The organism is Pantoea sp. JK, from assembly GCF_026130245.1.
Classification (GTDB): domain Bacteria; phylum Pseudomonadota; class Gammaproteobacteria; order Enterobacterales; family Enterobacteriaceae; genus Pantoea; species Pantoea trifolii.
Genome location: NZ_JAINFN010000005.1, coordinates 115343 through 172785, shown reverse-complemented (window position 1 = coordinate 172785; position 57443 = coordinate 115343). Strand labels below are relative to the sequence as shown.

Sequence of the window (57443 nt, the reverse complement as noted above, 5' to 3'; positions counted from 1 at the left end):
CCGCCTTTATCCAGGAGAAGTCATAACATGTTCTGTCCGGTTATTGAGCTGGCTCAGCAGCTTATCCGTCGCCCGTCTCTCAGCCCGGATGATGCCGGTTGTCAGGCGCTGCTGATTGCGCGTCTGGAAGCCATCGGCTTCAGCGTTGAGCCGATGCACATTGGCGATACGCTGAACTTTTGGGCGACGCGCGGCCAGGGCGAAACGCTGGCGTTTGCCGGTCATACCGATGTGGTCCCGCCGGGTGACGCCAACCGCTGGATCAGCCCGCCGTTTGAACCGAGCATCCGCGATGGCATGCTGTTTGGTCGTGGCGCGGCAGATATGAAAGGCTCGCTGGCAGCGATGGTGGTGGCAGCGGAACGCTTTGTTGCCACTAATCCGCAGCATAAAGGTCGTCTGGCGTTTCTGATTACCTCCGATGAAGAAGCCAGCGCGGTTAACGGTACGGTGAAAGTGGTTGAACGCCTGATGGCGCGCAACGAACGCATGGATTATTGCCTGGTCGGCGAACCGTCGAGCACCGAAATCGTGGGTGATGTGGTGAAGAATGGCCGTCGCGGCTCGATGACCGCGAATCTCACCATTCACGGCGTGCAGGGCCACGTGGCCTATCCGCATCTGGCGGATAATCCGGTGCATCGCGCCATGCCGGCGCTGAATGAGCTGGTGGAAACCGTGTGGGATGAAGGCAATGAATTCTTCCCGCCGACCAGCATGCAGATCGCTAATGTGCAGGCCGGCACCGGCAGCAACAACGTGATTCCTGGCGAATTCTTTGTGCAGTTCAACTTCCGTTTCAGTACGCAATTGACCGATCAGATGATCAAAGATCGCGTGGCGGAACTGCTCAATCGCCATCAGCTGCGCTACACGCTAGAGTGGAATGTTTCCGGTCAGCCGTTCCTGACCTCACGCGGTAAGCTGGTGGATGCCGTGGTAAACGCTGTGACGCACTATAATGAGATTAAGCCGCAGTTACTGACGACCGGCGGTACCTCCGATGGGCGCTTTATCGCGCGCATGGGTGCGCAGGTGGTGGAACTGGGCCCGGTGAACGCCACCATTCATAAGATCAATGAGTGCGTGAAAGCGTCAGATTTGCAGATGCTGAGCCGTATGTATCAGCGCATCATGGAACAGCTGATCGCCTAAGCGCGCAGAAGGAGAAAGGGGATGGAATTCTTTAAAGAGTACTGGTGGATCCTGGTGATCCTGCTGATGGTTGGTATTCTGATGAACGTTTACAAAGACCTAAAACGTATCGATCATAAAAAATTCATGGATAACAAACCGACGTTACCGCCGCATCGTGATTTCAACGATAAATGGGATGACGAAGACGACTGGCCGAAAAAGAAATAACCTCCATATTGCTAACGGCGCGAAAATCGCGCCGTTACGCTTTCTGCTACATCATCATCACCACATCATCATCGCCCGGCCTGGCACCGCTTAGCGCCTCATCGAAGTAACGACGCGGTACGGTATAACGCAAATGATTTAGCGCCAGCTCCATGCTGCGATCGTTAATCGCGTGCGGTAAATCTTCCACAACATCCAGCGTGACATCGCCGCCCAAGGACATCAGACGTTGCTTCGCCTCTTCGGCCCGTTGCAGCGGGACCTGTTCGTCGTAATCACCGTGAATCAGATGAATGGTGTTGCGCGTGCTGGCCCGCAGCGGCAGCGTGGCATAGCGACCGCTGAAGACAATCGCGCGTCCGGCTAAATCCGGCTGCGCTTTTATGCCTTCCAGCACCATGATGCCGCCCTGTGAAAAACCCACCAGCGCCGTTGCTTCGGCACGCACGCCGCTCTCCTGCTGCCAGTGACGCACCGATCCCACGAATTCAGGCATGATCGCATCCACGCCCTGCTGTTCCGAACGATCGTGTGGCGGAATATCGGCAAACCACTGACGTCCTTGCGGCATGCTGCCCGCGTAAGGTGCGCCGACCGACACCACCAGCGCCTGCGGGAACGCCTTCGCGAACCAGCTGCCAATCTGCGCCATTGAATCCGGGTTGTCGTTGATGCCGTGATACAGCAGGAACAGCTGTGCTGCACTGCTGGGTTGCTGAACAATTACATATCGTAGTGCCATAAGATCCTCCTCACATCACTATACGCCGCTACACGCGCAGAGATATCGGGAAAATTTGAACGAGATAATGGATTTATTGCAATGAACGCAGCCGCTGCGTGGCATCGGGATTGAGGTGAATCAGTGCTGCGGCAGCTTCCGATCGCAGCTGGTTAATCAAGGCTTTACGCCCGCTGAGACCGGCATATTGCGCGGCTTGGGTTAGCGTCTGTTTTTGCAGCAGGATGGCATTCAACAGCGGTGAAGGAGACTGGCGCACCAGTCGCTGTAGCGCCGCGTAACTGGCTTCGAACGGACGCTGCGCCCAGGCAAAACCGGCCAGCAACGTGCAGTCATCGTCGTTGAGCTGCTGGCTGGCATCGCTTGCCAGCGTTAGAGGCAGTTCGATGATATCTCGCAGCCACGGCCAATCCCGCGCCAGGCGCTGCGCTGCCTGCTGTTGTAGAACTTCACCTGCCGCAGATGTTGCCAGCATCGCCATCGCGGCATAGCAGCCGCTGCTGGCTTCGCGCTGCGAGCCAATACGCACCAGCGTAAAACCGCAGGCGCGCCAGAAGTGCCACAAGGATTCGGTGTAGCCGAAACTCACGGAGAGATAATCACAGCCCTGCGCCTGCTGACGTGCGGTGGCCACCAATGCTTTGCCAATCCCACGCTGACGTTGTGACGCCTGCACCGCGATTCGGCTAATGCGCTGTGAGTGCAGCGTCGCCGCCTGCGCGAAACCGGCATGGGCCGCCAGCGATTGCGCCACCAGATTGCCGCGCGGCCGGCGATAACCAGCCCACACCGCATCGGCCAATGGCTGATCTAATCCGCCCTCTTCCACCAGCCACAGCGCGCCAGTTACCTGATCGGCTTCACCTGCCAACCATAAGCGCATGCCGGGCGCATCCAGCATGCGCCGCAAATCCAGTGGCGAAGTGCGATAGTGCGCGCTGGCAAGCAGGCGATATCCCGCCTCAAGCGCCTGGAGATTGTGTTCTGGTGTGGCGGGATAAATCGCGATCTCACCGCTTACATTGCTCTCCTGCGCATCTTCAAACAGCAATGCCTGGCTGAGCCACTGTTCCAGCGGATCGTTTGGCGACCAGCGCAACGGCTCGTCGAGCTGGAAGAGGCGCACATCCGGCAAGGTGGCGCAGAAGCGCAGCATAAAGCCGCGTCCGGTGCCTTCGTAACCTTGCACAGTGGTAATAAGCAGCACGCGCGGGAAACGTTGCACCAGTTGCTGCAGGATCGGCGCGGGAATGGCGGCAGCTTCGTCGACAATCAGCCACTGCGCCTGAGGCGGATTTTCCTGCGCGAGGATGGCATCAGGCGCCATGAAACTGAAATACTCACCGGCAAACTCTGCCAGCACCGCCGTGGAGACTTTGGCTGGCGCCGTGACTAAACAGTGTTGATTGCGCTGCGCCAGCATGCCGGCCAACGCGGATTTTCCTCGACCGCGCGCGGCGGTGATCACCGCAACGCCATGCGGCATCGCTTCAAGCTGTTCGAGGATTTGCGCCTGCTGCTGCGGCGCCCGGCAGCGCCAGTCGGGCAAATGCGTTTCCACGGGATAACGCACCGCTTGATGCTGACGTTGCAACATCACCTGCGCATCTTGCAGCATCAGAGATTGCAGATGATGGATAAAGTGCGGCGTGGCGATCGGCTCGGCGACATCCCCCCAGCGCAGGCTGTCGGCATCGGTTTGATTGGACCAGCTTTCCCAGGCAGGTGTTAACAGCAGTAACCAGCTGCCCGCGCGTAAGGTTCCGGCCAACGCGGCAAAAGCTTCGGCGTGAAAACCGCTGCGCGCGTCGAATATTGCGTGCTGGAATTCACGGCCCAGTAAGGTACGTAAAGCTCCGGGCGCGACGGCCTGCGGGAAATCAGCGCTGTCGCTCACCGTCAGCCAGTCGCCGGACAACGCGGCGCGCCGATTAATGGCTTGCTGCTGCGCCCACTCCGCATCACCCGCTATAACGCAAAGGCGGCGAATGCCCGCACGCTGCATCGCCGCCGTTTGTTCAATCAAGGGGATCACTTGCTAGCAAAGGTGTTGCACTGGCCAGGATCGCCGCTATCGAAACCGCGTTTCAGCCAGGTGTAACGCTGCTGAGAGGTGCCGTGCGTGAAGCTGTCCGGTACCACGCGGCCCTGACCTTTCTGCTGCAGACGATCGTCACCAATCGCTTCAGCGGCATTAAGCGCTTCCTGCAGATCGCCCACTTCCAGAATGTTTTGCTGCTGCATGTAATGGCCCCAAACGCCGGCAAAGCAGTCCGCCTGCAGCTCCATTTTCACCGACAGTTGGTTCGCCTGCGCCTGGCTCGCGCCCTGCTGCATCTGACGCACTTTAGGCTCAATGCCCAGCAGCTTTTGTACGTGATGGCCGACTTCATGCGCAATCACATAGCCTTGCGCAAAGTCGCCACCGGCACCGAGTTTGTTTTTCATATCATCGTAGAATGACAAATCGATATAAACAGTTTGGTCGGCAGGACAATAAAACGGCCCCATCGCCGATTGGCCGGTACCGCAGTTGGTGCGCGTCGCCCCGCGATACATCACCAGCTTCGGCGGCACGTACTGTTTGTTCATCTGCTGGAACAGCTTGCTCCAGGTATCTTCGGTGGTGGCCAGAATTACCGAGGTGAATTTTGCATCTTCGTTGCTCTGCGCGCTATTCACCTGTCGCTGCTGCGACGTGGGCGCGACGCTGCCGCCGCCTTCCAGCAGCGCGGTGAGGTCGTAGCCGTAATAGCCGGCAACGGCGACCACCACCAGCAAGATAAGGCCGCCTTTGCCGCGTGGAATGCGAATTTGTCGTCCACCGCCGCCGCCAAGGCCAGGTGAATCATTGCGTCGATCTTCTACGTTGTCGCTCTCACGACGCCCTTGCCAGCGCATGGTCTAACTCCTTTAAACATGTTTGGCATGATTTTAGTTGGCGGCAGCAGGAAGCACCAGTGTTGTCGTTGCAGAACACCGTAGGGTCGGCATTCATGCCGACCTGAACACGCTATATTGCGGGCATAAAAAAAGGTCGTCATAAATGACGACCTTACGGGAGAGGTGGACGAACTTAGTCCAGCTTGACACCTAAACGGTGTGCAACTTCTTCGTACGCTTCGACAAGGCCGCCGAGGCTCTGACGGAAACGGTCTTTGTCCATTTTGTCCATGGTGTTTTTGTCCCACAGACGTGCGCCATCTGGCGAGAACTCATCGCCCAGCACCACTTCGCCGTTGAACAAACCAAACTCCAGCTTGAAGTCGACCAGGATCAAACCTGCGTCATCAAACAGTTTGCTCAGCACTTCGTTAGCTTTGAAGGTCAGCTCTTGCATGCGTGCCAGATTCGCTTTGCTCACCCAGCCGAAGGTTTCGCAGTAGGATTCGTTGACCATCGGGTCGTGTTTGGCGTCATCTTTCAGGAAGAGATCAAACAGCGGTGGATTGAGCACAATGCCCTCTTCCACGCCCAGACGTTTTACCAGCGATCCTGCCGCACGGTTGCGTACCACGCACTCTACCGGCACCATCTCCAGCTTTTTCACCAGCGCTTCGTTATCCGACAGCAGCGCTTCCATCTGGGTCGGAATGCCCGCTTCCTGCAATTTGGTCATGATGAAATGGTTAAACTTATTGTTTACCATGCCTTTGCGATCAAACTGCTCGATTCGTGCACCGTCTCCTGCTGACGTATCGTTGCGGAATTCAAGTACCAGCAGATCCGGATTATCGGTGCTGTATACGGTTTTCGCTTTACCGCGATACAACTCAGCTCGCTTTTGCATCTTGTTAACTCCAAACATGAAAGAACCCGTGTTCAGCGGTGTTTCACCGCGCGCCGATTGCGTGACGCAATCGTTTACTTCGCCGGGCGCTATTATGCCAAATCCAAAACAAAAAGGCCGGAGAATCTCCGGCCCTTTGGCAATTTATTTCAGCGCGCCTTGAATCACCTGCACCAGCGCGTCGTTCTGAGCCTGGGTTAGCACGTGACCTTTCGGATCGATGAACTGCAGACTGCTGCGGTTATCCAGATCGCCAACCTGCAATTTGTAATCGCCGTTGGGTAGCTCTGGATCTTTGGCGCCAATCTGATCCCACACGCCGCTGCCCGGCTGTTTGTAGGTCACTTTCAGGCTGCCCTGCGAACGGTTGTCATCAGTGATTTCCATGCCCACGCGTTTCAGCGCCGCTGGCAAACGCTGCCAGGTGACGTTAAACGGTGCGCGCAGAATCAACAGCGGTAAACCGGTATCATCCGCGCCGCTCTGCACATCAATCTGTCCGGTCGCACGATTTGCCGCCGCATCCTGGCTGGCAGAATCCACTTTATCCAGACCGGTGCTGATGTCGTTCAACATCTGGCCGGTATAGCGTTGAATCTGTGCCGGAGACGTCACCGCCTGACCAGACTGCTGCAGTTCCAGCAGACGAACGGTCAGCACTTGCTGATAGCTCTGATTCTGTACGCTGATCTGATAGCGACCGCGATACTGGTTATCTTCATCAGCACGGTTCCACTGCACCCAATCGGTAGTCAGCTGTTGGCCAGCATCATCACGTTGCGCGATCGGGAACTTGTACGACTGAACCACACCAACCACTTGCGACCAGATCGAACCACGGCTGCTTTCAACTGCCAGCACGCCGGTATTACCGGTGAACTGTGCACGTGTGCCGTTCAACAGCGCCAGCGGCTGAGCGGGCGGACGAATATCCAGCTCTTTGCCAACCGCGCCTTTCGCCACGCTGTGCGGAACATCGTAATCACCATTCTGCAACGGCAGAATCATGCCCGCGGGGGCTTTTAAATCGTGCAGCTCAGGCGCCTGCAGGTAAGATTCATCACCGCTGACCTGGCGCTTATAACGCTGATCGTTGGAACACGCTGTTAGCAGCATCAGGGTGGAAAGGCCCACTACCGTTGCCAGCGTCGAGCGCTTAACTGAATAACTCATTGATTCTCCCTAAATTATCGCAGACCCGCTTTAATCAGCGCTTGCGCCGTTTTCGCCTGACCGGCTTCGGTCAGTGGCGTCATTGGCAAACGCAGCGTGTCATCCGCGATTAATCCTAGCTGTTTTGCTGCCCATTTCACCGGGATTGGATTGGGTTCACAGAAAAGCGTCTGGTGCAGATGCATCAGACGCTGATTCAGGCGACGCGCTTCGGCAAATTTGCCCTGTTGCGCCAAGGCACAGAGTTCAACCATTTCACGCGCTGCAATGTTAGCCGTGACCGAAATTACGCCTTTGCCGCCCAGTTGCATGGAGTCCAGCGCCGTCGCGTCATCGCCGCTGACGATGATGAACTCATCATTAACCAGCTCTTGGATCTGTGAGATACGCGATAAGTTCCCGGTGGCTTCTTTGATTCCGATAATATTTTTAATTTCGGCTAAGCGCGCAACGGTTTCCGGCAGCATGTCGCAACCGGTACGCGAAGGAACGTTATACAGCATCTGCGGCAGATCGGTACTTTCCGCAATGGCTTTAAAGTGCTGGAACAGGCCTTCCTGCGTCGGACGGTTGTAATAAGGCGTGACCGTCAAACAGCCCACGACACCGCTGCCGGTAAAGCGTTTGGTCAGAGAGATGCCTTCAGCAGTGGCATTTGCGCCGGTGCCAGCGATAACCGGAATACGGCCATCCGCCAGTTCCAGCGTTTGCATAACCACATCACCGTGCTCGTCATGGCTGAGCGTGGCAGATTCGCCGGTGGTGCCAACAGAAACAATCGCCGCGGTGCCGCTGGCAACATGATAATCAATCAGTTTTTTCAAACTTTCGCGGCAGACATTACCTTTTTCATTCATTGGCGTAATGAGCGCAACAATACTTCCGGTGAACATGGGCTATCCCCTCGACAAACAAGTGCCTCATGTTACGTTTTACATTGAAAGAAAAGCAAGCGAGCCACGCCATTCCCGCGCTTGTCAGCAGTTTTTTTTATGTTTACCTTATAGTTATTAGCGAACGTACAGGAAATGCCATTTTGTCGCAGTCACAGCCTCACCATCTGGTGATCACCGCACTGGGCGTTGATCGTCCGGGTATCGTCAATACCATCACCCGCCACGTCAGCAGCTGCGGCTGTAATATCGAAGACAGCCGTTTGGCGATGCTGGGCGATGAGTTCACCTTTATCATGCTGCTCTCCGGTAGCTGGAATGCGATTACCCTGATTGAGTCGACGCTGCCGATGAAAGGGGCCGAGCTGGAACTGCTGATTGTGATGAAGCGCACCAATGCACGCGTCACGCCTCCGATGCCCGCCACCGTATGGGTGCAAGTTGAAGTGCCGGATTCACCGCACATCATTGAACGCTTTACTGATTTGTTCGATAAACATCAAATGAACATCGCCGAACTGGTCTCGCGGATTCAACCCGCTCAGGACGACGTTGCGCCCACGCTCTATATTCAAATGACGGCACACAGCCCGGCCAATCAGTTCAGTGCGCCCATTGAGCAGGCTTTCAATCAGCTGTGCGAAGAACTGCATGCACAAGGCTCAATTCGTCTTTATAGTGTCACCGACGATGCTGACAGCACCGTTTAATCAGGCTCCGGGTTATTTCGCCACACACTCTGCCGCTGCGGCAAACCGTGTTGTGAAATAACCCTGACGGTAAACACCACCTGGCACTTTTGCTCTTGATGGTGTATTACCCACAGCATGTAGAAAAAATGGAGAGTTGTGATGAATCCACTGAAAGCCGGTGATACTGCACCGAAATTTAGCTTGCCCGATCAGGACGGCGAACAAGTAAATTTGGCCGACTTCCAGGGACAGCGCGTTCTGGTCTATTTCTATCCAAAAGCCATGACGCCGGGTTGCACCGTGCAGGCTTGCGGACTGCGCGACAACATGGATGAGTTGAAAAAGATTAGCGTTGAGATTTTGGGTATCAGCACCGATAAGCCCGAGAAACTGTCGCGCTTTGCCGATAAAGAGCTGCTGAACTTCACGCTGTTATCGGATGAAGATCATCAGGTATGCGAGCAGTTTGGCGTTTGGGGTGAAAAAACCTTTATGGGCAAAACCTATGACGGCATTCACCGCATCAGCTTCCTGATTGATGCCAACGGCAAAGTTGAGAAAGTGTTCGACGATTTCAAAACCTCCAACCATCACGACATTGTGCTGGATTATCTGAAATCAGCCTGATGTAAACGGGTGCGCAGGTCGCACCCGTTTTCTTTTATTCGGTGCGCGGCTCCTCGAGCGCCGGGGTTTCTGGCCACGCACGCACCACCGCTTTCACCAGCGTCGCCAGCGGAATTGCAAAGAACACGCCCCAGAATCCCCACATCCCGCCGAAAATAACCACCGACAGAATGATCACCAACGGATGCAGATTGACCGCTTCCGAGAACAGAATCGGTACCAGCACGTTACCATCTAGCGCCTGAATCACCAGATAAATGGCGATCATGGTCCAGAAATCGCTGCCCAATCCCCACTGGAACAGACCAACGCCAATCACCGGAATGGTCACCACCATTGCGCCGATATAAGGAATTAGCACCGAAATACCCACCAACACCGCCAGCAGCAACGAATAGTTGAGGCCCAGCAGCAGGAACGCCAGCCAGGTGACAAAGCCCACCGCCACCATCTCCAGCACTTTGCCGCGAATGTAATTGGTGATCTGCTGATTCATCTCTTGCCACACCACGCCCGCCAAACCGCGATTGCGCGGCAGCACGCGACGTACCGCATTCAGCATCTGCTCTTTATCTTTCAGCAGGAAGAACACCATCAGCGGCACCAGCACCAGATAGATCATCAACGTCATCAAACCCACCAGCGATGCCAGCGAATACTTCACCAGCGATTCGCCGAGTCCGGTGAGACGGCTGCGCAGGTTCTCAACGATGATATCGATGATGCCGGCATCGACCAGCGCCGGATAACGCTTCGGCAGCCCAGCAGCAAACACATAGAGCTTATTCAGCATGTTGGGCAGGTCGCGCGTCAGGTTGATGCCCTGTTGCCACGCCACCGGCGCGACAATCAGCACCATCACCAGCAAGATACCGGCAAACACCACCAGCACCGCGCTGGTCGCCCAGGTTCGGCTGCAGCCGACGCGCTGCAAGCGCACCGTTGGCCACTCCAGCAGATAAGCCAGCACTAACGCTACTAACAGTGGAGCCAGCAAACCGCTGAGGAAGAACAGAATGCAAAACGCCGCCAGCAGAATCACCAGCAGCCCGATAGCCTGCGGATCGCTGAAGCGGCGTTTGTACCATTGATAAAGCAGAACGAGCATTTTTACTTCCAGTTGAACGTAGGGTCGCCATTCATGGCGACCGATTGATAATTTGATTGAGGGGATTAATGCGTAATGCTACTGACCAACGCATCCTGGCCGGAGATCATCACGCAGTTGCGTCCGGCATTTTTCGCCTGATAGAGCGCGGCATCGGCCTGCTTTAGACTCTGCTCCTGCGAACCACTTTCCGGCTGCCAGTCGGCAATGCCCACCGACAGCGTGACATTGCCGACCTGATCGATCCAGTTTTCCGCAATGCTGATGCGCACACGCTCGGCCAGAATACGCGCATCTTCGACCGAGGTCGCAGGCAGCAGCATCAGGAACTCTTCCCCGCCGCTACGGCACACCACATCGGTTTGACGTGCGCTGCCGCGTAAGGTTCGCGCCACATGTTTAATGACGTCATCACCCACGTCATGACCAAAGGTATCGTTGACCCGTTTGAAGTGATCGATATCCAGCGCCAGCACCGAGAATGGTTGGCGCATAGTGGCGAAGTAGTCCAGCACCGCGCTCAGGCCACGGCGGTTAAGCAGATTGGTCATGGGATCGCTCTGCACTTCCGATTTAAGACGACCAATTTTGTCCTGCACTAAACCAATGCCGGTAAGCAGCGCGCGTTTGACCTGCGCCGCTTCGAAATACCAGGCGCGAATGCCGCCAATCTCGCTCGACACACCTTGTGAATCCATCTGGCTGGCTTTACGCGCCAGCTGCCACAGCGGCAGCGCAATCAGTCGCGCCAGAATCACCGCCACAAGCAAGGTCAGCAGCGCAAACGGCACCGAGTTTTTCAACACTTTCAGCAGTAAGCCGGTGAGCGGCGCCAGTGTGACATCAGTCGGTTTTAACGCCACCACCATCCAGCCGGTGGTGGGCACGATGGCGTAACCGGCCAGCTTAGGTACGTTCTCTTCTGTCAGTTGCACTTCACCGTTGGTTTTCTCTTCGCGCTGGCGATCGCTGACGATGCCCGGCACGCTTTTGCCAATGAGCTGGCTGTTCTGGTGATAGAGCACCTGATTATTGCGATCCAGCACGTAAACATGCGTGCCATCGCGATAGAACTGCTCGCCGAGCAGAGCGTTGAGGATGCTTTTCTTCTTCAGGTAGATGGTGCCGCCGACGTAGCCAAGGTAGCGTCCGTCTTTGCTCCAGATCGGCCAGGAGACAAACACAATCAGGTTATTGGCGGCGGAAATACTGGGTCTGCTGACCATCGGCTGACGCTGCGCCAGTGCTTCACGCGAAGCCTGGCTGGTCAGCTGCATGCCTTTTAGCATCAGCGATTCGGGTGAAATGGCTTTCACGATGCCGTTGCTGTCCACAACGGCCACCGAGTTAAAGCTGTTGGTTTGCTCACGCAGGCGATTCACCTCCTGCTGCGACAGATCGGCATTATCAAAATCATTACCCAACTGTGTCGCGCTGTAGTGCAGCTGCGACTGAGCCAGCTGAAAGAAGACCTCGGTGGTCGCCGCCAGTTTGGTGGCGTAGGCGCGATTGGCTTCGAGGGTACTTTCGATCAGGACCATACGTTGCACGCGCCAGGTGGCGTACAGGGTGTTGGCGAGCGTGATGACGATGCTGGTGATCGCCAATAGCGCGATCAGCGTTCGCAGGTCAGTTTTTGGCCGCAGGCGCATTAGCATGGCGCGCCGGCCTTAGTGGATAGATTCATCAATATGTGTGCCTGACAGTCTTGTTATTGTTGGATGCACTTGCCCTGGTGAGCTAACGGGCGATTGTACACCCACAACACAAATTGAGCACGAAGCATCCTGTCAGCCACACAGATTTCTTTCTCTGCGCTGGCGCTAATCGATCAAACCATTGGCATCGTAAAACGGCCACGGACCGGGATAATCGCCGATGGCACACAAATGGGTGCTCATGCCCTGCTGCGCATGCCAGCGATGTAGCAAGAAACCTGGCGGCTCCAGCACAAAATTGGCTGGGCCATTTTCCGCGAGGTCAAACGCCACCTGATGCGATACGCCCGGGGCAACACAAGCCAGCGTACCGGCAAAACGCGCCTGCACCGAGCGATGCAGATGGCCGCTGAGCACGCGTTCCACCTGCGGATGACGCTGGATAATCGCCGCCAGCGCCGCCGGATTGCGCAGCGGTTGGTTATCCATGTGTTCTATGCCGCAGAGAAACGGTGGATGATGCAGCATCACCAGCGTCGGCAACTGCGGCTGGCGCTGCAACTGCTCATCAAGCCAGTGCAACTGCGCTTCATCCACATAGCCCCACGGCTGCTGCGGCACGCTGGAATCGAGCGCCAGCAACTGCACGCCTTTTACCTGCATCTGCCAGTTCAGGGTTTCACCGCGCTGCAGATAGTGATGATCTGGAAACGCCGCACGCAGCGCCTGGCGATCGTCGTGATTGCCTGGCATCAGCAGAAACGGCAGTTGCAGCTGGCGCAGCGCCTGCTTCAACGTTTGATACTCTTCTGCCGTGCCGAAATCGACCAGATCGCCAGTAATTACCACCCTGTCGGGGCGCGGCGAAAGGCGGTTTAGCGTCTCGATAACCCGCAGCAGCGCGGCTTGGGTGTCGACTTTTTTGTAGGACAAACGGCCGTTGGCCTTGATGTGTAAATCGCTGATTTGTGCGATTAGCGTCATTGCTTCAGACACGAATTTTTTCCTTTGGATATTCAATGCTAGTCGGTCGCCATTAATGGCGACCCTACGACGGTACATAGATTTATGGCGACCGGACCGATTATGAAAACTGCAGCGCAGCGTCCTGCGCCAGCGTCCAGCTCACCGCTTGTCCGGCATGCCAGGCTTCACGCGCGTGGCGATCCACCTGAATCGGTGTGGCCAGCCCGATATCGATCATCAGCCGCTGCGACGCGCCCAAAAAGGTGCTGGCGACAATAAAGCCCTGGCGCTGATAGCGATCATCGCTGGCCAGCAGCACATCTTCCGGACGGCAGAAACGCTGCGGATTGCCGCGTGTATCGACATCCACGCAGTTAATCGCGCCAACAAAATCGGCGACAAATTTTGATGCCGGATGCTGATAGATGTTCTGCGGCGTATCGATTTGCACCAAACGTCCCTGCTCCATCACCGCAATACGGTCGCCGAGCGCCATCGCTTCCTGTTGATCGTGCGTCACGTAGACTGCGGTGATCGCCAGCTTCTTCAGCAGCGCGCCGATCTCCAGACGCAGACGATCGCGCAGGCGCGCATCCAATGCCGCCAGCGGCTCATCAAACAGCAGCACTTTAGGCCGCGCAGCTAATGCGCGCGCCAGCGCCACGCGCTGCTTCTGCCCGCCGGAGAGTTTGTCGATGCTGCGCTGTGCCAGCGCGGTGAGATCCACCAGCGCCAGCATCTCCTGCACGCGCGCTTCGCGTTCGGCACGCGCCACGCCCTGCACTTTCAGACCGTACGCTACGTTCTCGGCCACATTGAGATTCGGGAACAGCGCGTAGTTCTGGAACACCATGCCGACGTTGCGTTTTTCAATCGGCAACGCGGTAACGTTGCGATCGTCAAACCACACTTCGCCGCCGACGTCGCAGCTCTCCAGCCCACTGATAATGCGCAGCGTGGTGGTTTTGCCACAGCCAGACGGCCCCAGCAGCACCAGCGTTTCGCCGGCATGAACGGTGAGATCGAGCGGTTGCAGCGCCTGATGATGATTAAAGTGACGTGCGCAGCCGCGCAGCGTCACGGTAACGGCCGCAGGATTCATGCTGCCTCCTTGTGTTGGCGCGAGACCGCGCGGTTAAGCCAGTGATTCACGGCATTGAGCATCAGCAGCAGCGGCAGAATCATCAGAATGAAAATCAGCGTGTAGGCGGAACCCACTTCCAGCCGCATTGAGGCGTAGCTGTCGGCAAGGCCAACCGGCAAGGTTTTAGTCAGCGGCGTGTGCAGCATCCAGGTGATGTTGAATTCCCCCACCGACAGCGTGATCACCATAAAAGCGCCGGCGAGAATGCCGTTACGGCAGTTCGGCACCACCACGGTAAAGAAGCGCTGCCACAAGCTAGCACCAAGGCTGGCCGAGGCCTCTTCGAGGCGCGGCATATCCACCGCCTGCATCACCGCCAGCACCGGCCGCATCATAAACGGCAGGGTAAACAGCACGTGACCAATCAGGATAAACAGCCAGCTATCGCGCAGGCCGGAAAACTGGCCGTAGAGCAGAATGATACCGAGCGCGGTCGCCAGACCGGGCAGCGCCACCGGCAGCATCAAGCACTCTTCAATACGCGCTGCCCAGCGGCCCGGCGCTTTTAGCAATCCCCACGCGGCAGGCACGCCAATCAACAAAGTGACTAAAAGGCAGAACAGCGCGATCAGCAGCGACAGCCAGAAGGTATCGGCGTACATCTGCCACACTTGCTCCACCCACTTCAACGTGAAGCCGCTGCGCAGGCCGATAAAATAGTTATTGGTGACGCCCGCCAGCATCGACAGCACCACCGGCACGATCATAAACAGCGCGGTGATGGCGGTGATCAACAGTTGCAGGCTAAACAGTCCACGACGCTTCATGATTGCGCCTCCCTAGCCTGCGCCAGACGGCGCGCCAGCATCAGCGCCAGCCAGGCGAATCCGCCCATCAACACCGACAGCGCAGCGGCGGTGGCAAAGTTGGCGTAATTGGTGAACTCGCCGTAAATGGTGAGCGGCAGCACCGCTAAATCGGTGCCGAGCGTAAAGGCGGTGCCAAAAGCGCCCATGCTGGTGGCGAAACAGAGCGCACCGGTAGAGAGCAGCGCCGGTTGCAGGCCGGGCACAATCACATCCCAGGTGATGCGCCACTGGCTGGCGCCAAGCGAACGCGCCGCTTCTTCCAGCGAGCGATCGAGTTTTTCACTCGCCGCCACCAGCGTGACGATGGCGCGCGGCAGCGAGAAATAGAGGTAACCAATAAACAGCCCCGCCAGCGAATAGGCCAGCGTCCAGCGCTCATGCACCAGGCTCATGCTGATTTGCGCCAGCAATCCCTGACGCCCGGCCAGCATCACCACCAGAAAACCCACCACCACACCGGGAAACGCTAGCGGAAAGGTCAGCAGCGCCAGCAAGGTGCCGCGCCCGGTAAAGCGCTGACGCGCCAGAAAACAGCCGACGATAGCGGCAATCAGCAAGGTCACCAGCGTCACCGCCAGCGACAGTAGCACGGTGTTCAGCAGGCTCAGCAGATAGTGCGGCTGGGTGATCACCGTCCAGTAACCGCTGTGCTGGGTGCTGCGATCGTCCTGCATGCCGATTTGCAACAGGCGGGCAAACGGCAGCAGCCAGAAAGCGCAGAAGAACAGCAGCGCGGGCAGCGTCAGCCACAGCCAGCGGCTGCCCGGTTGTGTAGGTATCTGGCGGCGCGAGGCCGCCAGGGTGTCAGCCATCGACATTAACGGATCTCGCTCAGGTATTTCGCCGAGAAGGCTTTCTGCGCATCGGCCATCTGCTGATAGTTCACGGTTTGCGCGCGCGCATAATCGCTGTCTGGCAGGAAGAATTTCTTCGCCTCTGCGGACATTGCCGAGGTACGTACCGGACGCAGGAAGGCATTGGCCCAAATCGACTGCCCTTTATCCGACAACACGTAGTCGATCACTTTTCTGCCGTTGTCTGCGTGCGGCGCGTTCTTCACCAGGCTGATGACGTACGGCACCGTGACCGTGCCCTCTTTCGGAATCACAAAGGCGACATTGGCGTGATCTTTATATTTGGCGCGATAGGCGTTGAAGTCGTAGTCGAGCAGGATGGGAATCTCACCGGAGATCAGGCGCGCGTAGGCGGTTTGCTTCGGTACGATCGGCTGATTTGCCTGTAATTTTTTGAACCACGTCAGTGCAGGCGTGAAGTCATTCATATTGCCGCCCTTCGCCTGGTTGACCGCCACGGCCGCCACGTAACCGACAAACGCACTGGCCGGATCGAGGTAGCCGATCATGCCTTTGTATTCTGGCTTCAGCAGATCGTCCCAGGATTGCGGCACCGGCGCGCCGCCCAGCGCATCGACGTTAACCATAAAGCCCATAGTGCCGGAGTGCAGCGCCACCCATTTACCGTCGGGATCTTTCATTCCAGCTGGGATTTCGTCCCAATGCGCGGGCTTATAGCTACTGATGACACCGGCGCTGTCCGCCTGGATACCAAAACTGACGCCGTAATAAACCACATCTGCCACCGGATTACCCTTCTCCGCCACCAACTGCGCCAGCGCCTGGCCGGAGTTTTTGTTGTCCTGCGGCACCTGAATCCCGGTGTCTTTGGCAATGGCGTTAAGCTGGGTTCCCCAATCTGCCCACTCGGGAGGACAGTTGTAGCAAATTGCCGTCTCAGCGGCCTGGGTGAAACTACTGAACAGCGAACCGGCGGTCAGTGCGAGCGCCCCGGCAATGATGGTGACTTTTTTCATAATGGTTCCCTGATGTTGGCAATAGAAGAAAAAGCGGTTGCGGGTGCAGCGATGCTTTCGCCGCTGCGCAACCGATGCGCCAGTACGCGAGTACCGTGGCTGGCTTGTTGTAACAGCATTTCGATCGCCCCGGCGCCGAGCATGTCGGCGGGTTGCGTCACGCTCGCCAGCGACGGCGCGATTTGCTCGCCGATATCGATGCCATCAAATCCCATTACCGACAGCTGCTGCGGAATGCGCACGCCGGCGCGCGCGGCGTCACCAATCAGGCTGATAGCGAGCAGATCGTTAGTGCAAATCACCGCGCTCAGCGGCGTGTCGCCACTCAGCTGCGGCTGCAGCAGTGCGAAATCAGATTGGGTATGGCTGGGCATTTCGATCACCGGCAGCGCGTCGAGTCCGGCTTGTTGCATCGCATCGCAATAGCCCTGATAGCGCAGACGTGCGCGATCGGATTGCAGCATCGGCCCGGCCACCATGCCGATGTGGCGATGGCCGAGCTGCAGCAGATGTTCAGTGGCTTCTTGCATCGCCTGGCGGTTATCGACGCAAATGGCGGGCCATTGGGTTTCCTGCGGCACGTTGTGCGTCAGGACAAACGGCATGCTGGCTTGATGCAGCGTATGCAGGATGGCGCTGTTATCGGCGTCGGCAACGGTAAGAACCAAACCGGCCACGCGCTGATTCAGCATGTGCTCGACAATCGCCACTTCGCGCTCTGGCTGATAATCACTGGTTGCCACTAGCAGACCGTAACCGGCGGCACGCGCCTGCCGCTCCATCGCTTGCAACTGGCGGGCGAAGATTGGATTGAGCAGCGACGGCAGCAGCACGCCGAAGGTAGTTGAACTCTGGGTACGCAGTTGGCGGGCAATGTGATTCGGGCGAAAGCCGAGCTGCTCGGATGCGCTCAACACTTTTTCCAGCGTGTCAGCACGTAGCAGATGCGGATCAGAGAAAGCGCGTGCAGCGGTGGCGCGAGAAACGCCAGCCAGTTTGGCCACGCTGATTAAATCGGACATGTTCGCCTCGTAAAGTGCCAATGAGATCGATCTCATTGGCGCTTAAACTAACGGCGAACTGTGACAGCAACATCGCGGAGAAATGACAGCGAGATGACAGCAGCGCGAACTGCTGTCAGGCAGAAATTACAACATCAGGAAGGCGTAACCTTCGTTTTGCAGCGACGCCACGGTGGTGCCGCTCGACAGCGTGTGGGTGACGCGCGTATCAATCCAGTCACGTTCCAGCTGATGGAAAGCCACCGACTGATCGCAAATAGTCACCTTCACGCCGGCTTTTCTCAGCTCATCAATCAGCTTGAGATTCGGGTTATCGGTGCCGTACGCTTTGCGGAACTGATCGTTGTTCAGTGCAGCTGGAACCGCATCGCTGTTGATCGACACCACAAACTTCAGCTGATCGAGCGGTACGCCCGCCGCGTAATAAAGGTTGGTGACGCGCGCCACGCGCTCCAGCCCGAGGTTGGCCTGATGAATATCCCCTTCATTACGGTTGATCTGGAAGACGATTTTATTGCTCAATCCCGGCGTGGTGGCCGGATTGTAGTCCGGCACATTCACATAATGGATTTTGCCGTAGCCGTCGATCGCCGGCGTGCTCCAGAAGTCAGCCGGTTCGGTTTTCTTGTCGGCAAATTTATCGCTGACCTTGTCGACCAAATCGGGCAGTTGTAATACATTGCCGCCGACAAAACCTGCCAGGGCCGCAATAACGATATAGGATGCTGGACGCATTTCACTTCTCCTGTGCCTGAGATTTACATCTGTAAGAGTGCATAACCTTGATTTTCCAGCGTCGACACGGTGGTCGGGCTGGAGAGTGCATGAATCACCGATGGGTCAATCCACTCTTTCGGGAAGTGATGGAACGCCACCGACTGATCGCATACGGAAACCTTCACGCCCAACTTATTCAGCGCGCCAATCAGCGCCAGATTAGGGTTGTCCGCTTTGTAGAACTGCTGGAAATGCGCGTTATCCAGCATCGCAGGCGTGGCATCACCCGTAACCGACACCACAAAGTGCAGGTCGTCGGCCGGTACGCCCGAAGCGATATAGAGATTGACCACGCGCGCGACACGTTCAAGACCAAGATTTGGCCGCGTCATCTCTCCTTCACTTTTGGTGATTTGAAACACCACTTTGTTGCTTAAACCCACCACCGGTTTAAAGGCGGCATCCGGCTCATAATGGATTTTGCCGTAGCCGTCGACGGCCGGCGTGCTCCAGAAGCCGTCGGGATCGGTAGGTTCGGCAGAAAAATGGCTGACAACACGCTGATATAAGTCATCACCTTTGCTCACGGTGGCGCCAACAAAGCCACCGACAATCGCGATAAGGGCGTATGAGACTACAGAACGCATAAAAACTCTCCGGCATGCACTGCGCGTCAATTCACAGTCCGTTTGAATAAAGTGCTTTATCTATACCACAGCGTGAGCAGGGCAAAAGTCCTGTAGTGACGGGCTGTCCGTCTGAATGATTGCGTGCAAAATAATTAGCAGGGTTAATTGAACAAGGCATTCGATTGACGCTTTGGCAGGCGTTAAGAAAAGAGTGGCCGTGAAATTGTGACCATAATTCAGAAGGGATACGTTTACGTGCGTTTAAAATCTGTCCGATGATTACTGTGCAAATTGCCTTTCACACCACAATCACGATTAAAATCACTGATGGATAAAACGGGCCAACCGCGCTGATATGCCGCTTCTTTTCAGAGTAAACCTGGAAAAGTTCATGCCAGGCTCAATAATTTTGAGCAACTTTACGTAACTTTAACTTTTGCGGATGAAGAAGCCGGTTTTAATCGCGGCGTGCTGTTCAATTTTTTGCTGCAACTTCGTCATGCTGTAACCCTTTTTTCATTTAAAGCTTATGAATCTTCATCGTTTGCTTGTCGCCGCAGTCTGGTTAAGATAGAGCGCGTTCAGTGAATGGGAAAATAGTGCAGAACATCTGAACCACTTACCGGTCTAATTTTGGATGACTTTTACAGGATCAAGGCATGTTTAACCGGTTGAAAAAATCAATGCTGGCGGCCCTTATTCCTACGCTGCTGCTGACGCCTGCGCTGAGTGCGCGCGCTGACGTCAGTGATACGCTGCCCGACATGGGCACCACAGCAGGTTCGACGCTCTCGATTAATCAGGAACTGCAGATGGGCGACTTCTACGTGCGCCAGCTGCGCGCCAGTGCGCCTCTGATTAACGATCCGCTGTTGAATCAATACATTAATGAGCTCGGTCAGCGTCTGGTGGCGCATGCCAACTCGGTACGCACGCCGTTCCACTTCTTTTTGATTCAGAACGATGAACTCAACGCCTTTGCCTTCTTTGGCGGCAACGTGGTGCTGCATTCGTCGCTGTTCCGTTACACCGATAACGAAAGCCAGCTGGCATCGGTGATGGCGCATGAAATCTCGCACGTCACCCAGCGCCATCTGGCGCGCGCTATGGAAGAGCAGCGACGCAATGCGCCGCTGACTTGGGTCGGCGCATTGGGGTCGATTCTGCTGGCGATGGCCAGTCCGCAAGCGGGCATGGCGGCGCTGACCGGTACACTGGCGGGCGCGCAGCAAGGCATTATCAGCTTTACTCAGGGCAACGAACAGGAAGCTGACCGCATCGGTATTCAGGTGCTGCAACGTGCCGGTTTCGATCCGCAAGCGATGCCGACTTTCCTGCAGAAGCTGGCGGATCAGAGCCGCTTCTCCTCCAAACCGCCGGAAATTTTGCTGACGCACCCGTTACCCGACAGTCGACTGGCCGATGCGCGTAACCGCGCCAACCAGATGCGTCCGGTGGTGGTGCAGTCGTCGCAGGATTTCTACATGGCGAAAGTGCGTTCGCTCGGCATGTACGCCACGGGCCGCAATCAGCTTACCGATGATTTGCTGAACGAATACGCCAAAGGCAACGTGCGCGAGCAGCAGGCGGCGCAGTACGGCAAAGCGGTGCAGTTCCTGCAGGCCAAAAGCTTTGATAGCGCCAAACGGGTGATTGCGCCGCTGCTGGCGAAACAGCCGGATAACGTCTGGTTCCTCGATATCATGACCGACATCGATATCGGCCTGAATCAGCCGCAGCAGGCGATCGCCATGCTGAGCAGCGCCAAAGGCAGTAGCACCAATCCGGTGCTGCAACTGAACCTGGCTAACGCCTATGTCGAAGCGAAACAGCCAGCCAACGCCAGCCGTATTCTCAATCGCTACACCTTTGCCCATCCAGACGACGTTAACGCCTTTGATCTGTTGGCGCAGGCTTCGGCGGCGCAGGGTTTACGCGATGAAGAACTTTCAGCGCGCGCTGAAGGGTTGGCGCTCAACGGCCAGCTTGATCAGGCGATCTCCACCTTAAGCAGCGCCAGCGCGCAGGTGCCGCTCGGCAGCCTTAAACAGGCGCGCTATGACGCACGTATCGATCAGTTCCGTGAACTGCAGAAGCGTTTTAAGGTTTACCAAAAAGGATAAGAAGATGGTCAGCATTTATCACAACCCGCGATGCAGCAAAAGCCGCGAGACGCTGGCGCTGTTGCAGGAAAAAGGTATCGAGCCTGAAGTGGTGCTCTATCTTGAGACGCCGCCCGATGTGCCAACGCTACAGCGCCTGCTGCAACAGCTCGGCATGCACAGCGCACGCGAACTGATGCGCCGCAAAGAGGATTTGTATAAAGAGTTGGCTTTAGCGAATAGCGCGTTAAGCGAGGATCAGCTGCTGCAGGCGATGGTAGAACATCCGAAACTGATCGAACGCCCAATCGTGATCAATGGCGAACAGGCGCGTATTGGCCGTCCGCCTGAAGCGGTGCTGGAGATTCTCTAAAGTTCCAGCGCTTCTTTAACAAAGGGAATGGTGAGTTTGCGCTGAGCACTGATGGAGGCGCGATCGAGACGATCCAGCGTATCAAACAGCGTGCGCATCTCACGGTCGAGGCGTTTCAGCAGGAAGCGTCCGACATCTTCCGGCAACTCAAAACCCCGCAATCCAGCACGCAGCTGCATCGCCTGTAATTTGTCGTCATCCGAGAGCGGCTGCAAACGGTAAATCTGCCCCCAATCGAGGCGTGACGCCAGATCCGGTAAGCCGAGATTCAGCTGGCGCGGCGGTCGATCGCCGGTAATCAGCAAACGCGTTTTACCGATTTCCAGAATGCGGTTGTAGAGATCAAAGATCGCCATTTCCCACTCCGGATCGCCTGCAATGCACTCGATATTATCGATGCACACCAGCGCCAGATTCTCCATCCCTTCCAGTACTTCCGGCACAAACCAGGTGCGCTTATCCAGCGGCACATAGCCCACCGCTTCGCCGCGCGCCGAGAGTTCCGCACAGGCTGCGTGCAGCAGATGACTGCGGCCACCGCCTTCGCGCGACCAGAAATAGAGATAGCTACCGTGTTGCTGAGAAAGTGCGCCTTGCAGCGCCGCCAGCAGAGACGTGTTTTCCCCCGGCCAGAAACTGGCGAAGGTTTCATCATCGGGTAAATAGAGTGGCAATGAGAGCTGTGCCGGCGTGTTCAGAAGTACCTCAACGGATGAGCGGGCAGAAAACCGCGCAAGTTTATCACGATCTTTGCCGGAGATGAACCGGGCTTCCCTGCCCGGCTTGCAGCCTTAACTTTCGCGCTTCTCTTCAGCGTCCAGCACCACTTCTTCCGGGCGTAATACGCTGATTAAACGGAAGATCAAAGCCAGGCCAACGCCAACGATGGTTGCCAGCGCCATGCCTTTCAGCTCGGCCGCGCCGATATGCACTTTGGCACCGCTCACGCCGATGATCAGGATCACCGAGGTCAGGATCAGGTTCTGCGCTTTGTTGTAATCCACTTTAGATTCGATTAGCACACGAATACCGGATGCGCCGATCACGCCGTACAACAGCAGCGATACGCCGCCCATCACCGGCACGGGAACCGCCTGAATCGCCGCCGCCAGTTTGCCGACGCAGGAGAGCAGAATGGCAAAGATCGCCGCGCCGCCAATTACCCAGGTGCTGTAAACGCGGGTAATCGCCATTACGCCGATGTTCTCGCCGTAAGTGGTGTTCGGCGTGGAGCCGAAGAAACCGGAGATCATGGTGGATAATCCGTTGGCGAACATCGAGCGGTGCAGGCCCGGATCGCGGATCAGATCTTTCTTCACGATGTTGGCGGTAACCACTAAGTGACCTACGTGCTCGGCAATCACCACCAGCGCGGCTGGCAGAATGGTCAGCATCGCCACCCACTCAAAACGCGGCGTGTAGAAGGTTGGCAGCGCAAACCACGGCGCATTTTCCACTGCGGTCCAGTCCACAATCCCCATCATGTAAGAGAGCGCATAGCCGACCAACACGCCGACTAAAATCGGGATGATGGCGAGGAAACCACGGAACAGCACCGAACCAAACACGGTAACCGCCAGCGTGACCATTGAGATGATCACGGTTTTGCTGTCTGGTGATGTGCCGTCAGCGGGCAGCAAACCGGCCATATTCGCCGCCACGCCCGCCAGTTCCAGACCGATAACCGCGACAATCGCGCCCATCGCCGCCGGTGGGAACATCACATCAAGCCAGCCGGTACCGGCTTTCTTGACGATCAGCGCCACAAGGCAGAACAGCAAACCGCAGAGAATAAAACCGCCCAGCGCCACTTCGTAACCCAGCGGCAACAGCAGCAGCACCGGCGAAATAAAGGCAAAACTCGAACCGAGATAAGCCGGGATTTTGCCCTTACAGATAAACAGATAGAGCAGTGTTCCAACGCCGTTAAACAGCAACACCGTGGCCGGGTTGATGTGGAACAGAATCGGCACCAGCACAGTTGCGCCAAACATGGCGAACAGATGCTGCAAGCTGAGTGGAATGGTTTGTAAAAGCGGTGGGCGTTCATTAACGCCGATTGCACGACGGGTCATATTTTTCGCTATCCCCATTGAATATTTTTAGACAAAAAAAAGCCGACTCTCTGGCCGGCTGGTTTCTTTTATTTGGTTCCGAAAATCTTGTCCCCGGCATCGCCGAGTCCAGGAATGATGTAACCCTTCTCGTTCAGTCCCTGATCGATTGATGCGGTGTAAAGCTCCACATCCGGATGCGCTTTCTCCAGCGCGGCAATACCTTCAGGTGCGGCCACCAGCACCAGCACTTTAATGCTGGTACAACCGGCTTTCTTCAGCAGATCGATAGTAGCGATCATTGAACCACCGGTTGCCAGCATCGGGTCGACCACCAGCGCCAGGCGCTCTTCAATGTTCGACACCAGCTTCTGGAAATACGGTACCGGCTCCAGCGTCTCTTCATCACGATACACGCCAACCACGCTGATGCGCGCGCTTGGCACGTGCTCGAGCACGCCTTCCATCATGCCGAGGCCAGCACGCAGAATCGGCACTACAGTGATTTTTTTACCTTTGATCTGATCGATTTCAACCGGACCATTCCAGCCTTCGATGGTGACGCGCTCGGTTTCCAGATCGGCGGTGGCTTCATAGGTCAGCAAGCTGCCCACTTCCGAGGCCAGCTCGCGGAAACGCTTGGTGCTGATATCATGCTCACGCATCAGGCCCAGTTTATGTTTGACCAGCGGGTGTTTGACTTCCACGATCTTCATGATTGTTCTCCCGGAATTGAGTTGAGCTAAAAAAAATCGCCGGATTATACCGCCTTTTCGCCGCTGCGCCATATGTCATCGGTCAATAGCCTGCGTCATCTAAGGATTGGCGAAAATCTGAGGCGATGCAAAGGCAGCATGAGATGGGACTCGCAAACGTTTGCCTGCGCTGTTAGAATTGCCGCGCTTAATTTTTGCCACCAACCGCAACTCGCGTGGGGATTCCGCAGTGACCGACAAAACCTCTCTCAGCTACAAAGACGCCGGTGTTGATATCGATGCTGGTAACGATCTGGTTGACCGTATTAAAGGCGTAGTGAAAAAAACCCGCCGCCCGGAAGTCATGGGTGGATTGGGCGGCTTCGGCGCGCTCTGTGCGCTGCCGCAGAAGTACCGCGAGCCTGTGCTGGTCTCCGGAACCGATGGCGTCGGCACCAAGCTGCGTCTGGCGATGGATCTCAAACGCCATGACAGCATCGGCATCGATCTGGTCGCGATGTGTGTTAACGACCTGATTGTTCAGGGTGCTGAGCCGCTGTTCTTCCTCGATTATTACGCGACCGGCAAGCTGGATGTGGATACCGCTTCATCGGTCATCACCGGCATCGCCGAAGGTTGCTTGCAGTCGGGTTGTGCGCTGGTCGGCGGTGAAACCGCTGAAATGCCAGGCATGTACCACGGCGAAGATTACGACGTGGCGGGTTTCTGCGTCGGCGTGGTGGAAAAATCAGAAATCATTGACGGTTCGAAAGTGCAGGACGGCGACGTGCTGATCGCGCTGGGTTCCAGCGGCCCGCACTCGAACGGTTATTCTCTGGTGCGCAAGATTCTTGAAGTCAGCCAGACCGATCCGGCCACTAAACAGCTGGATGGCAAGTCACTGGCCGATCACCTGCTGGCGCCAACCCGTATCTATGTGAAAAACATCCTTCGCCTGATCGAACAGGTTGATGTGCATGCGATTTCGCATCTGACCGGCGGCGGCTTCTGGGAAAACATCCCGCGCGTGCTACCAGACAACACCCAGGCGGTGCTGGAAGAGAGCAGCTGGCAGTGGCCAGCCGTGTTCAGCTGGTTGCAGCAGGCAGGCAACGTCAGCCGTCACGAAATGTACCGCACCTTTAACTGCGGCGTGGGCATGGTGATTGCGCTGAGCCCGGCAGAAGCCGATAAAGCGGTACAGCTGATGACCGACGCGGGCGAAAAAGCGTGGAAAATCGGTGTGATTAAAGCGTCTGATTCTGCAGAGCGTGTGGTTATCAATCCATGAAGAAACTGGTTGTACTGATCTCCGGCAACGGAAGCAATCTTCAGTCCATCCTCGACGCCTGCGCAAGCGGGCGTATCAACGGCAGCGTCGCTGCCGTTTTCAGTAATAAAGCCAGCGCCTATGGCTTAACGCGCGCGCAGGAAGCCAATGTCCCGCCGCATGCGTTAGCTGCCCGTGATTTTGCCGACCGCGAAGCCTTTGATCGCCAACTGATGCAGGAGATTGATGCTTACGCGCCGGATCTGGTGGTGCTGGCCGGTTATATGCGCATCCTCAGCAGCGCTTTTGTCGCGCACTATCACGATCGTCTGGTGAATATTCATCCGTCGTTATTGCCGAAATATCCGGGCTTGCACACGCATCGTCAGGCGCTGGAAAACGGCGACGAAGAGCATGGCACTTCAGTGCACTTTGTCACTGACGAGCTGGATGGCGGACCGGTTATTTTGCAGGCGCGCGTGCCGGTGTTTGCTGGCGACAGCGAAGACGAGATCAGCGCGCGCGTGCAGCATCAGGAACACGCGATCTATCCGCTGGTGATCAGCTGGTTTGTTGATGGGCGTTTGCAGATGCGTGAAGGTAAAGCGTGGCTGGATGATAAACCATTGCCGCCACAGGGATATGCACACGACTAACGTAGGGTCGCCATTCATGGCGACCTTCATCACGTCCGCACCATCACCCAAACCGTCCCGTAATGTAATCTTCGGTACGCCGCGCTTTTGGCGACGTGAAGATGCGATCTGTTTCGTCAAACTCCACTAATTGTCCGTTATGCATAAACGCGGTGTAATCCGACACGCGTGCCGCCTGCTGCATATTGTGCGTCACTAACACCAGCGTGAAATGCTGCTTCAACGTGGTCATCAGCTCCTCGATCACCAGCGTTGAGATCGGATCAAGTGCCGAGGTGGGCTCATCCAGCAGCAACACTTCCGGCTCAATGGCGATGGCGCGCGCAATCACCAGGCGCTGCTGCTGGCCGTTAGAGAGCGTTAAGGCGTTCTGCCCCAGCTGATCTTTCACTTCGCCCCACAATGCCGCTGCACGCAGCGCACGTTCACAGGCTTCATTCAACACGCGACGATCGCGTACGCCCTGCAAGCGCAGGCCGTAAACCACGTTTTCGTAGATCGATTTAGGAAACGGATTCGGCCGCTGGAATACCATGCCAATGCGGCGACGCAGTGCGGGAAGATCCTGATTCGCCTGCATCACCGCGTAATCATCCAGCAGAATCTCGCCTTCGATGCGGCAGCGATCGATCACATCATTCATGCGATTAAAGCAGCGCAGCAGCGTCGATTTGCCGCAGCCGGAAGGACCAATCAACGCCGTGATGCGGTTTTTCGGGATCTGCAGATCAATGTTATTCAGCGCCTGGCGTTCGCCATACCACAGCGACAGCTGATTAACGCGAAGGGCAATGTCGTAGTCGGGCGTCATCAGAAACCTTTTTAGTGCGTCATAAGCCGGTAACGCTCACGCAGCCGATGGCGCAGCGCCATCGCCAGCAGATTGAGCGACAGGATGATCACCACCAGCAGCAAAGCGGTGGCGTAAACCAGCGGTCGATCAGCATCGATATTGGGGCTCTGGAACGCCAAATCGTAGATCTGAAAACCGAGGTGCATGAATTTACGATCGAGGTGCAAATAAGGGAATACCGCATCAACCGGCAGCTCTGGCACCATCTTCACCACGCCCACCAGCATCAGCGGCGCGGTTTCTCCAGCCGCACGCGCCACCGCCAGAATCAGGCCGGTGAGCATGGCGGGTACCGCCAACGGCAGCACCACGCGCCACAACGTTTCCGCCTGCGTTGCGCCCAGCGCCAGCGATCCCTGACGCAGATTATCCGGAATGCGCGACAATCCCTCTTCGGTGGCAACGATCACTACCGGCAGCGTCAGCAGCGCCAGCGTCAGCGCGGCCCACAGCAAGCCCGGCGTACCAAAAGTGGGATTGGGTAAGGCGCTGGAGAAGAACAGCTGGTCGATGGTGCCGCCAATCAGCCAGACAAAGAAGCCGAGGCCAAACACGCCGTAGACAATCGATGGCACGCCGGCGAGATTCACCACCGCGATGCGCACCAGCCGCGTCAGCGCATTGCGTCCAGCGTATTCGTGCAACCAAACCGCAGCGATGACGCCAAGCGGCATGACGATGATCGACATCAACAGCACCATCAGCACGGTACCAAAAATTGCCGGAAACGCCCCGCTTTCGCCGCCACCGGAAGTCGGTGAATCGCTGACGAATTGCCAAATCTGGCTGAAGAAGTGCAGCGTTTTGTTGGTCAACGTCATGGCATTCGGATACCACGCATCCACCACCTGCGCCAGCGGGATGGTGTGATCCACGCCGTTCACATCGCGCAGCACCAGCGTATCGCGCTGACTTTCATGCTGCAGATGGGTTAACTGCTGCGCCAGCGCGTTGAAGCGGCGTTGTAACGCCGTGCGGTTGGCATCAAACTCGGACTGCACTTCCAGGCTGAAGCTGCCGTTACGCTGCTGCTCATCGGCCTGCTGCTGCAGGCTTTCCAGCTGTGCATTCAGGCGCGCCATCTCAATGCGGCGGATGTTACTCGCCTGGCGCAGCTGCTCATGTACCTGCTGCAAACGCTGATGCAGCAAGGCATCGCGGCTTTGCGCGGTCATCACTTCATTATCCTGGCGCAGCTCCACCAGCCAGCCATACGCATTGCCGCCGTTGCGGCGCTGCAGCACCAACACCTCGACAGGACGACGGGTTTTCGCCTCGCCCTGGCTGTAAAGCACGCGGAAATCCGGCGCGGCAAAGTCACGGTTGCCAGTTTTCACCACATAGCGCCACTGTTCGCCCTGCTGCTGCTTTTGCAAGGTTTCGCCCAGCACCATCACCGCGCTGCCTTCCGGTGGCTGGAACTGATATTGATCGACCGGCTGCGGCCAGAAAGCGCGCACGCCTTGCCAGCCGAGCAAACCAATCAACAAGGTAAACGCCAGCAGGCAAACCGCGACAGCCCCGGCGGTGAGCCAGCGCCAGCGATCGTTCTGTTTCATCGCCGTCATCCGTGGCCCTCATGCTGGCTGTAGCGTTGACGCAGACGCTGACGAATCAACTCGGCGATGGTGTTGATCACCAACGTGAAGATCAACAATATCAACGCGCTGAGGAACAGAATGCGGTAATGCGCGCTGCCCGCTGCGGCTTCGGGCATCTCAATGGCAATGTTGGCGGAGAGCGCACGCAGACCAGCAAATAAGCCGCCTTCGCTGACCGGCGTATTGCCAGTGGCCATCAGCACAATCATCGTCTCGCCGACGGCGCGGCCAAAGCCAATCATTAATGTAGCGAAGATGCCCGCCGAGGCGCCCGGCAGCACCACACGCGTCAGGGTTTGCCACGGCGTGGCACCCAGCGCCAGCGAGCCCTGCCCGAGCGCGCCCGGCACGCTGAACAGCGCATCTTCCGATAAGGTGAAAATCAGCGGTACCAGTGCAAAACCCATCGCCAGCGCAGCGACTAAGAGGTTGCGCTGTTCGTAATGCGCTAAACGCTCGCCAATGTCCGGCCAGAACAGCGTTGGCAGCCACAGCGTTAACAGCGTAACCACAAGCAACACCGGCAGCAGCAAAATCACTTCAAAGCCGGGACGTCGCCAGCTGGCAGGCAACCGCGGACTGAGCACACCGCACAACAGTAAGGTGGCCGCCAGCACCAGCGGCAGCAGCAACACGCCGACCAGCGCGGTACTGATGTGCGGCGCCAGCCACACGCCAGCGATCAAACCAATCACCACGCTTGGCAGCGCGCCCATCATTTCGATCGCCGGTTTCACCCAGCGACGCAAACCCGGCGACATAAACCACGCGGTATACATCGCGGCAGCCAGCGCCAGCGGCGTGGCGAACAACAGCGCCAGACTGGCAGCTTTTAGCGTGCCCAGCACCAGCGGCATCAGGCTGAACTTGGCTTGATAGCTGTCGCCCGCCGCGGTGGATTGCCATATCCAATCGGCCTGCGGATAGTTTTCGTACCAGATTTTCTGCCACAGGTTGCGCCAGGTGAAATCCGGCCACGGATTATCTAAAGCAAACTGCTGCCATTCCCCGGCGCGTTCGATGATCAAGGCATCACCGCGCGGCGCGAAGGCCAGCGCCTGAATGCCCGGTGCCAACTGGCGGATTAAGATCGCGCCCTGCTGCTTGCTGGCGAACAGCTGAACCTTGCCCTGCGCATCGTAAGTGGCAAACACGCGGCGCTGCGGTTCAGGCGTGATGCCGCGCGCCTGCTGGCTGCCGTTGTAGGTATGAATCTGTTGCAGACGCGGCCCTTTATCACTGGCGATAGCGAACCATTGCTGCACGCCTTGCGCATCCTGAATCAGCAAGGTGCGTCCACCGGCCAGCATATGCAGACTTTGCGGTGGCAGATTGAGAGTTTGGGTTTCGCGTAGCTGCGCGCCATCCGGCGTGATTTGCCACACGCGCAGTAAGCGCCCGCTGCTGGCGTAGAGTAAGGTGCCGTCCGGCGACAGCAGCAGATGATCGGCCTGCTGCTGCGGCAACAGGATCTGATTCACCTTTTGCGTATTTTCCAGCGTGAGCAGGCTGATGCCGGCTGCGGTTTGCGCGGCAATCAACCATTGATGATCGTTGAGCGACGTCAGCGCCATATTACTGACCGGGCCTTGCGGTAAGCGCAGCGGACGGTCGCCGAGCGGGAAACCCCATTCGCCGCTGCCGTTGCGGATAACCGGTTGCATTAACAGCAGTTCGCCCTGCATATTGAGCAGCACGCTGCGGTTATCTGGGCTTGCGATCGCCGCATCAGGCTTGCCATTCAGCGCCAGTGCAGGTGCCGCAGGTTGACCATCGAGCGGGATAAAGCGCGCTTCGTTGCGGCTGATGCGCCAGCCCAAATGCCCGTCGCTGCCCATCGCCAGCATTGGGGCTTTGTCCCACAGCTGAATATTGGTGGTGGCATGCATTCCGGGCGCGCTAAACAGCGGCAGCACCACCCAGATCAGCCAGAAGAACAGCAGTAACATCAGCAGCAAAATTCCCACGCCGCAAGCTGTGACAACGCGGCGCACTACATTATCATTGGCGCGTCGACGACGGTCGCTAAAGTGGACGGGAATACGATTTATGCTCATGCAGGCCAGGTTACCGGTGGAAACAAGTCGCTATGTTGCCCGTAGCTGATTGATAAGACAACCTTTGACGTTGGACAAGCCTGCCATACTCTCGCCATAATGGTGACGGACACTGAGCGGTAACGCATTTTTGTGCATTTTCCGCCGGACATTCCGTCCAGCATCAGCATCTCGGAGTCAGAATGGGTCAGGATAAGCTGTATATAGAAAAAGAATTAAGCTGGTTAAGCTTCAATGAACGTGTGTTACAGGAAGCCTCGGATAAAAGTAATCCGCTGATTGAGCGCATGCGCTTTCTGGGAATTTATTCCAATAACCTCGAAGAGTTCTATAAAGTCCGCTTTGCCGATCTCAAGCGGCGGATTCTGATCAGCGAAGAGCAAGGCAAACCAACCTCTTTGCGACATCTGTTAAAGAAAATTCAGCTACGGGTACAGAAGTCGGATCAAGAGTTTGATGCGCTGTATAACGATCTGCTGCTGGAAATGGCGCGTAATCAGATCTTCCTGATTAACGAACGCCAGCTGTCACCGAATCAGCAAGAGTGGCTGCGCTACTACTTCAAACATCAATTACGCCAGCACGTCACGCCGATTCTGATTAACCATGACACCGATCTGATCGAATTCCTGAAAGACGATTACACCTATCTGGCGGTGGAGATCATTCGCGGCGACGATATTCGTTATGCGCTGCTGGAGATTCCGTCGGATAAAGTGCCGCGCTTTATTAACCTGCCGGCTGAGTCACCACGTCGCCGCAAACCGATGATTCTGCTGGATAACATCCTGCGCTACTGCCTTGATGAAATTTTCAAAGGCTTCTTCGATTACGATACGCTGAATGCCTATTCGATGAAGATGACGCGCGATGCCGAGTACGATCTGGTAACGGAGATGGAATCGAGCCTGCTGGAGCTGATGTCGTCGAGTCTGAAGCAGCGTCTCAATGCCGAGCCGGTACGCTTCGTTTATCAGCGCGATATGCCGGATGCGATGGTGGAAATGCTGCGCCATAAGCTGTCGATTTCGAACTACGATTCGATTGTGCCCGGCGGCCGCTATCATAACTTCAAAGATTTCATCGGCTTCCCGAACGTCGGCAAAAGCAATCTGGAAAACCGTCCGCTGCCGCAGATTCGTCACATCGGCTTCGACGGCTTCCGCAACGGTTTCGACGCCATCCGCAATCGCGATGTGCTGCTCTACTATCCGTATCACACCTTTGAGCATGTGCTGGAGCTGCTGCGTCAGGCCTCGTTCGACCCGAACGTGCTGGCGATTAAGATCAACATTTACCGCGTAGCGAAAAACTCGCGCATCATGGATGCGATGATTCACGCCGCCTATAACGGTAAGAAAGTCACGGTGGTGGTGGAACTGCAGGCGCGCTTTGATGAAGAGGCCAACATCCGCTGGGCGAAACGCCTGACCGAAGCGGGCGTGCATGTGATCTTCTCCGCGCCGGGTCTGAAAATTCACGCCAAGCTGTTCCTGATTTCGCGCCGTGAAGGTGAGGAAATAGTGCGTTATGCGCATATCGGTACCGGGAACTTCAACGAAAAAACCGCGCGCATTTATACTGACTATTCTTTGCTGACCGCCGATGCGCGTATCACCAATGAAGTGCGCCGCGTGTTCAACTTTATTGAGAATCCGTATCGCCCGGTCACCTTCGAGCATCTGCTGGTGTCGCCGCAGAACTCACGCGACATGCTGTATAAGTTCATTGATGCCGAGATTGCCAACGCGCAGCAAGGCAATCCTGCCGGCATTACATTGAAGATCAACAACCTGGTGGATAATGGTTTAGTTGATCGGCTGTATGCCGCCTCGTCGGCAGGCGTGAAAGTGAATCTGCTGGTACGCGGCATGTGTTCGCTGATCCCCGATTTACCAGGCATCAGCGAAAATATTCGCATTACCAGCATCGTTGACCGCTATCTCGAGCACGACCGCGTCTATATTTTTGAGAACGGCGGCGAGAAAAAGGTGTTCCTCTCTTCCGCGGACTGGATGACGCGTAACATTGATCACCGCATTGAAGTTGCCGTGGCGATTCTTGATCCACGCGTGAAGCAACGCATTCTGGACATTATCACCATTCTGTTTAGTGATACGGTGAAAGCCCGCATCGTCGATAAAGAGCTGAGTAATCGTTATGTGCCGCGCGGCAACCGTAAAAAGGTGCGTTCGCAGCTGGCCATTTACGACTACATCAAGAAACTGGAACAACCCGAATAACGCCTATGCCAATCTCACATAAAAGTACGCCGAAACCTCAAGAATTCGCGGCAATCGACCTCGGCTCGAACAGCTTCCATATGGTCATTGCCCGCGTGGTGGATGGCGCTTTGCAAGTGCTGGGACGCCTGAAACAGCGCGTGCATCTGGCCGATGGGCTGGATGCGCACAATCGCCTGAGCGAAGAAGCGATTGAGCGCGGGCTGAGCTGTCTGGCGTTGTTCGCCGAACGTTTGCAGGGCTTTAGTGCCGCCAACGTGACGATCGTCGGTACGCATACGCTGCGTATCGCCAGCAACGCCGAAGAGTTCTTGCAGCGCGCGGCTGAAGTGATTCCCTATCCAATCGAAGTGATTTCCGGCAACGAAGAGGCGCGTTTGATCTTCATGGGCGTGGAACACACGCAGCCGGAAAAAGGCCGCAAGCTGGTAATTGATATCGGCGGCGGCTCAACTGAACTGGTGATTGGTGAAGACTTTGAGCCACAGCTGGTAGAAAGCCGCCGCATGGGCTGCGTCAGCTTCGCCAATCTGTTCTTCCCGAAAGGAGAAATCACGCCCGAAAACTTCCGCCGTGCGCGCCTCTCCGCTGCGCAAAAGCTGGAAACCATGGCGTGGCAATATCGTCTGCACGGCTGGCAATATGCGCTGGGCGCTTCGGGCTCCATCAAAGCCGCCTGCGAAGTGCTGCTGGCGATGGGCGAAAAAGAGAAACTGATTACGCCCGAAACGCTGGAGTTGCTGACCACCGAAGTGCTGAAGCATAAGTCGTTCAACGCGCTGAGCCTGCCGGGCTTGTCGGAAGAGCGTAAAGCGGTGTTTGTGCCGGGCTTAGCGATTTTGTGTGGCGTGTTTGATGCGTTAGCGATTCGCGAACTGCGTCTTTCTGACGGCGCTCTGCGGGAAGGCGTGTTGTATGAGATGGAAGGCCGTTTCCGCCATCAGGATATTCGCAGCCGCACCGCGCAAAGTCTGGCCAATCACTACGCGATTGATAGCGATCAGGCGCGCCGCGTGCTGGAAACCACCGAAAAGCTCTATTTGCAGTGGCAGGAGCAGAATCCAAAGCAAGCCAATCCACAACTGTCGGCGCTGCTAAAGTGGGCCGCGCTGCTGCATGAAGTGGGATTGACCATCAATCACAGCGGCATGCAGCGCCATTCGGCCTACATCCTGCAAAACTCCAACATGCCGGGCTTTAATCAGGATCAACAGATGCTGTTGGCGACGCTGGTACGTTATCACCGCAAAGCGGTGAAGCAGGATGAGATGCCACGTTTCACCTTGTTTAAAAAGAAACAGTTTCTGCCGATGGTTTTCCTGCTGCGTCTTGGCACGCTGCTGAATAATCAGCGCCAGGCGACCACTAAACCAGATTCGCTCAAGCTCAGCACCGACGACGGCCACTGGACGCTGACCTTCCCTGCCGGCTTCCTGAGCCAGAATACGCTGGTGCAGCTGGATCTGGAGCGCGAGCAAGCTTACTGGAATGATGTCACCGGCTGGAAACTGATGCTGGAAGAAGAGGAGTAAAGCGGGCAGTTGGCCCGCAATCTGGTTATGACTACACGCCCCGATAACTATTACGCTGAAAAATACGGTCTCACGCCGACCCATTCTGAAGTGCTGGCGGCCCTGCCTCATCTTGAGGTGGGGAAAGCGCTGGATTTGGGCTGCGGCCAGGGCCGCAATAGCCTGTTTCTCAATCAGCATGGCTTTGAGGTGACGGCCTGGGACAGCAATCCCGCCAGTCTGGAACGCCTGAACAGCATCATCGCGGAAGAGAATCTGCAGAACATTCACACCGAGCTGTGCGATCTCAATAGCGTGCGGTTCAACGGCGCCTATCAGTTTGTGTTGTCGACCGTGGTGATGATGTTCCTGCAGCCGGCAACCATTCCGCAGTTGATTGCCGATATGCAGGCCAGCACGCGTAAATATGGCTACAACCTGATTGTGGCGGCGATGGATACCGATGATTATCCCAATACGCAAAACTTCCCGTTTGCGTTTAAATCCGGTGAGCTCAGCCACTATTACCGCAACTGGCACATCGTGAAGTACAACGAAGATGTCGGTGAACTGCATCGTCGTGATGAAAACGGTAACCGTATTAAATGCCGTTTCGCCACGCTGCTGGCGCAGAAAGCCAGCTACTGAGATAACGGCCGCCTTGTGCGGCCGTTACTTTGTCTGATGTTGATCAATGTGCTGAACCTTTTTTGCTCATTTTTCACACAGCGATTGCTTTAGCGATCTAAGTGTGACTAAATATTGCCTCCGCCCAACCGGGCAATTACAGGAACCACCCCGCGTGAACAGCGCTATCTCTGCACGAAGACGTCCCAAAACCGGTACCATGACCCGCGTGGTATTACTGGTCAGCTTCTTAATTTTGTTTGGCCGCCTGATTTTCATCATTCCCGGTGCCATCGAGCATCATCAGCAAAAGAAAGCCATCCCTGAACCGGTCACGCTGAGCACCAGTGATTCGCGCTAAAAAATTGCGGGTCGCCTGTCGCTGCTAAACATTGTCCTTTGAGACAATACTGCTTTTTACGTCCTGTTACCCGCAACGCGCTACACTGTGAGCTGACTTTACAGACACAAGGAACGCGTTATGTCTGCTTCGCATTCACAAAAATTAGCTGAAACCCGCCATCACATCCTCAACCTACTGCTCAACGAGCATGATCTGGTTGATGTTCTGCTGGATAAATCCGTCGATCTTAATGCCGCCGAACTGCGTGACATCACCGACTGGCGTCATGGATTAGAGCGTGAGCTACAACAATTACACGCCGCGGATTTAGCCGACATCCTCGAAGCCTTGCCGGAAGAAGAGCGTCAGGCGCTGTGGCGTTTAGTGCCAACGGCGCAGCGCGGTCACGTGCTGGTTGAGGCTTCAGAAACCGTTTGGGCCAGCCTGACGGAAGAAATGTCTGATCGCGATATTCTGCATGCCATCGAGCCGCTGGATATCGACGATCAGGTATATCTGGCGCGCTACTTGCCGCGTGATTTAACCGGACGTCTGCTCACCACTCTTGAGCCAAGCCTGCGCGCACGGTTGATGAGTGTGATCGAACTGGATCGCGACCGCGTCGGGCAGATCATGGATTTCAACATCCTGACGGTACGCTCTGACGTAACCTTAGCCACGGTGCAGCGCTATCTGCGTAAAGGCAAAAAAATGCCTGACGGCACCGATAAGATCTTTATCACCGATGAACAGAACCAACTGCAGGGCGAACTCACGCTCACGGATATTCTGCTCAACAAACCGAAGATGCTGGTCGCCGAAGTGATGAATCCGCATCCCACTACGTTTCAACTCAACGACAAAGCGGAAGACGCCGCCAGTGCGTTCGAACGTTATAACCTGATCTCCGCTGCGGTAACCGATGCACAAGGTAAGCTGATTGGCCGTATCACCATTGAAGACGTGGTCGATTTGGTGAACGAAGAGAATGAAAGCAACATCCGTAAAATGGGTGGTATCAGCCAGGGCGAAGACGTGTTTGCGCCGGTGCGTAAAGCGGTGGGCAAACGCTGGGCCTGGCTGGCGGTTAACCTGTGTACCGCGTTTGTCGCTTCGCGCGTGATTGGCCTGTTTGAAGCCACCATATCGCAACTGGTTGCGCTGGCGGCGCTAATGCCTATCGTTGCGGGCATCGGTGGCAATACCGGCAATCAAACCATCACCATGATTGTGCGCGCATTGGCGCTGCATCAGGTTGAACCAGGTAACTTCTCGTTCCTGATCATGCGTGAACTCGGCGTGGCATTAATAAACGGCCTGTTCTGGGGCGGTATTATGGGCGGCGTCACCTGGCTGATGTACGACAATCTGCAACTCGGCGGCGTAATGATGCTGGCGATGGTGCTGAACCTGCTACTGGCCGCGCTGATGGGCGTGCTGATTCCGTTAATCATGACTAAGATGAAACGCGATCCTGCCGTTGGCTCCAGCGTGCTGATCACCGCCATCACCGATACCGGCGGATTCTTTATCTTCCTCGGGCTGGCGACGATCTTTTTGCTGCATCATTAAGGCTTTAAACAGTGTGCGTAACGTTGCAGCATCTGCTGTAAATTGAGTTGCAACGTTGCGCGCGCCAGTTCACTCAATGCTGGATTGACCCGCGTTGAACCACGCTGATTTAACCATTCCAGCACATCAATTAAATGCCATAACGCTGTTTTTCCATCATGAATTGGGCGTGGAAACTGCGGGCTGTGGCTCAGCATTAGCTTACGCATGTTCTGCCGCGAAACACCTATCAACTCTGCAATATCGGTCAGCCCGACTAAATCCGGCGCGGCCTCGATCAGTTCAGCATCTGGCAATGCCTGAAAAACATCATCTAACGCGCTGCGCACCGCATCCTGTGCAGTGCTGGCTTCCCGGCTGAACGTCATGCTTAATTTTCCCGCCACACCCGCGCCAATTAACGCATCATCGCAACCTTGCGAGCCGAGACGCTCAAGCGCTTCATCAGTGTCGATTTCATCGTTAAGCTGAAAACGCAGCGTAAACTCAAATTCCATGTTTCACTCCTCGTCACTTAATCCGCTTAGGAATTTCACTGCAGTTATCCACCACCCGCCGTAACAGTTTGGCATGCGTTTCAGGATTTTTTGGCGTGCTCCAGATGCAGGTAATACAGTAATCCCCACATCGACACTCTGCCGAGTTATCTGGGCAGTACATCTTGCCCCACGCATGGTGGCCGCCGATTGCAATTTTCCAACCTCTCGCTTCCGCATACCGCAACGCTTCTTCTACCGCTTTATGCGGATGCCGCTTCCTGTCTGACATCGCTGGTTACCTTATGCTCACCGCACCAAGTTGTCAACTGACAACAATAGAATAATTCGATACTATTTCAGCGGTGAATGCTGCGGTAAATAACCAGAACGGTCTCAACGAGCTGTGCTTGTGTTTTGTGCTGGAAGACAGCGCACAAAATCAAGCGCACAGCCCATGAAGTGCATATAGACTCTGTTGTTAACACTGACCTGATGGAGAAGAAGCATGTTTAACGTGGATGATTTTGTGCAGTCTAAGACCGGTGGCCCAAAGATGCAGGTGCTGCGCGTGGAAGGCGATATGCTGTGGTGCGCTCGTGTTGACGATCACATCAAGCGCGAAATTGAAGTCAGAGCCGATACCGTAAATCCGTATCACGAAGACGGCGATTTTGGCGTCTGCTAAAAAAACGGCCCCAAATCGGGGCCATTTTTAGGGATTGTCGCGCTGTACATTGTCCTGCCCGATGCCGCCAATAAACGGCAGACGCAGCCTGAACGGTGTGAAATCCAGGCCCATGTTTAATCCCAGTAAGTTCACTTCCAGCCCCTCTTCCGCGCCAACTGTCACACCCAACACACCCAGTAGCGAAAGCTGCACGCCGCGACCTGACGGCGGTAAACCCACCGGATTAAGCAGCGAGCGATAATCTTTGCCGAGCGCGTTAGCCGGTAGATCCAGCTTCAACGCCGGTACCTCGCGGCCAATATGCGCCATAAAAGTATTGCTGTTGGGTCCAGGCCAGGCGTGATAGGTCGTCGGCCACGGATAGGATTTTATCGCCGCTTCGATCTGCGGAATCATCGCTTCTGCACTACTGCCGCGATGATCAACCAGCAGACGCGGCTTCGCGCCGTACCAGTAGCCATCCGGGAGATTACTGTTGCGCCGCACCTTATCGCCGCTGCCCCAGCTAATCACTTCATAGCGGTTGTAGCGGGTTTCACCGGCGCGTTTGAAGATAATCCACGGATGCACCGCCACGGCGCCCTTCCAGCCATAGGTCGGTGCCGCATAAACCTGCACGATAGCTTCTGCCGCATAACGCTGAGGATCCGGTGCGATGCCGGCAGAATCACGCCTTGCGGACGCCCAGCCACCGCGTTCAGAGGTGAGCTCACCGCTTCGCGTTGCCTGCGCCAGACTCGCGCCTAATGAAAGCAAGATGATGCAAAGAAAAGAGATCATTACGGCTTTGAAAGGCAACATCGACGGCATCCTGATGAATAAAAATCACTCGCTATCTTGCATCGAAACGAGTGAGTTTGTATTCACTAACTATGCGATTCATTTAGCCGTTTCATTTGCCACCAGAACGTTTGAAATAAAAAGCCCGCAATTAAGCGGGCTTCGTTTTTACGCAGTAATCAAAGCAGACTTTATTCCCACTCGATCGTCGCAGGTGGTTTACCTGAAATATCATAAACCACACGTGAGATGCCGTTCACTTCGTTGATGATGCGGTTAGAGACGCGGCCGAGGAAATCGTACGGCAGGTGCGCCCAGTGCGCGGTCATGAAGTCGATGGTTTCCACCGCACGCAGTGAAACTACCCAATCGTATTTACGCCCATCGCCCATTACGCCAACAGAACGCACTGGCAGGAACACGGTGAACGCCTGGCTGACTTTGTTGTACAGGTCAGCTTTATGCAGCTCTTCAATGAAGATGGCGTCTGCACGACGCAGCAGGTCGCAGTACTCTTTCTTCACTTCGCCCAGCACGCGCACGCCCAAACCTGGACCTGGGAACGGGTGACGATACAGCATGTCGTACGGCAAGCCGAGTTCCAGACCGATTTTACGCACTTCGTCTTTGAACAGCTCTTTCAGCGGCTCAACCAGGCCCATCTTCATCTCTTTTGGCAAACCGCCCACGTTGTGGTGCGATTTGATTACGTGCGCTTTACCGGTGGCAGAAGCCGCCGATTCGATCACGTCAGGATAGATGGTGCCCTGCGCCAGCCACTTCACATCTTCCAGACGCAGTGCCTGCTCATCGAACACTTCAACGAATACGCGGCCAATGATTTTACGTTTGGCTTCTGGATCGTTCTCGCCCGCCAGCGCATCAAGGAAGCGCGCTTCAGCCGCCACGTGCACGATGTTCAGGCCGAAGTGGTCGCCAAACATATCCATTACTTGCTCAGCTTCATTCAGACGCAGCAAACCGTTGTCGACGAACACACAGGTTAGACGCTCGCCGATGGCGCGGTGCAGCAGCATCGCGGTCACAGAAGAGTCCACGCCGCCTGACAGGCCGAGGATCACTTTGTCTTCGCCAACCTGCTGACGAATGCGCTCAACCGCATCTTCGATGATTTTGGCTGGCGTCCACAGCGCTTCGCAGCCGCAGATGTCACGAATGAAACGCTCGAGCATGCGCAGGCCCTGACGCGTGTGCGTCACTTCCGGGTGGAACTGCACGCCGTAGAATTTCTTCTCTTCATTCGCCATGATGGCGAACGGACAGGTTTCGGTGCTGGCAACGGTTTCGAAACCGGCTGGGATGGCGGTGACTTTGTCGCCGTGGCTCATCCACACGTCCAGCAGCGGTTTACCTGCTGCGCTAATCGCATCTTCGATGTCACGCACCAGCGCACTCTGGGTCAGCACTTCAACCTGCGCATAACCAAATTCGCGCTCGTTAGAGCCTTCGACCTTACCGCCCAGCTGCATCGCCATGGTCTGCATGCCGTAGCAGACACCCAACACGGGCACGCCGGCGTTAAACACGTATTCCGGGGCTCGTGGGCTGTTGAGCTCGGTGGTACTTTCCGGGCCGCCTGAAAGAATGATGCCGTTCGGGTTGAACTGGCGAATTTGCTCTTCGGTGACATCCCACGCCCAGAGCTCGCAGTAAACACCCAGTTCGCGCACGCGGCGCGCAACCAGCTGCGTATACTGAGAACCAAAATCGAGGATCAAAATACGATGTTTATGAATATTTTCAGTCGTCATTGAGGCGTTTCCATTGGGATGGACTTAATAATAAAAGCGCCCGGCAAGTGCCGGGCGCTAAATTTTACGGGATTATGAACCCATGCGGTAGTTTGGCGACTCTTTGGTGATGGTCACGTCATGCACGTGGCTTTCGTTGATGCCCGCGCCGCTGATGCGCACGAACTCCGCTTTGGTACGCAGATCGTCGATGGTTGGGCAACCGGTCAGGCCCATGCAAGAGCGCAGGCCGCCCATTTGCTGGTGCACGATCTCTTTCAGGCGGCCTTTATAGGCAACGCGACCTTCGATACCTTCCGGTACCAGTTTGTCAGCGGCGTTATCGCTCTGGAAGTAACGGTCTGAAGAGCCTTTAGACATCGCGCCCAATGAACCCATACCGCGATAAGACTTGAACGAACGGCCCTGATACAGCTCGATTTCGCCCGGAGACTCTTCGGTACCGGCCAGCATCGAGCCAACCATCACGGCCGCTGCGCCTGCTGCAATCGCTTTTGCGATGTCGCCAGAGAAGCGGATACCGCCATCAGCGATAACCGGAATGCCGGTGCCTTCCAGCGCGGCAACTGCATCAGAAACGGCGGTGATCTGTGGAACGCCAACGCCGGTAACGATACGCGTGGTGCAAATTGAGCCAGGGCCGATACCCACTTTCACCGCGCTCACGCCAGCCTGCGCCAGCGCCAGTGCGCCTGCGCCGGTAGCGACGTTGCCGCCAATGATTTCCAGGTTCGGGTATTTTGCACGGGTTTCACGAATGCGCTGCAGCACGCCTTCAGAATGACCGTGTGACGAGTCAATCAGCAGCACGTCAACGCCAGCAGCCACCAGCGCATCGACACGCTCTTCGTTGCCTGCACCAGCACCTACCGCCGCGCCTACGCGCAGGCGGCCTTCCGCATCTTTACAGGCGTTAGGTTTACGTTCGGCTTTCTGGAAATCTTTAACGGTGATCATGCCCAGCAGGTGGAAGCTGTCATCAACAACCAGCGCTTTCTCAACACGCTTCTCGTGCATTTTGTGCAGCACAACTTCGCGGGCTTCACCCTCTTTCACCGTGACCAGACGCTCCTTCGGGGTCATCACCGCAGAAACCGGCAACGTCAGGTCGGTAACAAAACGCACGTCACGGCCAGTGATGATGCCCACCAACTCGTTCTCGGTGTTCACTACCGGATAACCGGCGAAACCGTTACGTTCGGTCAGCTCTTTCACCGCCGCCAGCGCGGTGGTTGGCAGCACGGTTTGCGGATCGGTAACTACGCCGCTTTCGTGTTTTTTCACCTTACGAACTTCGTCTGCCTGGCGCTCAATTGACATGTTTTTGTGAATAAAGCCCAACCCCCCTTCCTGCGCCAGTGCAATGGCCAGACCGGCTTCGGTCACGGTGTCCATGGCAGCAGAGAGCATTGGGATGTTAAGACGGATGTTTTTCGTCAGTTGAGTGCTGAGATCAGCGGTGTTTGGTAAAACAGTGGAGTGAGCGGGAACGAGCAGAACGTCGTCAAATGTGAGGGCTTCTTTAGCGATTCTTAACATTGCAATATCTCCACCTGGGGGCGATTAAAACAGATAAAATATTGCCGCGGCATTATACAGGCCGAAACCGATTGCCTCCAGTGTTTTTTCAGAAAAAGTCTTGATCCTCAGGGCAAGCAATGTAGTATCAGTTGATTAACCCTCTGATTTAAAATTTGATCTACATCACATGTCGCTACCGCCAACCGCCAATATTTTTACCGTCAGCCGCCTGAACACCACGGTGCGCCAACTGCTGGAAAATGAGATGGGCCTGGTGTGGCTCAGCGCTGAAATTTCAAATTTCACTCAGCCCTCTTCCGGTCATTGGTACTTCACGTTGAAGGATGATGGCGCACAAGTGCGCTGCGCAATGTTCCGCAACAGCAATCGTCGCGTCACCTTCCGTCCTCAACATGGCCAGCAAGTGTTAGTGCGCGCCAGCATCACGCTGTATGAGCCGCGCGGCGATTATCAGCTGATTATCGAAAGCATGCATCCGGCCGGTGAAGGCTTGCTGCAGCAGCAATTTGAACAGCTGAAAGCGCGTTTAGCCGCGGAAGGCTTATTCGATCAACAGTTTAAACAGCCGCTGCCGGATCCGGCGCGTCAGGTGGGCGTGATTACCTCCGCCACCGGCGCGGCGCTGCACGACGTGCTGCGCGTGCTGCATCGACGCGATCCTTCACTGCCGGTGATTATCTATCCCACCGCGGTGCAAGGCGTGGATGCGCCGGCTGGTATTGTGCGTGCCATTGAGCTGGCTAACCAGCGCGATGAGTGTGACGTGCTGATTGTCGGTCGTGGCGGCGGTTCACTGGAAGATTTGTGGAGCTTCAATGACGAGCGTGTGGCGCGGGCGATTTTTGCCAGCCGCCTGCCGATTGTCAGCGCCGTTGGGCATGAAACCGATGTCACTATCGCTGACTTCGTAGCGGATTTACGTGCGCCGACGCCGTCTGCTGCGGCAGAATTGGTGAGCCGTAATCAGCTTGAACTGTTGCGCCGTTTGCAGTCGCAGCAGCAGCGCATTGAGATGGCGATGGATTTCTATCTGGCTCAGCAGCAGCGTCGTTTCACGCGCATTCAGCACCGCTTGCAGCAGCAGCATCCACAGCTGCGTCTGGCACGCCAGCAAACCGCGCTCTTCCAGCTGCAGCGCCGTCTCGGTGAAGCAATGGACCAGCGCATGCGGGTGGCCAACCGTCAGCAGGATCGCCTGCTGCAACGCCTTAACGCCCAGCAGCCGCAGGGACGTATTCTGCGCGCTCAGCAGCAGCTCCAGCAATGGCACTATCGCTTACAGCAGGGCATGGAGAAGCAGCTCAATCACAATCGTCAGCGCTTTGGCACGCTGGCGGCACAGCTGGAAGGCGTGAGCCCGCTGGCGACGCTGGCGCGTGGCTTCAGCGTAACCACCGACACCCAAGGTCAGGTGGTGAAGAAAACCCAACAGCTGAGCAAAGGCGACTTGCTGCGCACCCGGCTGGACGATGGCTGGGTGGAAAGCCAGGTTACCGCACTCGAACCGCAGAAATCCCGGAGCCGCAAAGCGCGTTCATAGCGGGAAAACTATACTTCTGGCATGTACCTCAATGGCCAGGAGTTTTTTATGTCTTACAGCGTTATTCCTCCCTACATTCTGCGCAATATCATTGATAACTGCTCCGGCGCGCAACAAGACTACGCGCGCCGCACCCTCACCCACGTCCAGCACTTGATGGGCGAACATAACGCTAAACCAGCAAGCACCGCCACCGCTCAGCCAGGCACGGTGCTGCGTGCTATCTATGACGCCGAAGGAACGCAAAATCTGCCCGGCACGTTGGTGCGCGAAGAAGGCCAGCCGGGAAATGGTGATGTTGCAGCCGAAGAAGCCTGGAACTATCTCGGCATTACCCACGATTTCTTCTGGCAAATCTACCAACGCAACTCGCTGGACAATAAAGGCCTCAAGCTCGATGGCACCGTGCATTACGGCAAGGAGTATCAGAACGCCTTCTGGAACGGGCAGCAGATGGTGTTTGGTGACGGTGACGGCGAGATTTTCAATCGCTTCACTATCGCGCTGGATGTGGTGGCGCACGAGCTGACGCACGGCGTGACAGAAACCGAAGCGGGATTGATCTATTTCCAGCAGGCAGGCGCGCTGAATGAATCGATGTCTGACGTGTTTGGTTCGCTGGTGAAGCAATTTCACCTCAAGCAGAGCGCCGATCAGGCCGACTGGATTATCGGCGAAGGGTTACTGGCGCAGGGCATCAACGGGCGCGGATTGCGCTCAATGTCGTCACCGGGAACGGCCTACGATGATCCTGTGCTGGGTAAAGATCCGCAACCGGCCGATATGGCGCACTATATCGAAACGCGTGACGACAACGGCGGCGTGCACCTCAATTCCGGCATTCCCAATCGCGCTTTTTACCTCGCCGCTAAAGCGCTGGGCGGCTTTGCGTGGGAACAGGCCGGTCAAGCCTGGTACGACACGCTGTGCGACGAAACGCTGCCACAGGATGCCGATTTCAGCACCTTTGCGCGCTTTACCGTGCAGCACGCCAATCAACGATTCAACAGCTCAGTGGCGGAAAAGATCCAATCCGCCTGGCAGCAGGTAGGCGTAACATGGACATCCAACTGACCGATGACGCAATCATCGAGCTGGCGCGGGAAGGCGGAATCGCTTTTATCCCTAAACTGCGCGGCGAACGGCGCTTTGCGCTGGCGGAACTGCCGGAACCGCAAAAGCAGCGCGTCTGCGAAGTACTGGAACAAGCAATGCCCTTGGGGGAAACGGAAGATCAGGCGGCAAATGTCGGTCGTGGCGATCAGCGCTACTACCGCATTCAAATCACCTATGCTACCCATCGCGAAGCGGGAAGTTTCGTGATTTTAATTCCCGAACAACTGGCGCCCCCCGAGCTGCAATCGCTGTGGCGAGACGGTGAATAGGTTATCGGAGATCTCTCAAGGCAGAGCGTAACTGATTGACTATACTCATTATGTGGCTAGCTAGTCCACGTCGAAGAAAACACCCTTAGATGAGGTCTCTGCTATGACACAAAAAAAGCAACGAGGTGGTGCCGGGAACTTTGCAGAGGACCCGGAGCGCGCCAGGGAAGCCGGTAGCGCTGGCGGCAAAGTCAGTGGGGGTAATTTCAGAAACGATCCTGAAAGAGCCAGGGAAGCTGGAAGAAAAGGAGGTCAAAAAAGCCGTCGCCCTTCTAAGCAGCAGTAATTAAGGTGCCTTAAAGGAAGAGATGTGCCACGGAGGGTGATAAAAAAAAGGCCGACATCATGATGTCGGCCTTTCTCCTTTTTTAACTTACTTGCTGTCTGGCAGCGCGTAAGCAATCACGTAATCACCACGGTCTGGCGACTGACGTGCACCGCCTGCGGAGATCAGGATGTACTGTTTGCCGGTTTTCGGCGAAACATAGCTGATTGGACCGCCCTGGCTGCCGACTGGCAGACGTGCTTTCCACACTTCTTTACCGGTTGAGCTATCGAAAGCGCGCAGATAGTAATCCTGCGTACCCGCGATGAACACCAGGCCACCCTGCGTTGCCAGCGTGCCGCCTAAGGTCGGCATACCAATTGGCATTTTCGCGCGCATTTTGATACCAAACGGACCGGTATCTTCTACCGTACCCACTGGCACCTGCCACACGATCTGACGGGTTTTCATGTCAATCGCTGACAGCGTACCGAACGGCGGAGCCTGGCACGGAATGCCCAGCGGCGACATGAAGCGGTTTTTGTTCACCGCGTACGGTGTGCCTTTCAGCGGAACCGCACCCATACCGGTGTTGATAGCTTCACCACCGTTGCTGGCCGCCGTTTTGCTGGTGTCTTGTGGAATCATCTGTACCCACAGACCCAGACGCATATCGTTAACGAACATGTACTGGTTGTTCGGGTCAAACGAGATACCGCCCCAGTTCATACCGCCCAGTGAACCTGGGAAGCTGAGGGATTTATCGGTATCCGGCACGGTGAACAGACCATCGTAACGCATGCCTTTAAAGGCAATACGGCACGCCAGCTGATCAAACGGTGTTGCACCCCACATATCCGACTCCGTCATTTTCTGGTTGCCGATATTTGGCATTTCCACAGAGTGCGGCTGAGTTTTGGTGTACTGCTCGTTCGGGATGTGACCCTGCGGCATCGGCAGCTCTTCAACTTTGGTCAAAGGCTTGCCGGTCAGGCGATCCAGCACCCAGATCATGCCGGTTTTCGCGCCGATAACGACGGCTGGCTTGTTGGTGCCATCCTTCATCGGGAAGTCGACCAGGCTCGGCTGCATTGGCAGGTCGAAGTCCCACAGATCGTTATGCACGGTCTGATAAACCCACTTCTGCTTACCGGTGGTGGCATCCAACGCCAGAATTGATGCGCCGTAAGTGTGATCCAGTTTGGTACGGTTCGCACCCCACAGATCCACTGACGAGCTACCCATCGGCAGGAACACGGTGTTCATTGCCGGATCGTAAGACATTGGCGCCCACGAGTTTGGCGTACTGCGGGTGTAATTTTTACCCGGCATCAGCACCGCATTTGGGTCGTCGTTGCCTGGGTCAAACGCCCAGCGCATCTGACCGGTGATGACGTCAAAACCACGCAGCACGCCGCCAGGCATGTCGGTCTGTACGTTATCGGCGACACGACCACCCACAACAACAGTGGTACCGGCCATCGCTGGCGGTGACGTCAGCTGATATTGCGGATCTGGCGCACTGCCCAGACCGGTTTTCAGGTCAACCACACCGTGCGTACCGAAGGTGTCGCACAGCTCACCGTTGTCGGCGTTGATAGCAATCAGACGCGCATCAATGGTGTTCATCAGAATACGACGCTGACAGGTATCGCCAGCAGGCAGCACAGCGGCAGTAACCGGCGTTGAACCCGGCTCGGTTGGCTGCTGCAGCGGTTTAGTCGCATCGAAATAGGCTAAGCCACGGCAGCGGTTCCACACTTCTGCCTGCGCGTTGATTTCGCGTTTCCAGATTTCCTTACCGCTGTCTGCGGCAACCGCAATCACATTGTTATGCGGGGTGCACAGGAACAGCGTGTTGCCCACCTGTAATGGGGTTTGCTGATCTTCCGCACCGTTACCGGTTGGGCTGATTGGCGTATCGCCAGTGTGGAAAGTCCAGGCAACCTGCAAATCTTTAACGTTGTCACGCGTGATCTGATCGATGGCAGCGAAGCGGTCGCCACCCGGCGTACGGCCGTAGCTGCTCCAGTCTTGCTGAGGTTTTGCTTTATCGACCGGAATTAACGGCAGCTGTTTACCGTCAAACGCCACGGTAGGATGCGGCTGGAACATCTGCACGAAGGTCGCCACCATGCCCACCGCGATCACCGCAGAGAGCACATAAGAGGCTTTCGCCAGAGAGCTTTTGCCTTCGCTTTTACGCAGGGCTGGCCAGGTGAGGAATGCAAACAGCATCAAACCGGCCGGCACCATCAAACGTGATACCAGCGGCCAGAAATGCAAGCCTGCATCAAACAGTGACCAAATCAACGTGCCAGCGAACACCAGAATAAACAGGGTGACGGCGGATGATTTGCGACGGAAGAACTGAATGGCCGACAGCAGCATGACGATACCGGCGATGAGGAAGTACCAGCTACCGCCGAGCGCAACCAGCTTGCCGCCGCCGATAGCGAAGAACAAACCGATAGCCAGCAGGACCAGGCCAAACAGTACGGACCAGATGCTCAGCCCTTTGCCGGGACGAGCGGAATTTTCTGCCATAACAAAAACTCTCCTGAAAAAATAAAGCGCTGGCGCCAGTAAATCTGTGGCAGCCGATAACAAGGCTCCAGCCGCAGCGGGAGACAGGAATAATTCCGTTACGCTTTATTTTATATCTATTGGTACGGGTGCAATGCCCGTGATTCGGCGCTTGTGAGCGAGGACACAACGCAGGTGAGAGTGATTCTCGCTACAAGGCGGCAGGATTGTACCACCTGGTACAATAAAAAGTGAATATCCATAACGCGGCAGTCACTGGTTAATAGCATTTTTGCTACAAATCCAGCCGTAAGCTATTCATAAATATGACGGCTTATCGTGACTTTTATTATTGCGACGTTAAGTCAGGGATGAATTCGACACGTATTTTGGAAATTAGGCCGTCGCCGTGCTGGCAGAAGTAGTCCACCGCACCGCAGGCTTTCAGCACCTGCAACGGCTGGTGGCAATCCGGGCATGAGGCGATGTGTGCGAAATGACGTTCACAGTTGGGGCAGTTAAAACCGGTTTCATTGTGAGTGAGTCGTTGATGGCAGGCTGGGCAGGAAAAATTCATCAATCATCCTCTGCGCTTTGGATGGCGGTCGCCATGAATGGCGACCCTACGCGTTACAGGTTCATAAAAAAAGGGCCCTGCTGGGCCCTTATCATCTTAACGCTTGTTCTTCTTCAGATGCGACATCAGACGCTGGCGTTTACGCTGCTGCGTTGGCGTCAACAGGTTGTGTTTGCCCGCGTACGGGTTATCGCCCTCTTTGAACTGAATGCGAATCGGCGTACCCATCACGTTGAGTGAACGACGGAAGTAGTTCATCAGGTAACGTTTATAGGAATCGGCCAGATCTTTCACCTGGTTACCGTGAATCACCACGATTGGCGGGTTATAACCACCGGCGTGCGCATACTTTAGCTTCACGCGGCGACCACGCACCAATGGCGGCTGGTGATCGTCGGCGGCCATGGTCATGATGCGCGTCAACATGGCGGTGCCCACACGTTTGGTGGAGCAGTCGTAGGCTTCGGTCACCGATTCGAACAGGTTACCGACGCCGCTGCCGTGCAGGGCTGAAATGAAGTGGATGCGCGCAAAATCGATAAAGCCCAGGCGGAAGTCCAACATCTCTTTGACTTCATCTCTGGCTTCCTGCGTCATGCCATCCCATTTGTTGACCACGATCACCAGTGAGCGCCCACTATTCAGGATGAAGCCAAGCAGCGACAGATCCTGATCGGAAATTCCGGCACGCGCATCAATCACCAGCATCACAACGTTAGCGTCTTCGATCGCTTGCAACGTTTTAATAACCGAGAATTTCTCGACTGTTTCGGTGATTTTACCGCGCTTACGTACGCCAGCGGTATCAATCAGGACATACTCACGTCCATCACGTTCCATCGGAATATAGATGCTGTCGCGCGTGGTGCCAGGCATGTCGAAGACCACGACACGATCTTCGCCAAGAATACGGTTAGTCAGCGTTGACTTACCCACGTTGGGGCGGCCGACGATGGCGAGTTTGATTGGCAGTGTGGTTGGGTCGAAGTCTTCTTCTTCCTCTTCCTCCAGCGCCTTCTCACTCTCTTCTTCTAAATCGGCCCAATAGGCGGCGTTCTCTTCTTCTTCAGTGAGTTCGACTTCTGGAACAATTTCTTCCATCCACGGCAACAGTGCGGTTTCCAGCAGGCTGTTAACGCCACGGCCATGCGAAGCTGCAATGGCGTGAATCTCGCCTAAGCCCAGCGCATAGAAATCCAGCACCGCCGCTTCCGGGTCAATACCGTCAGTTTTGTTGGCGACCACAAAGGTGGCTTTCTCACGCGCACGCAGATGATTAGCGATTTGCTGATCCGCCGGCATTACGCCCGCGCGCGCATCCACCATAAACAGCACCACATCGGCTTCTTCAATCGCCAGCAGCGACTGCTCCGCCATGCGGTTTTCTACGCCCTCTTCGGTGCCATCAATACCGCCGGTATCAATAACAATGAATTCGCGCCCTTCCACTTCGGCGCGACCATATTTGCGATCGCGAGTCAGTCCAGGAAAATCCGCCACCAGCGCATCACGTGTGCGTGTTAAACGGTTAAATAGCGTAGATTTTCCCACATTGGGACGCCCAACCAGCGCGACCACAGGTACCATAACACTTGCCTCAGTTTTTAAAATAATTCGCCCGAATGGCGTGATTATAACGACATTTGACGCCAGGCGTCAGGCTGAAGGCGCAAAGAATACCATGCCTGACTAAAAACGAAACGGCCCCTGACGAATCAGGAGCCGTGTAAGCGAGCGGGAAACGCGTTCCCGCAGAGCCAAATCCTTAACGGGTGATGGCGTAAACTTCTCCGCCTTTCGCCTGGATCAGCAGCTTGTCACCGGCAACAACCGGTTCAGTCTGGAAGCCATCGCTGTCCAGTTTCTGCTGCGCCACGAAGCGGCCGTCAAGGGTGTTAATCCAGTGCAGATAACCTTCGCTATCACCGACAACCAGATAACCGTTGAACAGCACCGGCGAGGTCAGATTACGATGCAGCAGATCGCTTTGACGCCAGATGGCTACGCCACCGTCAGCATTCAGGGCAATCACGCGGTCATCCTGATCGACCAGATAGATACGACCCGCATCCACCACCATGTCTTTCACGCCGCCAATCTCACGTTTCCACAGAACCTGACCAGAACGCAGTTCCAGCGCGGTGAGGTTACCGTTATACGCCAGCGCATAAACCACACCGTTTACAACGACTGGCGTAGTATCGACGTCGCTTAGGCGATCGATTTCCGTGGCGCCGCTTGGCTGCGAAATACGCTGCTGCCAAATCAGCTGACCTTGGTTGACGATGACTGCGCTCACGCGGCCATTATCGCCACCCACAATTGCGCCACCAAAGGCCACGGTCGGGGCTGATTCACCGCGCAGTGACAGCGCAGGCATATCGAGGTTGACGGTCCATTTGATTACGCCAGTGCTCTGATCAAGACCTTGCAGCATACCGTTGCTGGTGTGGATCAGCACTAAACCGTCGCTCACTACCGGACGCGACAGCGCTTCACCGGCGACCTTGGTCTGCCAGGCAATGCCACCATCGCTGGTATTCAACGCAAATACCTGACCACGTTCGCTACCGATGTAGATGCGATCGCCGCTGGCCGTTACGCCGCCAGAAAGCAGTGCCGAGATGTTTTTCGAGAAGAAGCCGGTTTTCTCAGAGAGATCAACTTTCCACTTCTCTTTACCATTGCTGGCATCAAGCGCTTTAACTACACCAAAACGATCCGCAGCATACACGGTACCGTCCAGCCAGGCTGGATGCAGATTGGAATAGAAATCACCAACGCCGTCGCCGACTGAGGTGCTCCACGCGGTCTGCGGCGTAAACTGGTTTTCCACTTTAGGCAGCGGGGCCATTTTCACTACATCTTCTTCGCCGCTGAACAGCGAGCAACCGCTGAGCAGAGTGACTGAAATCAGCCCTGGCAGCAGGTATTTACGTAATTCCATGTGCGCTCTCTTGACTGGCTTAACTTAAGTTATTCATCTTCATCTGCAGCATTTGCTTCAGCGCAGGAGAGGCCTGCGATTCAGCACCTTTGCTCCAGGCATCACGTGCGCCCTGCTTATCGCCTTTGCTCAGCAGTGCTTCGCCACGAATGTCCGCCACAATGGCTGTCCAGCCATCACCTTTAACATTGTTAAGGGTAGAAAGTGCGGCATCGGCCTGGCTTTGCTGCAACTGAATGCGTGCCAGACGCAGGTTAATCACCGCCTGCAGATTGGCATCTTTGGTATCTTTCAGCCCACTCTGTAACAGAGTGATCGCTTTATCGAGCTGATTGGTTTCAACATACTGCTTCGCCAGATCCAGCGACGCCAACGCACCGTAGGTGTTGTTGTTTTCGCTGGCGAAAGTGGCGACCGCTTGCAGCGAATCCGGCTTGTCCGCCTGCATCGCGCTGGTCAGCTGTTGATATTCTGCTGATGCCGCTTTATCGGTTCCTTCCTGATGGCTGGACCAGAAACGCCAGCCACCCAGCGCAGCGATACCGATGATTACGCCAACGGCCAGGAATTTGCCATTGTTGGCAAAGAACTGACGCAGCGCGTCAACTTGTTCGTTTTCGTTGCTGTAAACTTCCACGCAATCCCTCTCTTTAAAATGGCTGTTGCAGTGCTGCGCTTACTGCAGCAGCGTGCGCAACGTCGCAGCGGCGTCGCTCTGAGCCAGCGTCTGTTGATCGCCAGTACGCAAGTCTTTCACCACAACCTGGCCCGCTTTCACTTCATCTTCGCCCAGCACCAGCGCAATGCGTGCGCCCCACTTGTCTGCACGTCCAAACTGCTTCTTGAAGTTACCGCCACCGAAGTTGGTCATCAGCTTCAATGCCGGATCAGCATCACGCAGTTTTTCCGCCAGTTGCATCGCGGCGGACTGAACGCCCTGCCCCGAAGCGATAACATAGACATCAACAATACGCGTCGGTTCAAATTCTGGATTAACCGCTTGCACCAGCAACACCAAACGCTCCATGCCCATGGCAAAACCAACCGCTGGCGTGGCACGGCCACCCAACTGCTCAACTAAACCATCGTAACGTCCGCCACCGCATACGGTGCCCTGCGAACCGAGGCTGCTGGTCACCCATTCAAACACGGTACGGTTGTAGTAATCGAGGCCGCGCACCAGGCGCTGGTTGATACGATATTTAATGCCCGCGTCGTCCAGCAAGGCGCACAGCCCGCTGAAGTGCTCGCGCGACTCCTCATCAAGGAACTCGCCCAGCGTTGGCGCATCATTTAACAGTTTCTGGATGTCAGGATTTTTGCTGTCGAGCACGCGCAGTGGATTGGTGTACATGCGGCGTTTGCAATCTTCGTCGAGTACGTCCTGATGTTGCTCCAGGAACGCCACCAGCGCGCTGCGATAGTTGGCGCGCGCGTCCAGCGAACCGATAGAGTTCAGTTCCAGCTCAACGTGTTCGGCGATACCTAACGCTTTCCACCAGCGCGCGGTCATCATAATCAGCTCAGCATCCACGTCCGGGCCTTGCAGACCAAAGACTTCCACACCCATCTGGTGGAACTGACGATAACGACCTTTCTGCGGACGCTCGTAGCGGAACATCGGGCCGGTGTACCACAAACGCTGTTCCTGGTTGTACAGCAGGCCGTGCTCAATACCGGCGCGTACGCAACCTGCGGTACCTTCCGGACGCAGCGTCAGGCTTTCGCCGTTGCGGTCTTCAAAGGTGTACATCTCTTTCTCAACCACGTCGGTGACTTCACCGATCGCGCGGCTGAACAACGGGGTGTGCTCAACGATTGGCAGACGGATTTCACTGTAACCATAACTGGCCAGCACCTGCTTCAGGGTGCCTTCAATACGCTGCCAAATCGCGGTATCCGCCGGCAGGTAATCGTTCATCCCGCGAATCGCTTGAATATTCTTCGCCACGTTAGAATCTCTTTAAGACAAAAAAACCTGAGCGGCATCATACCTTATGAGGATGAAACCGCACAGGTTCAATCACAAACTGGCACGCGACAGGCGCGCACCACGATTATTTTTCCAGCTGCTGCACGTTGATGCGGCGGCTTTCATCCAGCATGCTGGCCTTGGCGCGAATACGCGCTTCCAGCTGGTCGATCATGTCGTTGTTATCGAGACGATCACGTTGGCGCACACCATCTTCATAGAAGCCGCTTTTCTTGGCGCCACCGGTCACGCCAAGAGTAGACACTGTCGCTTCACCCGGACCGTTCACCACGCATCCGATAATGGAAATATCCATCGGCGTGATGATGTCTTCCAGACGCTCTTCCAACGCATTCACCGTGCCGATGACATCAAACTCCTGACGCGAACAGGTCGGGCAGGCGATAAAGTTGATGCCGCGCGAACGAATGCGCAGAGATTTGAGGATGTCGTAGCCGACTTTGACTTCTTCAACCGGATCGGCCGCCAGCGAAATACGCAGCGTATCGCCAATGCCTTCGGCCAGCAGTAAACCTAAACCGATCGCCGATTTCACTGAACCCGCACGCGCGCCGCCCGCTTCGGTGATACCGAGGTGCAGCGGTTGATCGATGGCTTTCGCCAGCAGACGATAGGACTCAACGGCAAGGAACACGTCGGAGGCTTTGACGCTCACTTTGAACTGATCAAAGTTGAGGCGATCGAGATGATCCACATGGCGCATCGCGGATTCGAGTAGCGCCTGCGGCGTGGGCTCGCCGTATTTTTCCTGCAGATCTTTTTCCAGCGAACCGGCATTCACGCCGATGCGGATCGGAATATTGTAATGACGCGCACAATCCACCACCTGGCGGATACGCTCATTGTTGCCGATGTTGCCTGGATTGATACGCAGACAATCCACGCCATATTCAGCGACTTTTAGTGCGATGCGATAGTCAAAGTGAATGTCCGCTACCAGCGGCACGTTGACCTGTTGCTTAATCAGTTTGAAGGCTTCAGCCGCATCCATCGTAGGAACAGAGACGCGCACGATATCAACCCCGACGCGCTCAAGCTGGCGAATCTGGTTAACGGTGGCGTCCACATCAGTGGTGCGGGTGTTGGTCATTGACTGAACGGCGATGGGCGCGCCATCGCCAACTGGCACCTTGCCGACGTAAATCCGTGTTGATTTGCGACGGATAATGGGTGCTTCGTTATGCATATTCTCTCTCCACAATTACCCGGAAAGCGCGCTGCGCGTTATTGCGCACCCAGCGTCAGACGGGCAACCTGGTTATTACGGATAAAACGACTTAAATCAACGGGCTGATTCTGATATTGCACGTCAACCGCACCTGGTGCGCCAATTTTCAGACGATACGGAGCCGTTCCGGACAAACTCAGCTTACCGCCGCTACGTTGCAGACCGCTGAACAACTTCTTGCCGGTCGCATCGCTGACTTCCAGCCAGCAATCGGCTTTGAAGTTCATCACGATGGCATTCGGATCGCCTGCCGGTTGGCTGACTGCCGCATTCCCGGTAGGCATCTGGCCGGCAGGAACGCTGTTCGCTGGCGCCGGAGACGTCGCCGCTGGCGGCGCCGTATCAATTGGTGCCTGGCTCGGCGAAACCACGGCGTTGTCGCTGCCGTTGGTTTGCGCTGGAGTACTAGTGCTCGCCGCAGGTGCGGCGGTGTTACTTTCCGGCGTGGCGACAGCGCCAGCACCGTTATCAATTGGCGTACCGGCTGCGTTGGTATCTGCATCGGCATTGCTGTCGGTGCTGTTGTCGCCCAATGGAATCGACTGGCTATTGTCGCCGCTGCCGTTTTGATCGGCCATCGACACCAAATCAGCCTGGGACGCTTTATGGTTCTGCCACCACCACGCACCGGTTAAACCGACTACGACAAAAATCACCAACCAGGTGAAGATCATCAGCCAGCCATCGCGCTTTTTACGACGCTTACCCAATGAGAAGCTCTGCATTGGCTCGATCTTGGCCGCGCGCACCGGAGCCTGTTTTGCCATCATCGGCAGCAGGTCATCTTCCGGCACATGCACCAGACGGGCATAGGAGCGAATGTAACCGCGCAGGAATGTCGAGGCTAAATCAGCAGGTGACTTATCCTCTTCAATATCACGCACGGTAGTAAGTTTCAGGCACAGGCGTTCAGCGACGTTTTGCTGGGTCAGCCCCATCTGCTCACGGGCCAGACGCAGGCGTTCACCTGTGGAATGTACTGCAGAATTCTCTTGAGTGGCTTCAGTATTCATTAGCTAAATAACGCTGGTACTGTATCGATTGTGGAAAACTTCGCGCCAACCGGTCGCCATAACGTGTAACGTCAGCAGCGTTTCCCTGTTGCGCGGCGAAACGTATCTGTAACCACAGGCTCTCTGCCGTTGCCGGCAAACGCTGATGGTAAACTTCTAAAAGCAGCGGAACCGACTGCTGTTCCTGCTGTTCAAGCCGCCTTTCCACTTCCCTTAGCAGTTGACTGCCCTGCTCCGGTGCGGCATCCAGCGCATAACCTAACTGCTCGCGCGCTGCGGCACTCTCATCAGCCTGCAGGTAACAATAGCCCGAAAACAGGAATGCATCCTGACGAGCATCGATTTCCTGCGCCTCAATGGCCAGCTTAAACTGTTGATGCGCTTCGTCATACTGCCTTAAACCGCAGAGAAACGCACCGTAATTGTTAGCCACATAACCATTCAGCGGCGCTAACTGCTGCGCCCGCTGATAGTGCCAGCGGGTTTGTGCGCTGTTCTGCTGCGCCTGTGCCACCCGAGCAAGGGCCAACGGGACGCGATAATCTTTCGGCGCTGCCTGCTGAGCACGCAATAAATTGCGCTGTGCAGCGGCATAATCCTTCACCGCCAGATAGTGCAATCCGAGCTGCAAACGAATATCCGCTGCGCTTTGCCTTGCGGGATGATTGACACAACCGGTTACAACAAAGCTAGCCAGAATCGCGACGGGTAATCCTTTACGCATTTCAGTCTCTCCATAAAAAATATGCGGAGAGACTGACATGAGTTACGCCCGGTGAATATCAGCAGGCGCTGGCTTTCAGAGCGCCTTCACAGAGATGGCTTCACCCGCCATTTTCTTACGCAGCGTACGCTTGGTACGGTCGATCACATCGCCCGCCAGCTGACCACAAGCAGCGTCGATATCGTCACCACGGGTTTTACGCACGATGGTGGTGAAACCGTAATCCATCAGGACTTTGGAGAAGCGATCGATACGGCTGTTGGAGCTACGGCCATACGGCGCGCCGGGGAACGGGTTCCATGGAATCAGGTTGATTTTGCACGGCGTCTCTTTCAGCAGTGCCGCCAGTTCATGCGCGTTGTCGGTGCTGTCATTGACGTGATCCAACATCACGTACTCAATGGTGACACGGCCCTGATTGGCGTTGGACTTGCCGATGTAGCGTTTTACCGCCGCAAGGAAAGTCTCGATGTTGTACTTTTTGTTGATCGGCACGATCTCGTCACGAATGGCATCGTTCGGCGCGTGCAGCGAAATTGCCAGCGCTACGTCGATCATGTCGCCCAGCTTATCCAGCGCCGGCACTACACCCGAAGTGGAGAGCGTAACGCGACGTTTTGACAGGCCGAAACCGAAGTCGTCCAGCATGATGTCCATTGCTGGTACCACATTGTTCAGGTTCAGCAGCGGCTCGCCCATGCCCATCATCACCACGTTGGTGATCGGACGCTGACCGGTAATTTTCGCGGCACCGATGATTTTCGCGGCGCGCCATACCTGGCCGATAATTTCTGATACGCGCAGGTTGCGGTTAAAGCCCTGCTGCGCCGTCGAACAGAATTTGCACTCCAGCGCACAGCC

Annotated in this window: 56 protein-coding genes (2 of these 56 running past the window's edge); 19 read left to right on the top strand and 37 right to left on the bottom strand. The window is 56.0% G+C overall.

The annotated features are described in order from the left end of the window. The 3 genes in view from PanJK_RS13135 to PanJK_RS13125 are tightly spaced (at most 21 nt apart) and all read left to right on the top strand, a layout consistent with a single transcriptional unit that may run on beyond the window. Window positions 1-26 carry the 3' portion of an ArsC family reductase gene (locus PanJK_RS13135; RefSeq protein WP_008108371.1) on the top strand. It extends 343 nt beyond the left edge of the window, so the window shows 26 of its 369 coding nt (coding positions 344-369); the start codon falls outside the window, past its left edge; it ends in the stop codon at window positions 24-26. Window position 27: 1 nt separating this feature from the next. Next, the gene (gene dapE, locus PanJK_RS13130; RefSeq protein ID WP_256697070.1) at window positions 28-1155 is read left to right on the top strand and encodes a succinyl-diaminopimelate desuccinylase; all 1128 of its coding nucleotides are present in this window, start codon (window positions 28-30) and stop codon (window positions 1153-1155) included. Between the two features lie 21 nt (window positions 1156-1176). Further along, on the top strand, window positions 1177-1365 hold the full coding sequence (locus PanJK_RS13125) for a YpfN family protein (RefSeq protein ID WP_008108368.1): 189 nt from the start codon (window positions 1177-1179) through the stop codon (window positions 1363-1365). Between the two features lie 46 nt (window positions 1366-1411). Here PanJK_RS13125 and ypfH read toward each other — a convergent pair whose 3' ends face one another. The 6 genes from ypfH to dapA all read right to left on the bottom strand — a co-directional run bounded on the left by ypfH (window position 1412) and on the right by dapA (window position 7963). After that, the gene (ypfH, locus tag PanJK_RS13120; protein WP_256697071.1) at window positions 1412-2107 is read right to left on the bottom strand and encodes an esterase; all 696 of its coding nucleotides are present in this window, start codon (window positions 2105-2107) and stop codon (window positions 1412-1414) included. Between the two features lie 73 nt (window positions 2108-2180). Then, window positions 2181-4112, bottom strand: a complete 1932-nt coding sequence (locus tag PanJK_RS13115) for a tRNA(Met) cytidine acetyltransferase TmcA (protein ID WP_265300542.1) — start codon at window positions 4110-4112, stop codon at window positions 2181-2183. A 26-nt stretch (window positions 4113-4138) separates the two neighbouring features. Further along, complete coding sequence (locus PanJK_RS13110) at window positions 4139-5008, bottom strand: neutral zinc metallopeptidase (RefSeq protein WP_265300272.1); 870 nt, start codon at window positions 5006-5008, stop codon at window positions 4139-4141. 175 nt (window positions 5009-5183) lie between these two features. Beyond that, window positions 5184-5897, bottom strand: a complete 714-nt coding sequence (purC, locus tag PanJK_RS13105; RefSeq protein ID WP_061718438.1) for a phosphoribosylaminoimidazolesuccinocarboxamide synthase — start codon at window positions 5895-5897, stop codon at window positions 5184-5186. A 144-nt stretch (window positions 5898-6041) separates the two neighbouring features. Then, window positions 6042-7070, bottom strand: a complete 1029-nt coding sequence (bamC, locus tag PanJK_RS13100; RefSeq protein WP_154181593.1) for an outer membrane protein assembly factor BamC — start codon at window positions 7068-7070, stop codon at window positions 6042-6044. A gap of 14 nt (window positions 7071-7084) precedes the next feature. Next, the gene (gene dapA, locus PanJK_RS13095) at window positions 7085-7963 is read right to left on the bottom strand and encodes a 4-hydroxy-tetrahydrodipicolinate synthase (protein WP_007884824.1); all 879 of its coding nucleotides are present in this window, start codon (window positions 7961-7963) and stop codon (window positions 7085-7087) included. A 143-nt stretch (window positions 7964-8106) separates the two neighbouring features. Between dapA and PanJK_RS13090 the strand changes: the two genes are divergently transcribed. Continuing rightward, window positions 8107-8673, top strand: a complete 567-nt coding sequence (locus tag PanJK_RS13090) for a glycine cleavage system transcriptional repressor (protein ID WP_036649519.1) — start codon at window positions 8107-8109, stop codon at window positions 8671-8673. Between the two features lie 141 nt (window positions 8674-8814). Further along, a complete protein-coding gene (gene bcp / locus PanJK_RS13085; protein ID WP_008108351.1) occupies window positions 8815-9282 on the top strand; it encodes a thioredoxin-dependent thiol peroxidase in 468 nt (155 codons plus the stop codon). A gap of 34 nt (window positions 9283-9316) precedes the next feature. On the opposite strand, the gene PanJK_RS13080 is transcribed toward bcp, so the two are convergent. The 10 genes from PanJK_RS13080 to PanJK_RS13035 all read right to left on the bottom strand — a co-directional run bounded on the left by PanJK_RS13080 (window position 9317) and on the right by PanJK_RS13035 (window position 19184). Next, complete coding sequence (locus PanJK_RS13080; RefSeq protein ID WP_256697076.1) at window positions 9317-10390, bottom strand: AI-2E family transporter; 1074 nt, start codon at window positions 10388-10390, stop codon at window positions 9317-9319. Between the two features lie 65 nt (window positions 10391-10455). After that, on the bottom strand, window positions 10456-12048 hold the full coding sequence (locus PanJK_RS13075; RefSeq protein WP_265300265.1) for a sensor domain-containing diguanylate cyclase: 1593 nt from the start codon (window positions 12046-12048) through the stop codon (window positions 10456-10458). A 165-nt stretch (window positions 12049-12213) separates the two neighbouring features. Next, a complete protein-coding gene (locus PanJK_RS13070; RefSeq protein ID WP_414858945.1) occupies window positions 12214-13032 on the bottom strand; it encodes a phosphodiesterase in 819 nt (272 codons plus the stop codon). A gap of 100 nt (window positions 13033-13132) precedes the next feature. Next, window positions 13133-14116, bottom strand: coding sequence for an ABC transporter ATP-binding protein (locus PanJK_RS13065; RefSeq protein ID WP_154155710.1), 984 nt, complete (start codon window positions 14114-14116; stop codon window positions 13133-13135). After that, window positions 14113-14925, bottom strand: a complete 813-nt coding sequence (locus PanJK_RS13060) for an ABC transporter permease (protein WP_256697080.1) — start codon at window positions 14923-14925, stop codon at window positions 14113-14115. The genes PanJK_RS13065 and PanJK_RS13060 overlap by 4 nt, the downstream gene beginning before the upstream one ends. Beyond that, entirely contained in the window at window positions 14922-15785 is an 864-nt protein-coding gene (locus tag PanJK_RS13055; RefSeq protein ID WP_265300259.1) for an ABC transporter permease, read from the bottom strand. The genes PanJK_RS13060 and PanJK_RS13055 overlap by 4 nt, the downstream gene beginning before the upstream one ends. After that, entirely contained in the window at window positions 15785-16798 is a 1014-nt protein-coding gene (locus PanJK_RS13050) for an ABC transporter substrate-binding protein (protein ID WP_265300258.1), read from the bottom strand. Before PanJK_RS13050 ends, PanJK_RS13055 begins: the two co-directional genes overlap by 1 nt. After that, window positions 16795-17820, bottom strand: a complete 1026-nt coding sequence (locus PanJK_RS13045; RefSeq protein WP_265300255.1) for a substrate-binding domain-containing protein — start codon at window positions 17818-17820, stop codon at window positions 16795-16797. Before PanJK_RS13045 ends, PanJK_RS13050 begins: the two co-directional genes overlap by 4 nt. A gap of 126 nt (window positions 17821-17946) precedes the next feature. After that, a complete protein-coding gene (locus tag PanJK_RS13040; protein WP_265300253.1) occupies window positions 17947-18555 on the bottom strand; it encodes a DsrE family protein in 609 nt (202 codons plus the stop codon). A 23-nt stretch (window positions 18556-18578) separates the two neighbouring features. After that, window positions 18579-19184 (bottom strand): DsrE family protein, encoded by a 606-nt coding sequence (locus tag PanJK_RS13035; RefSeq protein WP_008108336.1) that lies wholly within the window; start codon window positions 19182-19184, stop codon window positions 18579-18581. A gap of 641 nt (window positions 19185-19825) precedes the next feature. Between PanJK_RS13035 and PanJK_RS13030 the strand changes: the two genes are divergently transcribed. Both PanJK_RS13030 and arsC read left to right on the top strand, forming a co-directional pair. Next, window positions 19826-21289, top strand: a complete 1464-nt coding sequence (locus PanJK_RS13030; RefSeq protein ID WP_265300251.1) for a tetratricopeptide repeat protein — start codon at window positions 19826-19828, stop codon at window positions 21287-21289. A gap of 4 nt (window positions 21290-21293) precedes the next feature. After that, the gene (gene arsC, locus PanJK_RS13025) at window positions 21294-21641 is read left to right on the top strand and encodes an arsenate reductase (glutaredoxin) (RefSeq protein WP_154155700.1); all 348 of its coding nucleotides are present in this window, start codon (window positions 21294-21296) and stop codon (window positions 21639-21641) included. On the opposite strand, the gene hda is transcribed toward arsC, so the two are convergent. From hda to upp, 3 genes are all read right to left on the bottom strand, one after another. After that, window positions 21638-22339 carry a DnaA inactivator Hda gene (hda, locus tag PanJK_RS13020; protein WP_036649513.1) on the bottom strand — a complete coding sequence of 234 codons (702 nt, stop codon included), beginning with the start codon at window positions 22337-22339 and terminating at the stop codon, window positions 21638-21640. The two genes, arsC and hda, sit on opposite strands and share 4 nt — an antisense overlap. A 93-nt stretch (window positions 22340-22432) precedes the next feature. Next, a complete protein-coding gene (gene uraA / locus PanJK_RS13015; protein ID WP_256697087.1) occupies window positions 22433-23716 on the bottom strand; it encodes a uracil permease in 1284 nt (427 codons plus the stop codon). A 68-nt stretch (window positions 23717-23784) separates the two neighbouring features. Beyond that, a complete protein-coding gene (gene upp / locus PanJK_RS13010; protein WP_008108331.1) occupies window positions 23785-24411 on the bottom strand; it encodes a uracil phosphoribosyltransferase in 627 nt (208 codons plus the stop codon). A 229-nt stretch (window positions 24412-24640) separates the two neighbouring features. Between upp and purM the strand changes: the two genes are divergently transcribed. After that, window positions 24641-25681, top strand: a complete 1041-nt coding sequence (gene purM, locus PanJK_RS13005; RefSeq protein ID WP_265300245.1) for a phosphoribosylformylglycinamidine cyclo-ligase — start codon at window positions 24641-24643, stop codon at window positions 25679-25681. Next, window positions 25678-26316, top strand: a complete 639-nt coding sequence (gene purN / locus PanJK_RS13000; protein ID WP_265300244.1) for a phosphoribosylglycinamide formyltransferase — start codon at window positions 25678-25680, stop codon at window positions 26314-26316. The genes purM and purN overlap by 4 nt, the downstream gene beginning before the upstream one ends. 43 nt (window positions 26317-26359) lie before the next feature. Here the strand turns inward: purN and pstB are convergent, their stop codons facing one another. Genes pstB through PanJK_RS12985 form a run of 3 tightly spaced genes read right to left on the bottom strand, consistent with a single transcriptional unit; the run spans window position 26360 to window position 30827 of the window. Beyond that, window positions 26360-27127 (bottom strand): phosphate ABC transporter ATP-binding protein PstB, encoded by a 768-nt coding sequence (pstB, locus tag PanJK_RS12995; RefSeq protein WP_256697092.1) that lies wholly within the window; start codon window positions 27125-27127, stop codon window positions 26360-26362. An 11-nt stretch (window positions 27128-27138) separates the two neighbouring features. Continuing rightward, window positions 27139-28737: a phosphate ABC transporter permease PstA gene (gene pstA / locus PanJK_RS12990; RefSeq protein WP_265300241.1), complete on the bottom strand. Its 1599-nt coding sequence runs from the start codon at window positions 28735-28737 to the stop codon at window positions 27139-27141. Next, the gene (locus PanJK_RS12985) at window positions 28734-30827 is read right to left on the bottom strand and encodes an ABC transporter permease subunit (RefSeq protein ID WP_265300238.1); all 2094 of its coding nucleotides are present in this window, start codon (window positions 30825-30827) and stop codon (window positions 28734-28736) included. Before PanJK_RS12985 ends, pstA begins: the two co-directional genes overlap by 4 nt. A gap of 182 nt (window positions 30828-31009) precedes the next feature. Between PanJK_RS12985 and ppk1 the strand changes: the two genes are divergently transcribed. From ppk1 to mgtE, 5 genes are all read left to right on the top strand, one after another. After that, the gene (ppk1, locus tag PanJK_RS12980; protein WP_265300236.1) at window positions 31010-33070 is read left to right on the top strand and encodes a polyphosphate kinase 1; all 2061 of its coding nucleotides are present in this window, start codon (window positions 31010-31012) and stop codon (window positions 33068-33070) included. A gap of 5 nt (window positions 33071-33075) precedes the next feature. Next, on the top strand, window positions 33076-34602 hold the full coding sequence (ppx, locus tag PanJK_RS12975; protein ID WP_008108324.1) for an exopolyphosphatase: 1527 nt from the start codon (window positions 33076-33078) through the stop codon (window positions 34600-34602). Window positions 34603-34623: 21 nt separating this feature from the next. Beyond that, window positions 34624-35229, top strand: coding sequence for a tellurite resistance methyltransferase TehB (gene tehB, locus PanJK_RS12970; RefSeq protein WP_154155979.1), 606 nt, complete (start codon window positions 34624-34626; stop codon window positions 35227-35229). 154 nt (window positions 35230-35383) lie between these two features. Next, complete coding sequence (locus PanJK_RS12965) at window positions 35384-35569, top strand: YfgG family protein (protein ID WP_265300231.1); 186 nt, start codon at window positions 35384-35386, stop codon at window positions 35567-35569. Between the two features lie 120 nt (window positions 35570-35689). Then, entirely contained in the window at window positions 35690-37123 is a 1434-nt protein-coding gene (gene mgtE / locus PanJK_RS12960; protein WP_265300229.1) for a magnesium transporter, read from the top strand. Here mgtE and PanJK_RS12955 read toward each other — a convergent pair. Continuing rightward, on the bottom strand, window positions 37120-37620 hold the full coding sequence (locus tag PanJK_RS12955) for a helix-turn-helix transcriptional regulator (RefSeq protein WP_256697096.1): 501 nt from the start codon (window positions 37618-37620) through the stop codon (window positions 37120-37122). The genes mgtE and PanJK_RS12955 overlap by 4 nt on opposite strands. A gap of 13 nt (window positions 37621-37633) precedes the next feature. Next, on the bottom strand, window positions 37634-37891 hold the full coding sequence (locus tag PanJK_RS12950; protein ID WP_265300226.1) for a hypothetical protein: 258 nt from the start codon (window positions 37889-37891) through the stop codon (window positions 37634-37636). 216 nt (window positions 37892-38107) lie between these two features. Here PanJK_RS12950 and PanJK_RS12945 point away from each other — a divergent pair, with 216 nt between their 5' ends. Next, window positions 38108-38287, top strand: a complete 180-nt coding sequence (locus PanJK_RS12945) for a DUF2158 domain-containing protein (RefSeq protein WP_265300223.1) — start codon at window positions 38108-38110, stop codon at window positions 38285-38287. A gap of 27 nt (window positions 38288-38314) precedes the next feature. On the opposite strand, the gene PanJK_RS12940 is transcribed toward PanJK_RS12945, so the two are convergent. From PanJK_RS12940 to guaB, 3 genes are all read right to left on the bottom strand, one after another. Continuing rightward, entirely contained in the window at window positions 38315-39091 is a 777-nt protein-coding gene (locus PanJK_RS12940) for a DUF3750 domain-containing protein (RefSeq protein ID WP_265300221.1), read from the bottom strand. Window positions 39092-39261: 170 nt separating this feature from the next. Continuing rightward, a complete protein-coding gene (gene guaA, locus PanJK_RS12935; RefSeq protein WP_265300218.1) occupies window positions 39262-40842 on the bottom strand; it encodes a glutamine-hydrolyzing GMP synthase in 1581 nt (526 codons plus the stop codon). A gap of 72 nt (window positions 40843-40914) precedes the next feature. Further along, the gene (gene guaB / locus PanJK_RS12930) at window positions 40915-42381 is read right to left on the bottom strand and encodes an IMP dehydrogenase (protein WP_008108316.1); all 1467 of its coding nucleotides are present in this window, start codon (window positions 42379-42381) and stop codon (window positions 40915-40917) included. 169 nt (window positions 42382-42550) lie between these two features. On the opposite strand from guaB, the gene xseA reads away from it, so the two are divergent. The 4 genes from xseA (at window position 42551) to PanJK_RS12910 (ending at window position 45595) form a co-directional block, all read left to right on the top strand. Beyond that, on the top strand, window positions 42551-43924 hold the full coding sequence (gene xseA, locus PanJK_RS12925; protein ID WP_265300215.1) for an exodeoxyribonuclease VII large subunit: 1374 nt from the start codon (window positions 42551-42553) through the stop codon (window positions 43922-43924). Between the two features lie 48 nt (window positions 43925-43972). Further along, window positions 43973-44998 (top strand): M4 family metallopeptidase, encoded by a 1026-nt coding sequence (locus PanJK_RS12920; protein ID WP_256697101.1) that lies wholly within the window; start codon window positions 43973-43975, stop codon window positions 44996-44998. Then, complete coding sequence (locus PanJK_RS12915; RefSeq protein ID WP_217548974.1) at window positions 44983-45309, top strand: protealysin inhibitor emfourin; 327 nt, start codon at window positions 44983-44985, stop codon at window positions 45307-45309. Before PanJK_RS12920 ends, PanJK_RS12915 begins: the two co-directional genes overlap by 16 nt. Window positions 45310-45412: 103 nt before the next feature. Then, window positions 45413-45595, top strand: coding sequence for a general stress protein (locus PanJK_RS12910; RefSeq protein WP_045814915.1), 183 nt, complete (start codon window positions 45413-45415; stop codon window positions 45593-45595). A gap of 87 nt (window positions 45596-45682) precedes the next feature. Here the strand turns inward: PanJK_RS12910 and PanJK_RS12905 are convergent, their stop codons facing one another. The 10 genes from PanJK_RS12905 to PanJK_RS12860 all read right to left on the bottom strand — a co-directional run. Further along, complete coding sequence (locus tag PanJK_RS12905; RefSeq protein ID WP_265300207.1) at window positions 45683-48121, bottom strand: glucose/quinate/shikimate family membrane-bound PQQ-dependent dehydrogenase; 2439 nt, start codon at window positions 48119-48121, stop codon at window positions 45683-45685. Window positions 48122-48449: 328 nt separating this feature from the next. Beyond that, window positions 48450-48677: a zinc ribbon domain-containing protein gene (locus tag PanJK_RS12900; protein WP_265300205.1), complete on the bottom strand. Its 228-nt coding sequence runs from the start codon at window positions 48675-48677 to the stop codon at window positions 48450-48452. A 96-nt stretch (window positions 48678-48773) separates the two neighbouring features. After that, window positions 48774-50264 carry a ribosome biogenesis GTPase Der gene (der, locus tag PanJK_RS12895; protein ID WP_265300203.1) on the bottom strand — a complete coding sequence of 497 codons (1491 nt, stop codon included), beginning with the start codon at window positions 50262-50264 and terminating at the stop codon, window positions 48774-48776. Between the two features lie 178 nt (window positions 50265-50442). Next, window positions 50443-51624, bottom strand: a complete 1182-nt coding sequence (gene bamB / locus PanJK_RS12890; protein ID WP_256697110.1) for an outer membrane protein assembly factor BamB — start codon at window positions 51622-51624, stop codon at window positions 50443-50445. 19 nt (window positions 51625-51643) lie between these two features. Then, window positions 51644-52261 (bottom strand): YfgM family protein, encoded by a 618-nt coding sequence (locus tag PanJK_RS12885; RefSeq protein WP_256697111.1) that lies wholly within the window; start codon window positions 52259-52261, stop codon window positions 51644-51646. Between the two features lie 39 nt (window positions 52262-52300). Then, window positions 52301-53575 carry a histidine--tRNA ligase gene (gene hisS, locus PanJK_RS12880; protein ID WP_256697113.1) on the bottom strand — a complete coding sequence of 425 codons (1275 nt, stop codon included), beginning with the start codon at window positions 53573-53575 and terminating at the stop codon, window positions 52301-52303. Window positions 53576-53681: 106 nt separating this feature from the next. Continuing rightward, window positions 53682-54803 carry a flavodoxin-dependent (E)-4-hydroxy-3-methylbut-2-enyl-diphosphate synthase gene (ispG, locus tag PanJK_RS12875; protein WP_101763487.1) on the bottom strand — a complete coding sequence of 374 codons (1122 nt, stop codon included), beginning with the start codon at window positions 54801-54803 and terminating at the stop codon, window positions 53682-53684. Between the two features lie 38 nt (window positions 54804-54841). Further along, window positions 54842-55858, bottom strand: a complete 1017-nt coding sequence (gene rodZ, locus PanJK_RS12870; protein WP_256697115.1) for a cytoskeleton protein RodZ — start codon at window positions 55856-55858, stop codon at window positions 54842-54844. Then, the gene (gene pilW, locus PanJK_RS12865) at window positions 55848-56582 is read right to left on the bottom strand and encodes a type IV pilus biogenesis/stability protein PilW (RefSeq protein WP_265300196.1); all 735 of its coding nucleotides are present in this window, start codon (window positions 56580-56582) and stop codon (window positions 55848-55850) included. Before pilW ends, rodZ begins: the two co-directional genes overlap by 11 nt. A gap of 75 nt (window positions 56583-56657) precedes the next feature. Further along, window positions 56658-57443 carry the 3' portion of a bifunctional tRNA (adenosine(37)-C2)-methyltransferase TrmG/ribosomal RNA large subunit methyltransferase RlmN gene (locus PanJK_RS12860; protein ID WP_007884898.1) on the bottom strand. The gene runs 384 nt beyond the window's last position, so 786 of the gene's 1170 nt are visible here — the last part of the coding sequence; its start codon lies beyond the right edge, outside the window; it ends in the stop codon at window positions 56658-56660.

Excerpts from the sequence above, each read along its gene's own strand:
- dapE (WP_256697070.1), top strand. The coding sequence starts at position 28 with ATGTTCTGTCCGGTTATTGAGCTGGCTCAGCAGCTTATCCGTCGCCCG.
- PanJK_RS13125 (WP_008108368.1), top strand. The coding sequence starts at position 1,177 with ATGGAATTCTTTAAAGAGTACTGGTGGATCCTGGTGATCCTGCTGATG.
- ypfH (WP_256697071.1), bottom strand. The coding sequence starts at position 2,107 with ATGGCACTACGATATGTAATTGTTCAGCAACCCAGCAGTGCAGCACAG.
- PanJK_RS13115 (WP_265300542.1), bottom strand. The coding sequence starts at position 4,112 with ATGCAGCGTGCGGGCATTCGCCGCCTTTGCGTTATAGCGGGTGATGCG.
- PanJK_RS13110 (WP_265300272.1), bottom strand. The coding sequence starts at position 5,008 with ATGCGCTGGCAAGGGCGTCGTGAGAGCGACAACGTAGAAGATCGACGC.
- purC (WP_061718438.1), bottom strand. The coding sequence starts at position 5,897 with ATGCAAAAGCGAGCTGAGTTGTATCGCGGTAAAGCGAAAACCGTATAC.
- bamC (WP_154181593.1), bottom strand. The coding sequence starts at position 7,070 with ATGAGTTATTCAGTTAAGCGCTCGACGCTGGCAACGGTAGTGGGCCTT.
- dapA (WP_007884824.1), bottom strand. The coding sequence starts at position 7,963 with ATGTTCACCGGAAGTATTGTTGCGCTCATTACGCCAATGAATGAAAAA.
- bcp (WP_008108351.1), top strand. The coding sequence starts at position 8,815 with ATGAATCCACTGAAAGCCGGTGATACTGCACCGAAATTTAGCTTGCCC.
- PanJK_RS13080 (WP_256697076.1), bottom strand. The coding sequence starts at position 10,390 with ATGCTCGTTCTGCTTTATCAATGGTACAAACGCCGCTTCAGCGATCCG.
- PanJK_RS13075 (WP_265300265.1), bottom strand. The coding sequence starts at position 12,048 with ATGCTAATGCGCCTGCGGCCAAAAACTGACCTGCGAACGCTGATCGCG.
- PanJK_RS13070 (WP_414858945.1), bottom strand. The coding sequence starts at position 13,032 with ATGACGCTAATCGCACAAATCAGCGATTTACACATCAAGGCCAACGGC.
- PanJK_RS13065 (WP_154155710.1), bottom strand. The coding sequence starts at position 14,116 with ATGAATCCTGCGGCCGTTACCGTGACGCTGCGCGGCTGCGCACGTCAC.
- PanJK_RS13060 (WP_256697080.1), bottom strand. The coding sequence starts at position 14,925 with ATGAAGCGTCGTGGACTGTTTAGCCTGCAACTGTTGATCACCGCCATC.
- PanJK_RS13055 (WP_265300259.1), bottom strand. The coding sequence starts at position 15,785 with ATGTCGATGGCTGACACCCTGGCGGCCTCGCGCCGCCAGATACCTACA.
- PanJK_RS13050 (WP_265300258.1), bottom strand. The coding sequence starts at position 16,798 with ATGAAAAAAGTCACCATCATTGCCGGGGCGCTCGCACTGACCGCCGGT.
- PanJK_RS13045 (WP_265300255.1), bottom strand. The coding sequence starts at position 17,820 with ATGTCCGATTTAATCAGCGTGGCCAAACTGGCTGGCGTTTCTCGCGCC.
- PanJK_RS13040 (WP_265300253.1), bottom strand. The coding sequence starts at position 18,555 with ATGCGTCCAGCATCCTATATCGTTATTGCGGCCCTGGCAGGTTTTGTC.
- PanJK_RS13035 (WP_008108336.1), bottom strand. The coding sequence starts at position 19,184 with ATGCGTTCTGTAGTCTCATACGCCCTTATCGCGATTGTCGGTGGCTTT.
- PanJK_RS13030 (WP_265300251.1), top strand. The coding sequence starts at position 19,826 with ATGTTTAACCGGTTGAAAAAATCAATGCTGGCGGCCCTTATTCCTACG.
- arsC (WP_154155700.1), top strand. The coding sequence starts at position 21,294 with ATGGTCAGCATTTATCACAACCCGCGATGCAGCAAAAGCCGCGAGACG.
- uraA (WP_256697087.1), bottom strand. The coding sequence starts at position 23,716 with ATGACCCGTCGTGCAATCGGCGTTAATGAACGCCCACCGCTTTTACAA.
- upp (WP_008108331.1), bottom strand. The coding sequence starts at position 24,411 with ATGAAGATCGTGGAAGTCAAACACCCGCTGGTCAAACATAAACTGGGC.
- purN (WP_265300244.1), top strand. The coding sequence starts at position 25,678 with ATGAAGAAACTGGTTGTACTGATCTCCGGCAACGGAAGCAATCTTCAG.
- pstB (WP_256697092.1), bottom strand. The coding sequence starts at position 27,127 with ATGACGCCCGACTACGACATTGCCCTTCGCGTTAATCAGCTGTCGCTG.
- pstA (WP_265300241.1), bottom strand. The coding sequence starts at position 28,737 with ATGACGGCGATGAAACAGAACGATCGCTGGCGCTGGCTCACCGCCGGG.
- PanJK_RS12985 (WP_265300238.1), bottom strand. The coding sequence starts at position 30,827 with ATGAGCATAAATCGTATTCCCGTCCACTTTAGCGACCGTCGTCGACGC.
- ppk1 (WP_265300236.1), top strand. The coding sequence starts at position 31,010 with ATGGGTCAGGATAAGCTGTATATAGAAAAAGAATTAAGCTGGTTAAGC.
- ppx (WP_008108324.1), top strand. The coding sequence starts at position 33,076 with ATGCCAATCTCACATAAAAGTACGCCGAAACCTCAAGAATTCGCGGCA.
- mgtE (WP_265300229.1), top strand. The coding sequence starts at position 35,690 with ATGTCTGCTTCGCATTCACAAAAATTAGCTGAAACCCGCCATCACATC.
- PanJK_RS12955 (WP_256697096.1), bottom strand. The coding sequence starts at position 37,620 with ATGGAATTTGAGTTTACGCTGCGTTTTCAGCTTAACGATGAAATCGAC.
- PanJK_RS12950 (WP_265300226.1), bottom strand. The coding sequence starts at position 37,891 with ATGTCAGACAGGAAGCGGCATCCGCATAAAGCGGTAGAAGAAGCGTTG.
- PanJK_RS12945 (WP_265300223.1), top strand. The coding sequence starts at position 38,108 with ATGTTTAACGTGGATGATTTTGTGCAGTCTAAGACCGGTGGCCCAAAG.
- PanJK_RS12940 (WP_265300221.1), bottom strand. The coding sequence starts at position 39,091 with ATGTTGCCTTTCAAAGCCGTAATGATCTCTTTTCTTTGCATCATCTTG.
- guaA (WP_265300218.1), bottom strand. The coding sequence starts at position 40,842 with ATGACGACTGAAAATATTCATAAACATCGTATTTTGATCCTCGATTTT.
- guaB (WP_008108316.1), bottom strand. The coding sequence starts at position 42,381 with ATGTTAAGAATCGCTAAAGAAGCCCTCACATTTGACGACGTTCTGCTC.
- xseA (WP_265300215.1), top strand. The coding sequence starts at position 42,551 with ATGTCGCTACCGCCAACCGCCAATATTTTTACCGTCAGCCGCCTGAAC.
- PanJK_RS12920 (WP_256697101.1), top strand. The coding sequence starts at position 43,973 with ATGTCTTACAGCGTTATTCCTCCCTACATTCTGCGCAATATCATTGAT.
- PanJK_RS12915 (WP_217548974.1), top strand. The coding sequence starts at position 44,983 with ATGGACATCCAACTGACCGATGACGCAATCATCGAGCTGGCGCGGGAA.
- PanJK_RS12910 (WP_045814915.1), top strand. The coding sequence starts at position 45,413 with ATGACACAAAAAAAGCAACGAGGTGGTGCCGGGAACTTTGCAGAGGAC.
- PanJK_RS12905 (WP_265300207.1), bottom strand. The coding sequence starts at position 48,121 with ATGGCAGAAAATTCCGCTCGTCCCGGCAAAGGGCTGAGCATCTGGTCC.
- PanJK_RS12900 (WP_265300205.1), bottom strand. The coding sequence starts at position 48,677 with ATGAATTTTTCCTGCCCAGCCTGCCATCAACGACTCACTCACAATGAA.
- der (WP_265300203.1), bottom strand. The coding sequence starts at position 50,264 with ATGGTACCTGTGGTCGCGCTGGTTGGGCGTCCCAATGTGGGAAAATCT.
- bamB (WP_256697110.1), bottom strand. The coding sequence starts at position 51,624 with ATGGAATTACGTAAATACCTGCTGCCAGGGCTGATTTCAGTCACTCTG.
- ispG (WP_101763487.1), bottom strand. The coding sequence starts at position 54,803 with ATGCATAACGAAGCACCCATTATCCGTCGCAAATCAACACGGATTTAC.
- rodZ (WP_256697115.1), bottom strand. The coding sequence starts at position 55,858 with ATGAATACTGAAGCCACTCAAGAGAATTCTGCAGTACATTCCACAGGT.
- pilW (WP_265300196.1), bottom strand. The coding sequence starts at position 56,582 with ATGCGTAAAGGATTACCCGTCGCGATTCTGGCTAGCTTTGTTGTAACC.